This is a genomic window from Lachnospira hominis (ex Liu et al. 2021) (assembly GCF_014287955.1).
Taxonomy (GTDB): Bacteria; Bacillota; Clostridia; order Lachnospirales; family Lachnospiraceae; genus Lachnospira; species Lachnospira hominis.
Genome location: NZ_JACOPD010000011.1, coordinates 1 through 46,752 on the forward strand (window position 1 = coordinate 1; position 46,752 = coordinate 46,752).

41 protein-coding genes and 2 pseudogenes are annotated in these 46,752 nt (G+C 36.7%); 6 read left to right on the top strand and 37 right to left on the bottom strand.

The annotated features are described in order from the left end of the window. Together H8S01_RS12645 and H8S01_RS12650 are read left to right on the top strand one after the other, a co-directional pair. Positions 1-303: pseudogene (locus H8S01_RS12645) on the top strand (hypothetical protein); the annotation flags it as partial. Positions 304-380: 77 nt separating this feature from the next. After that, complete coding sequence (locus tag H8S01_RS12650; protein ID WP_021865254.1) at positions 381-674, top strand: hypothetical protein; 294 nt, start codon at positions 381-383, stop codon at positions 672-674. Positions 675-733: 59 nt separating this feature from the next. Here H8S01_RS12650 and H8S01_RS12655 read toward each other — a convergent pair whose 3' ends face one another. The 25 genes from H8S01_RS12655 to H8S01_RS12775 all read right to left on the bottom strand — a co-directional run bounded on the left by H8S01_RS12655 (position 734) and on the right by H8S01_RS12775 (position 32,245). After that, positions 734-2,821, bottom strand: a complete 2,088-nt coding sequence (locus H8S01_RS12655; RefSeq protein ID WP_186837414.1) for a hypothetical protein — start codon at positions 2,819-2,821, stop codon at positions 734-736. A gap of 51 nt (positions 2,822-2,872) precedes the next feature. Next, complete coding sequence (locus H8S01_RS12660) at positions 2,873-6,325, bottom strand: hypothetical protein (protein WP_186837415.1); 3,453 nt, start codon at positions 6,323-6,325, stop codon at positions 2,873-2,875. A gap of 151 nt (positions 6,326-6,476) precedes the next feature. After that, positions 6,477-8,036, bottom strand: coding sequence for a glycoside hydrolase family 25 protein (locus H8S01_RS12665; protein ID WP_186837416.1), 1,560 nt, complete (start codon positions 8,034-8,036; stop codon positions 6,477-6,479). A 193-nt stretch (positions 8,037-8,229) separates the two neighbouring features. Beyond that, positions 8,230-9,576: a sensor histidine kinase gene (locus H8S01_RS12670; protein WP_243204388.1), complete on the bottom strand. Its 1,347-nt coding sequence runs from the start codon at positions 9,574-9,576 to the stop codon at positions 8,230-8,232. A gap of 2 nt (positions 9,577-9,578) precedes the next feature. Beyond that, positions 9,579-10,265, bottom strand: coding sequence for a response regulator transcription factor (locus H8S01_RS12675; RefSeq protein WP_021865250.1), 687 nt, complete (start codon positions 10,263-10,265; stop codon positions 9,579-9,581). Between the two features lie 34 nt (positions 10,266-10,299). Further along, the gene (locus tag H8S01_RS12680; protein ID WP_186837417.1) at positions 10,300-12,120 is read right to left on the bottom strand and encodes a Na/Pi cotransporter family protein; all 1,821 of its coding nucleotides are present in this window, start codon (positions 12,118-12,120) and stop codon (positions 10,300-10,302) included. 128 nt (positions 12,121-12,248) lie between these two features. Continuing rightward, the gene (gene phoU, locus H8S01_RS12685; protein WP_186837418.1) at positions 12,249-12,905 is read right to left on the bottom strand and encodes a phosphate signaling complex protein PhoU; all 657 of its coding nucleotides are present in this window, start codon (positions 12,903-12,905) and stop codon (positions 12,249-12,251) included. A 120-nt stretch (positions 12,906-13,025) separates the two neighbouring features. Beyond that, positions 13,026-14,309: a homoserine dehydrogenase gene (locus tag H8S01_RS12690; protein WP_186837419.1), complete on the bottom strand. Its 1,284-nt coding sequence runs from the start codon at positions 14,307-14,309 to the stop codon at positions 13,026-13,028. 11 nt (positions 14,310-14,320) lie between these two features. Continuing rightward, positions 14,321-14,761 carry a hypothetical protein gene (locus H8S01_RS12695; RefSeq protein WP_186837420.1) on the bottom strand — a complete coding sequence of 147 codons (441 nt, stop codon included), beginning with the start codon at positions 14,759-14,761 and terminating at the stop codon, positions 14,321-14,323. Beyond that, positions 14,742-15,500 (bottom strand): zinc ribbon domain-containing protein, encoded by a 759-nt coding sequence (locus H8S01_RS12700; protein WP_186837421.1) that lies wholly within the window; start codon positions 15,498-15,500, stop codon positions 14,742-14,744. The genes H8S01_RS12695 and H8S01_RS12700 overlap by 20 nt, the downstream gene beginning before the upstream one ends. 5 nt (positions 15,501-15,505) lie before the next feature. Then, on the bottom strand, positions 15,506-16,297 hold the full coding sequence (locus H8S01_RS12705; protein WP_243204389.1) for a zinc ribbon domain-containing protein: 792 nt from the start codon (positions 16,295-16,297) through the stop codon (positions 15,506-15,508). A gap of 92 nt (positions 16,298-16,389) precedes the next feature. Next, positions 16,390-16,761, bottom strand: a complete 372-nt coding sequence (locus H8S01_RS12710) for a heavy-metal-associated domain-containing protein (RefSeq protein WP_186837422.1) — start codon at positions 16,759-16,761, stop codon at positions 16,390-16,392. Between the two features lie 67 nt (positions 16,762-16,828). After that, on the bottom strand, positions 16,829-17,830 hold the full coding sequence (locus H8S01_RS12715; RefSeq protein WP_186837423.1) for a hypothetical protein: 1,002 nt from the start codon (positions 17,828-17,830) through the stop codon (positions 16,829-16,831). A 45-nt stretch (positions 17,831-17,875) separates the two neighbouring features. Further along, positions 17,876-18,451: a histidine phosphatase family protein gene (locus tag H8S01_RS12720; protein ID WP_330605619.1), complete on the bottom strand. Its 576-nt coding sequence runs from the start codon at positions 18,449-18,451 to the stop codon at positions 17,876-17,878. 48 nt (positions 18,452-18,499) lie between these two features. Next, complete coding sequence (locus H8S01_RS12725; RefSeq protein ID WP_186837424.1) at positions 18,500-19,327, bottom strand: undecaprenyl-diphosphate phosphatase; 828 nt, start codon at positions 19,325-19,327, stop codon at positions 18,500-18,502. 50 nt (positions 19,328-19,377) lie between these two features. Beyond that, on the bottom strand, positions 19,378-21,501 hold the full coding sequence (gene ppk1, locus H8S01_RS12730; protein WP_186837425.1) for a polyphosphate kinase 1: 2,124 nt from the start codon (positions 21,499-21,501) through the stop codon (positions 19,378-19,380). Positions 21,502-21,529: 28 nt separating this feature from the next. Next, positions 21,530-22,603 carry a 6-phosphofructokinase gene (locus H8S01_RS12735; protein WP_186837426.1) on the bottom strand — a complete coding sequence of 358 codons (1,074 nt, stop codon included), beginning with the start codon at positions 22,601-22,603 and terminating at the stop codon, positions 21,530-21,532. Positions 22,604-22,746: 143 nt separating this feature from the next. Then, complete coding sequence (locus tag H8S01_RS12740; protein WP_186837427.1) at positions 22,747-23,601, bottom strand: DegV family protein; 855 nt, start codon at positions 23,599-23,601, stop codon at positions 22,747-22,749. Between the two features lie 2 nt (positions 23,602-23,603). After that, positions 23,604-24,872, bottom strand: coding sequence for a peptidase T (gene pepT, locus H8S01_RS12745; protein WP_021866268.1), 1,269 nt, complete (start codon positions 24,870-24,872; stop codon positions 23,604-23,606). Between the two features lie 58 nt (positions 24,873-24,930). Then, positions 24,931-26,085 carry a DUF4317 domain-containing protein gene (locus tag H8S01_RS12750; protein WP_186837428.1) on the bottom strand — a complete coding sequence of 385 codons (1,155 nt, stop codon included), beginning with the start codon at positions 26,083-26,085 and terminating at the stop codon, positions 24,931-24,933. A gap of 139 nt (positions 26,086-26,224) precedes the next feature. Beyond that, positions 26,225-27,094 (bottom strand): L-serine ammonia-lyase, iron-sulfur-dependent, subunit alpha, encoded by an 870-nt coding sequence (sdaAA, locus tag H8S01_RS12755; protein ID WP_186837429.1) that lies wholly within the window; start codon positions 27,092-27,094, stop codon positions 26,225-26,227. Position 27,095: 1 nt separating this feature from the next. Next, positions 27,096-27,758: an L-serine ammonia-lyase, iron-sulfur-dependent subunit beta gene (gene sdaAB / locus H8S01_RS12760; RefSeq protein WP_021866271.1), complete on the bottom strand. Its 663-nt coding sequence runs from the start codon at positions 27,756-27,758 to the stop codon at positions 27,096-27,098. A 151-nt stretch (positions 27,759-27,909) separates the two neighbouring features. After that, positions 27,910-29,601: an NADH-dependent [FeFe] hydrogenase, group A6 gene (locus H8S01_RS12765; protein ID WP_021866272.1), complete on the bottom strand. Its 1,692-nt coding sequence runs from the start codon at positions 29,599-29,601 to the stop codon at positions 27,910-27,912. Next, a complete protein-coding gene (locus H8S01_RS12770) occupies positions 29,595-31,430 on the bottom strand; it encodes an NAD(P)-binding protein (protein WP_279287884.1) in 1,836 nt (611 codons plus the stop codon). Before H8S01_RS12770 ends, H8S01_RS12765 begins: the two co-directional genes overlap by 7 nt. A 230-nt stretch (positions 31,431-31,660) precedes the next feature. Beyond that, entirely contained in the window at positions 31,661-32,245 is a 585-nt protein-coding gene (locus H8S01_RS12775; protein WP_021866274.1) for an ECF transporter S component, read from the bottom strand. A gap of 240 nt (positions 32,246-32,485) precedes the next feature. On the opposite strand from H8S01_RS12775, the gene H8S01_RS12780 reads away from it, so the two are divergent. Continuing rightward, on the top strand, positions 32,486-33,847 hold the full coding sequence (locus H8S01_RS12780; RefSeq protein WP_021866275.1) for an MATE family efflux transporter: 1,362 nt from the start codon (positions 32,486-32,488) through the stop codon (positions 33,845-33,847). Positions 33,848-33,947: 100 nt separating this feature from the next. Here H8S01_RS12780 and H8S01_RS12785 read toward each other — a convergent pair whose 3' ends face one another. The 10 genes from H8S01_RS12785 to H8S01_RS12830 form a co-directional block, all read right to left on the bottom strand. Next, positions 33,948-34,142: a hypothetical protein gene (locus H8S01_RS12785; RefSeq protein ID WP_021866276.1), complete on the bottom strand. Its 195-nt coding sequence runs from the start codon at positions 34,140-34,142 to the stop codon at positions 33,948-33,950. A 22-nt stretch (positions 34,143-34,164) separates the two neighbouring features. Then, positions 34,165-35,919 (bottom strand): ABC transporter ATP-binding protein, encoded by a 1,755-nt coding sequence (locus tag H8S01_RS12790; RefSeq protein ID WP_186837430.1) that lies wholly within the window; start codon positions 35,917-35,919, stop codon positions 34,165-34,167. Between the two features lie 2 nt (positions 35,920-35,921). Beyond that, positions 35,922-37,655, bottom strand: coding sequence for an ABC transporter ATP-binding protein (locus H8S01_RS12795; protein ID WP_021866278.1), 1,734 nt, complete (start codon positions 37,653-37,655; stop codon positions 35,922-35,924). A gap of 28 nt (positions 37,656-37,683) precedes the next feature. After that, positions 37,684-38,697, bottom strand: a complete 1,014-nt coding sequence (locus H8S01_RS12800) for an L-lactate dehydrogenase (RefSeq protein WP_021866279.1) — start codon at positions 38,695-38,697, stop codon at positions 37,684-37,686. Positions 38,698-38,752: 55 nt separating this feature from the next. Continuing rightward, complete coding sequence (locus tag H8S01_RS12805; RefSeq protein WP_186837431.1) at positions 38,753-39,475, bottom strand: acyl-[acyl-carrier-protein] thioesterase; 723 nt, start codon at positions 39,473-39,475, stop codon at positions 38,753-38,755. Positions 39,476-39,572: 97 nt separating this feature from the next. After that, positions 39,573-39,833, bottom strand: coding sequence for a transcriptional repressor (locus H8S01_RS12810; protein ID WP_021866281.1), 261 nt, complete (start codon positions 39,831-39,833; stop codon positions 39,573-39,575). A gap of 15 nt (positions 39,834-39,848) precedes the next feature. Next, entirely contained in the window at positions 39,849-39,986 is a 138-nt protein-coding gene (locus H8S01_RS12815) for a FeoB-associated Cys-rich membrane protein (protein WP_186837432.1), read from the bottom strand. A 38-nt stretch (positions 39,987-40,024) separates the two neighbouring features. Then, positions 40,025-42,520 carry a ferrous iron transporter B gene (gene feoB, locus H8S01_RS12820; RefSeq protein ID WP_186837433.1) on the bottom strand — a complete coding sequence of 832 codons (2,496 nt, stop codon included), beginning with the start codon at positions 42,518-42,520 and terminating at the stop codon, positions 40,025-40,027. A gap of 93 nt (positions 42,521-42,613) precedes the next feature. Then, positions 42,614-42,832, bottom strand: a complete 219-nt coding sequence (locus tag H8S01_RS12825) for a FeoA family protein (RefSeq protein WP_021866283.1) — start codon at positions 42,830-42,832, stop codon at positions 42,614-42,616. A 48-nt stretch (positions 42,833-42,880) separates the two neighbouring features. Further along, entirely contained in the window at positions 42,881-43,093 is a 213-nt protein-coding gene (locus H8S01_RS12830; protein ID WP_021866284.1) for a FeoA family protein, read from the bottom strand. 296 nt (positions 43,094-43,389) lie between these two features. Between H8S01_RS12830 and H8S01_RS12835 the strand changes: the two genes are divergently transcribed. From H8S01_RS12835 to H8S01_RS12845, 3 genes are all read left to right on the top strand, one after another. Continuing rightward, entirely contained in the window at positions 43,390-43,764 is a 375-nt protein-coding gene (locus tag H8S01_RS12835; protein WP_021866285.1) for a metal-dependent transcriptional regulator, read from the top strand. A gap of 134 nt (positions 43,765-43,898) precedes the next feature. Further along, positions 43,899-44,687, top strand: a complete 789-nt coding sequence (locus H8S01_RS12840; RefSeq protein WP_186837434.1) for an ATP-binding cassette domain-containing protein — start codon at positions 43,899-43,901, stop codon at positions 44,685-44,687. Continuing rightward, positions 44,665-45,369: a hypothetical protein gene (locus H8S01_RS12845; RefSeq protein WP_186837435.1), complete on the top strand. Its 705-nt coding sequence runs from the start codon at positions 44,665-44,667 to the stop codon at positions 45,367-45,369. The genes H8S01_RS12840 and H8S01_RS12845 overlap by 23 nt, the downstream gene beginning before the upstream one ends. A 111-nt stretch (positions 45,370-45,480) precedes the next feature. Here H8S01_RS12845 and H8S01_RS12850 read toward each other — a convergent pair whose 3' ends face one another. Together H8S01_RS12850 and H8S01_RS12855 are read right to left on the bottom strand one after the other, a co-directional pair. Beyond that, positions 45,481-46,464 (bottom strand): hypothetical protein, encoded by a 984-nt coding sequence (locus H8S01_RS12850; protein WP_186837436.1) that lies wholly within the window; start codon positions 46,462-46,464, stop codon positions 45,481-45,483. A 33-nt stretch (positions 46,465-46,497) separates the two neighbouring features. After that, a pseudogene (locus H8S01_RS12855) lies at positions 46,498-46,752 on the bottom strand (hypothetical protein); the annotation flags it as partial.

A 46,752-nucleotide genomic window follows, 5' to 3' on the forward strand; every position in this document is an offset into this window, starting at 1 on the left:
CAAGCCATAAGCCATAATATTCTAAAAGAAGTATTATCAGTGCATACAGCGGAGGTGCGTGACATGATTCTGACAGAATATAACGAAGAACAGCATATAAAAAATGAGAAAAATATCAGCTATGACGATGGGTTTAATGATGGGGTAGAATGTGGAATTGAACAAGGAATTATAAAAGGAACACAACAAACAAAAATTGAAGCTATCAAAAACATGATTAAACTTAATGTCCCAAAGGATAAGATACTGGAATGTTATTCGGAAGAAGAATATAATTCTGCCCTTAATGATACTGAGAATTAAATTTCTTGAATATATTCAAAATTTATGTCATAATAGCGTAGATTAAGAATACATATACAAAGAAAGGCGGATTTTTTATGTCAGAAATTCACAGTATAGATGCGGAGGACGATCAGTTCGCATATCGTTATGACACCCAGCTTTTAATTGACAAAAGAGACAAAGATTTGGATGAAGATGAAATTTCCGATTACATAACAGAACATTTTGAAGGCAACAGCCTTATCGCTGCCGGAGATGAAGATTTAGTAAAGATTCATTTTCATACAAATGAACCATGGAAAATCCTTGAATATTGCAACACTGTCGGTGAAATTTATGATATTGTCGTAGAGGATATGATTCGTCAGACTGCCGGATTACAAGGTTAATAAACAGGCTCCGCCAACACATAAGTGCCAGCGGAGCCTTGATTTACAATTACTTATTATTATTTACAGTTCTTCTTTTTTCTTCTTCCAGACATTACTGCAAATCCAGCAAACGATACCATGAAAAGCATTGACCAAAGAACCGGCTTTGCTGTATCTCCCGTCTGTGTAATATCTGTACCCTGATTATTATTTGTATCTGCAACTTCATTATTGACAATTGTAAAACTTGTAGATGCTATACCATCTTTCCATATAATTTCAAATACATGGCTTCCTACAGACAATGTCTTAATATAATCCGGCTTTAATGTGATTATTGTTGAGCCCTCTGCAACTGTATAATTCGTGGCATCAACGCTCACACCATCCACTTTAATTCTTATGAACTTAGCAAAATCACCATTTCCTTTTATCACAAGATTCATATCAGTATTCTGTGACCATGAACTGTCTGCACCGGCAATAATCTTATATTCCAACGGCACAAGTTTTTCAATATCAGCTTTTTCAAGAATTGTTCCGCAAACCTTACATTCTTTGTGTCTGCTTCCTGTCTCTTCAATTGTTGCCTCTTTATCTGTCATCCATTCACTTACGGTATGATTTGCATTTACAACAAAATTAACCTCTGTGCTGTTACCTGCTTTATCATAAGCGATTACCTTATGCATTCCATCTGATAAAATATATCTGCCATTAATTGATGTCAGCGTTTGCACATCATCACCGATTATATCAGTCACCTTGTCAAAATTGTCATCTGATACAGTAAATTCTACCTTTTCACAGTAGATTTCACCTTCTGCAACACCATCTATAACAGGTGTAGTTGAATCAATTACCACACCATCTGATGAAATATATGTTGCATTTCCTGCGTGGTCTTCAATTCTTGCAAAAACAACATACTTGTTATCGGGATTAACATTAAATGATGCTTTGTAATTCTTAAATTCTCCCGCTGTGAATCTCTTTTCAAGTTCATCTGTTGTATAAGCCTTTGCTTCGTCTCCGCTTGCAAGCAGATATGAAATCTTAACCGCATCTTCAGATAAATTAAAACCATCACTGCTATAACTGTCATCTGTTCCTGCAATTGTTACTTTCTGTGTCGCACTGAAGAAACGTCCGAAAGTTATTTTGTTAAGAAGTGTATTCCATGTATTATCACTTAACTTAATCTCACCTGTCGGCTTAATCGTATCTGCCTTAAAATCTCCGTGTTCCGCTTTACAGTCATCACATATTGCCTTTTTGAAATATGTAGCTGTTCCACCGGAACATTTTTCTGTTTCCTTATACGTGCAGCCTGAATTCGTACAAATCCTGCTGTGTGTATTGTCTCTGTTTGATGTCCATTCTGACATGTTGTGTCCTGTTGCTGGTGCTGCCTCAAAATTTCCTTTTATTTGTGTCTCAAAATCGTTATATAAAGAATTCTTAAATCTAGCAACATATTCTATAATTTCAGGATTTGTACAATCTCTGTTTTGTACTACCACAATATCAGAAGCGACTGTCTCTGAATCAGTATACTCACATATACTGCATTTTCTTACTGCAGTACATGTCTTATAATCATCCGACCATGTATAAGTATATTCACATGTATGGGATATCTCCTGGATTTTATAACCGTCACTCTTGTCACAATAAGATTTTGTACATTCTTTCCAGTGATTTATGCTATCACTGTGCCATACTGCATTATCGAATCCATGTGTATGAGTAACGATAATTTTAAATCTACATGTCTTTGTATCACCGTTTTTTGTATATGATACCGCAAGAATCTTTTCACCTACCGTAATCATATCCAATTCATCTGCATTTGTTGTATATCCTGTAATCTGCTCACTATAACCGTCTTCATAATATGCAGTTACCGTAATATCATCAACATTCAGAATTTCTCCTGCTTCATAAGCAGTTTTTTTCTTGTGGGCATCAAGCCTTGTCGGAACAAGAGATGTATTATGTTCAATTACAAGCTTTCCGTCAGACAAAGCAATGTCATAATTTGATGTCACATCCTTTGAACCGTTTGTAATTACTATACTGCTTACGCTGATTGTTCCGTTATCTGTAAGTGCCGTTGTACTTGCTTTAAGTGTAATCTCCGAAATACCATCGCCTTCTGTCAAACCGCTTACATTATATTTTGTGTTATCAATATCATTTCCCCATACTATCTTCTAGTCATCAACTTTAACTTCAAGATCTTTTTTCGCAATAACTACTTTCTTTTCACCTGTAACCGTGTCATAGTTTGACTTTTCAATCTTATAGCAGACGGTATATTCACCTGCATCGGTAAATACAGGATTATTTGTACTGTAAGTTTTTCCGTCCGTACTGTAAGTTACATTTGTCGAAGACGGACTCGTAACATCAACGCTTATACTATGCGGCTTGCCGTCATATGTGCCGCTGTAATCCGTAGCGTTATACAATATCGTGCCGTTTTCCACAGTAAGCGTAATTACAGCTTCACCAGCCGCATAATTTCCATTTGCCGCTGTTATAACTTTTACTTTAAAAATTCCTGTATTTTTAATATTTAAAATACTTCCGTCAAGTGTTCCCTCACCGGTAACCGAACCGTCAGTCTCTTTTGAAACCAAAGAATAGACCGCTGTACCTGCATTACTGTCGATTATAAAGTATTGTGACACATCAATATCCGACTCATCATACTCAAGTCCTGTATCTGTTCCCGTAATACTGACAGGTGTAGCCGCTTTATTTTTAATTACCGCTATACCTGTTGTCTCACATCCTACAGCTATTTCATAATCTTCTAATTTGCTAACATCAAAGCTCCATCTGAAAGTATTTTCTGCCGAAGGACTATCATTATAATCTCCCTCTAAAGTCCATGTAACATCAATTTCACCCGTAACAGGTTCCATGCTTCCGTCAAATGAAAGACCTGCCGTGTTTCCAAGTTCATCATTACTATCTAAAATACTGTCCTCTGTATAATATTGCGTAAATGTATTATCAGCAGGAACTACAGGTTTTTTTATGGTTGTAATCTTACGTTTATCTGATTCAAAGCCTCCTGTTACACTAATAATTCCATTTTTATCAACAACCTTTTCATCCACAAATTCTCTTCCGTTTATAAAAATCTTCGTATATGGTGCCAATACATAACCTTCGGCAGGTGAAAATGTTAAATGTGCCTTATACTTAGCCGGGTAGTAGTCCACCGTTGAACTTACAGCGTTTCCCTGTATATCCGTCCATGTGATTGCTGCATCTGCAATTCCCTCTGTGTTACATTTTATATTTGTATCAAACTTGTCTTCTCCTTTTGGAGCATTGATTGTCGCATCAATCCTGTCTATAACCTTGCCACTTAACGCATTTACCGCATATGCCATATCATCATTCTGTGTTTCCAGCCATATGTGGCATTTTGACAGGTCAATATCTTCAGATAAATTCAATGCCTCTTTAATATATGAAGATGTACATACATACTCTACTGAATCCATCTCTGGGCTGCAATAAAACCAATTACTTCCTCCGTCATTTCCCTGAACCATAAGAACCACACGACCTGAGCATTTTCCTTTTTTAGCAATAATCTTTCCTTCTCCGGCATCATAAGCTGCAAAACCAATATCTTTATTACCTCCGTCAAGTCGCAATGTCATAGCTGTTCCATCGTAAACAGTCCCCTTTGTCTCATCGGTCTGAGAGTAAAATGCTGTTGCTGATGACGCAAAAAGAACCGATGAAAGATTCAGATTGGAAGCCGCACGTACTGCACAAACATTCTCGGCACTTTCAAAGTACCTTGAGCCGACTTTATCACCGCAAACAGCTATAAATGCACGATCTGTACCTGCCGTACGCAGCCAAAATGCACTGTCTTGACTGTTATTCCAAAATGTCCTCATTGGCAATATTATTTTGTCAAAAGTTCCTATCTTTATATCTAAATCACCATAACCGCCCCCGGGTACATATAATTTATCGGAAACAGTATATGAATCGGAATTCAATGTATCCCACATATTAAGCGTTGTAGCCTGCATCAGGGATTTTTCTGTCGCGGTAAATCTGCTGCTGTCAGCTATACTCAACAAATTTTGTCTGAGTTCACTTGCACCGTAATGATCAGAACTTACTGTCGTAGGAACATAATCATAGTATGTATATGTTCCCATACCTTCCTGAAATGTTACATCATTATTATCAGGATTAAACTTGATTCCCGTTGCCAAAGGACTCACGGTAAAAATAACTGTATTATCACCATCTATATTGTTATCTTTTCCCAATATGTACCAAGAATATGCACCGTCTTCATTTTTACCTAATTCCAGCTTTCCGATACAATCAGGTGTTCCATCATAATGTAAAACCGAATCCATCAATTGGTCTTTTGTTGCAAAAACCGTACTGATTTCTGCCGGTACAGCATAAGTCATTCTGTCCTCATCTGTTGTCTCAAGCCATATCTGACAATTTCTCCAATCAATATCATCAGAAATATTTAATGCTCTCTGAATATCTGAAACTTTAACCGTATCCGTTTTGTCTATTTTTTTACTGTAATACCAGTCATTCGTTCCATCGTTTCCTTGTATCACAAGTGACACCGTATCAGAAATGCTTCCCTTTGTTGCCCTAATATATCCGTTCTCAAAGTTATAGTACACAGAACCTATATCCTTATTCTTTCCATTAATCCGCAGTCTCATCGCCGTACCCTCTGCGATTGTGCCATACACCGCAGAATCAGAAGTAGCTGCCGTGGCTGAAGACGCAAAAAGAACTGTTGCCAGATTCAGATTCGCAAGCGGACGTACTGCTAATTTTTCGTTCACATCATGACCTTCTATTCGATACGAATTCTGTATTTCATAGGGATTCGCAGTAAGTTCGCTAATTGAACCACCATATCGGGGTGTACGTGTCCAAAAAGGTTCTCCGACAGCCCAATAAATGCTGCTTGCTATTTTTTTTGTATTAGTATTTACTGCTATCAGCAGTTCTTTATGACTAAGATAATTATAAGAATCACAACCCGGAGCATATAACTTATCCGATATAGTATACCTTTTATAGTCTGAATCCTCTGTTGTTACTTTCACCTCATTCATTATAGCCTTCTCTGCATCGGAAAAGTATGTATCATTGTCATCTCTTACCATATCCTGAAGAACTTTCCTTAACTCACTTGCACCATAGTGACTTGCATATACTTCTTGCGGAGCATTATTTCCATAATTTCCGTACTCCTCCTTATATGTTTTTGTTGTCGAACCTGAAGATATGTCCTCAAATATCTGTTCTTTTTTTATGGAATCGGCTGCAAAAATAATTGTATTATCCTTTACATTATTTACACCCCCATCCTTTCCAAGAATATACCATTCCTGTATATTTCCGTCTTCATCATTACCAAATGCCAGTTTACCGACAATATCCGATATTCCTTTATAATTCGGTGTAAATGTCTTATCCATCAACTGTTCCTTTGTCGCATACGCCGTTACGCTCGGCTCCTTGCTTCCTGCTGCCGCCTGCACCTTGCTCACACTATGTGGCATAAACGGAACAAGTCCCGCCATTAATGCAGCTGACAGTATAACTGCCGTTCCTTTTTTGATTTTTTTAATTAATCTCATATAAGTCCCTCCTTTTTATATAAATATTATTAATATCAAACGCACAATAAAAGTATCACAAGAAGATAATATATCTTAACAGTATTATACATTAAACAGCATAAAAAAAATGCCATTTGCACGAAATGACATTTTTTCAACACGAATGATATTAATTTTTGTTTTCAGCTCCTGCCGTCGTCCCGGATGATGATTCCTCCGATGCTTTTGTTGTGGGATTCTCACCTGTTCCGGTCTCGCCCTCTGTCGGTTTTTCTGTCGGCTTTTCAGTCTCTTCCTCTTTCTTTAATACAGTAAGAGTAACCTTCCTGCTTGTATAACCTTCTTTCGGATCAATGAAACTATACTCTATTGTATACACGCCAGGTGTCACATTAGCGTCTTCAATAGAAACTTCATCACCATTGGCATTTTTTATTACATAATCCAAATCTTCATCGTAACCTATAGAGTTCGTTGCTTTAACACCGTTCCATATGTCAAAAGCACCTTCCGATTCTGTAACAGTCACATTATCTGACGGAACTTCTATCTTAGGTTTCTGAAGCCCGTTTACCTGATAATTTGCATATCCGAAAAATGCGATATTCATATCTACATAACCATCAATGCCGTCTACAGTATTAGTTACGCCGTACTGCCACATATCAAAGTGATAGTCAAAGTTCGGAAGCACATCACCATACTGCCAGCGTCTTGATGTATAATAATAATCGCCAAGGTATGCAGCCATCCATACTTTATACTTATTAGAAATCTGTGCACCGTTAAATCCATCATACCAGCGGTATTTATTAGAATATACCATTGGTTTATAACCTGAAGCTGCTATTACATCACAGAATGTCTCACATACTTTTGTAATAGTATCATAGCTGCCATCGCCATATGCTAATTCCCAGTCAAATGCAACTGGATATGTAATCTGATATCCTCTTATAAGATTTACACAGAAACTTGCCTCCCTGTATGCAGTCTCAACGTCTCTTGCTCCTGAATAAAAATATATGCCGACCTGAATTCCATTAGCCAGAGCACCCTGGATATTCTGCTGGAATTTTCTATCTTCATAAAGTCCGTCGTCACCGCCGCCGCACTTTATCATGGCAAATGTAATTCCTGAATTGGCAACCCTTGTCCAGTCAATATCACCCTGCCATCTTGATACATCTATACCATGAACAAGCTGTCCGACTTCATATATCTGATCAGACTTTGGTGCTTCTGGAGCAGGCGGATCTTCTATAACTTCGTCTTCATTACGCTCTGGTTCAGTCGAATTATCATCAACTATTTCCAATTCTTCAATTGGAATAATCTCAATATCGCCTGATTCAATCATATCTGTAATCTGTTCTTCGTTCATATCCTGAGGTGCAACTTCCTCTTCTGTATGCTCTTCTGTTTGCTCTTCTGTTTGCTCTTCTGTTACTTCCTCAGTGTGCTCAGTTGTTGTTTCTGTAACAACCGCCTTTAATGTAGCAGGTTCAGTCTCTGTAGGAACTGTCTCTGCAACAACAATCTGTCTGTTATTATTTGCGTGATTAACGTAAACCGCCGTTGCAACTGTTCCTGTAGTTCCAACAGTAACGACGCAGCCCGCTATTATACATGCCTTCGCATGTGTGACCGCCATAATTTTACAAAATCCCGTAAATTTCTTTCCTGTAAGTGCCAGCTTACTTACTGCCTGTGCCAGCCAATTTTTCAAAATAAAACCTCTTTTCCCCTCAGCAGAAACCTGCATATATAGCAATAATCTGCATTAGCATATAATTATTTTACAGTTAGTATATTTTATATACTCGCTATATCTGACATACTACACCATAAATCCGCTTAATTCAAGGGGTTTTTCGCATTTAATACAATTTTGGATAATATTATACATATTTATACAATTATTAATTAAATACAACTCTTATAGTTGTACCCTTACCGACTTCACTCTCAAGTTTCAGTTCAGCATTAGGATGTTTCACAACAATATGCTTTACAATAGCAAGGCCAAGACCTGTTCCGCCTGTTGATTTTGAACGGCTCTTATCAACTCTGTAGAAACGTTCAAATATGCGTTCCTGATGTTCTTTTGGAATTCCTATTCCGTTATCCTTAACTTCAACAAATGTTTTACCATTATCTTCATCAACCGTAACTTCAACTTTTCCGCCTGGATTATTATATCTTATAGCATTATCGCAAAGATTATATATAAGTTCGTCCATCATCTGTCTGTTTGCCTTAACTGTCCGGTTGCTTCCTTTAATTGAAAGAGTCACATTATGTTTATCCGCACTCATCTGAAGCATATCTACACAGCTTTCTGCAATTTCATACAGATTAACATTCTCAAATATATCCTCTCTTACCGTAACATCAAGTTCTGATAATCTTATTATATCATTGATAAGTGTAAGAAGCCTGTTAGAGCTTTTATGTATTTCTGCTGCAAAACGGACAACATCACCATCGCTTGCCATACCACTCTCTATAAGCTCAGAATATCCCGAAATTGAAGTCAGCGGAGTCTTTAACTCATGTGATACATTTGCAGTAAATTCCTGTCTCATATTGGCATTCCGCATAATATCTTCATGTTGTTTTCTGATTGTAGTCACAAAAGGAACAAGCTCCTTATAAACTTTTATAGAATCCGAGGCATCAAGATTTCCCGCAAGTCTCTCTATCGGTCCTACTATGCTCTTAGTAAGGAAATTTGATAAAATCACACACAAAATAAACAAATTCACACAGAGAACAAGCATAACAGGAACCGCCTTTGCTATAACACTCGTAAGACTGCTCACTTCCTTTGAAACACGCAAAACACAGCCATTATCAAGCCTTACCGCATAATAAAAAGCACTTTTCCCCATTGTCTCTGATTTTCTTATTGCCTCACCACTGCCATCTTCAAATGCTTTCGCAATCTCTGGACGCTCCCTGTGATTTTCCATATAACCGACATCTGCATTTGTATCATATAAAGCTTTTCCTGATGCATCCACAAACGTTATACGAAGATGTGAATTATTATTTTGTAATGCCGATTCCATACTGTTGTCATCGGGGTCAGTCACTATCTTCCATGCATCAGAATCAACCATCAAATCAGTATATGTCTTTAAATCTCCGACGACTTCCTTTTTTATAAGTTCATAAAACACAACACTTGATATTGCTACAGTTGCAATTATTGCGAGCAGTGTAAGAAGCATATATTGAATATTAATTCTTTTTTTCAAACCCATAATCAGCCTCTGTCATCTACATCAAGGTAATATCCTACATTTCTTACTGTTTTAATATAACACCCTACAACGCCCAGCTTTTGTCTGAGTGTCTTAATATGGACATCCAAAGTACGCGACTCACCCTCATAATCTAAACTCCAAACTTTTTCCATAAGATTATCTCTTGAAAGAACAATTCCCTGATTTATTGCAAGATACCTAAGAAGTTCATACTCCTTAAAGGTAAGCTCTACCGGCTTATCATCCACATATGCAACATGCTTTTCATCATCTATAAAAAGCAGGCCTATTCTTATAAACTTTTCTTCTTCCATTCCACCCACACGGCGGAGAAGTGCCTTGACTCTTGATATAAGCTCCATTACACCAAATGGTTTTGTAAGATAATCATCAGCTCCCATATCAAGCCCTTTTACTTTATCTATCTCTGTAGTTTTGGCTGTGACAAGTATTACTGGAACTCTTCTTGTCTCCGGTGTGGCACGCATTTTTGTAAGAATCTGAAGCCCATCCTCATCAGGGAGCATAATATCAAGAAGAATAAGGTCAGGTATACGCTCAATCACCTGCTTATGAAATTCCTTTCCACTTGCACACTCTACAATCTGGTGTCCTGCATTCTTCAATGCAAAGCTTTCTATTTCGCTAATATTCTTATCATCTTCAACTACATATATGAGTGCCATAACTCCTCCATTCCGCATACCTGCCAATTAATCATCAAGCTTTGACTGCTACAGGCTGCATATCATTTTCAGTAAATTTCCTTGTCTCAGGTAACTTATATTTTTCCTTATATAAAGCATACTGTTTTCTAAATTGCTCATTATCTTCACGTTTCATGATTCCAAGATACTCATGTGTCTCAAAACCTTCCTGCCTTATCTCAATTATGCAGACGCCGATATTAGAGCAATGGTCTGCTATTCTTTCATAATTAGTAATTATGTCCGAATGTACAAAACCAAGTTCAATTGTACATTTGCCTTCTCTGAGCCTTCGTATGTGACGTGCTTTTAATTCCATGTTCAAATCATCTATAACTTCTTCAAGTGGCTCAACTTTTGTCGCTTCATTGATATCTTCTGCCTTAAAAGCATCAAAAGCCATATTTACAATATCTCTTACTGCCTCTGTAAAAATTCTTAGTTCAAGTGCCGCTTTTTCTGAAAAATGCATGTTTTTATCAAACATTTCCCTTGCTGCATTTACAAGATTGCATGCATGATCTGATATTCTCTCAAAATTTCCTATGCAATGCAGAAGCATGTTAAGCGTCTCTGAATCCTGCTCTGTCAAATCACGGCTGCTTAATTTCATAAGATATGTCCCAAGTACATCTTCATATTTATCAACACGTTCTTCTATATCACAGACATCACCGGCTTTTTCTTCACTAAAATCTGAAAACAAATCTAGTGATTTAAACAACGCTTCTCTTGACAAATCCGCCATATTATTAGTTACCATTCTGCAATGTTCCATCGCAAGGCTTGTCTTATCAAGAAAACGCTCATCAAGAAGGTCAAAATCCCTGTTGGCATCAATTGTTTCTTCTCTTTCCTTATCATCCCTGACCGAAAGACATGCAAGTTTCTCAAGTCCCTTGCCAAACGGTAAAAGAATTATTGTTGCAAATATATTAAATACACTGTGAATCGTTGCAATTCCTACAGGTGTAGCTCCCTGTGACAAAAATTCAAAATGTATAAATGCATTAATAAGATAAAACAGACACATAAAAACAAGTGTACCAATTATATTGAAATAAAGATGAACAAGTGCTGCCCTCTTTGCATTTTTCTTAGCTCCGATAGCTGAAATCATCGCTGTAACACATGTACCGATATTCTGACCCATGATAATAGGAAGTGCTGTTGCAAATGTAACGCTTCCTGTTGCACACAATGCCTGAAGAATACCGACAGAAGCCGATGAGCTCTGGATTATTGCTGTAAGTACAAGTCCCGCAAGCATACCAAGCACTGGATTTGAAAACATGGTAAGTATATGTGTAAATTCCGGCACATCTGCGAGCGGTTTTACAGCCGAACTCATTGCTTCCATTCCATACATAAGAATTGCAAAACCTACAAGTATTTTTCCGATATCATGCTTTTTTTCTTTTTTACAGAACATAATCATAATAACACCGATAATTGCAAGAATCGGAGAAAATGACATTGGTTTCAACATGTTTATAAAAAAACTGTCCCCTTGTATTCCTGTAAGACTTAACAGCCATGATGTAGCTGTTGTACCAATATTGGCACCCATAATAATTCCGACTGCCTGATGCAGCTTCATTATTCCGGAATTAACAAAACCAACAACCATAACTGTTGTTGCAGATGATGACTGGATAACGGCAGTAACTCCGGCTCCGAGAAGTACACCCTTAATCGGATTTGAAGTAAGCTTTTCAAGAATTGATTCGAGCTTTCCTCCCGATGTTTTAGAAAGTCCATCACCAAGCAGATTCATTCCATACAGGAAAAGTGCCAAACCGCCAATCAATGCTATTGCATTAAAAATACTCATATGTTTCCTCCATACAGGTGAAAATCACCTTAAATGCTTTACTTATTTTTTACATTTTGGAGTATAATTCAGCCATCTGAAATCCATATCAAATTTATGTAAAATCTATGTAAAATTTCATATGGATTTTACTTTCCTTTTTCTCCGGGATGAGTTCCGGTTATTGAAAATATTACCCATTCAGAAATATTGGTCGCATGGTCTCCTATCCTTTCAAGATATTTTGCAACCATCAGCAAATCTGTTGCCTGCTCCCCAACATCGACATTTTCATGAATCATCTGTACAAGCTCTGTTTTTACTTTTGAAAACAGGTCATCCACAACATCATCTCTTTTAATTACAGAGTCTGCCTCTTCAATATCTTTATTTACAAATGCTTCAATGCTCTTTACAAGCATAATCATTGTCTCTTTTGCCATCTGCTGTATGTGTTCAAGCTTTTTAATATATGATTTATCTGCAAGTGCAATTGTTATCTCAGAAATATCTGTCGCATGGTCACCTATTCTCTCCATATCAGTAACCATCTTTAATGCAGACGATATAAGCCGTAAATCTTTTGCAACCGGCTGCTGCTGTAAAAGGAGTTTCAGACACAAATCCTCAATCTGTCTTTCCTGCTGGTCAATTTCATCATCAGACTCAATAACCCGGTTTGCAAGTTCAACATCCTGATTTACCATTGCTTTGACTGCTGTCTCAATTGACTTTTCAATCATGCTGCCCATCTCAATAAGCTCATTATTAAGTCTTACAAGTTCCCTGTCAAATCTGTTTCTCATAATAAATCTCCATTCCATTATATATGACTGTGCATATACTAACAACGGAATGTAAAATCTGCTATCATGTTTTTGTAAAATACACGTAAATTATGAAAAAACGACAGGAATCTATATAAATTAATGAACCCTGATTACACCTGCAATTTCTGATATGACAGACATTCCTTCAAATATTGCCATTGCATCATTAAAATTCTTTTCTTCAACTTCATCGGTTATAATTACAAGTTCTGCAACACCGCTGTTTCTTCTCTTCTGCACAACCTGTGCTATACTTACATCATTGTTGCCAAGTACGCTCGCAATGTTGGCAAGAACACCCGTTTTGTCCTTAGCTTTAATTCTTAAAAAGAACTTGCTCTTTGTCTCCTCAATTTTCTTAACGTATAACTTTTTATAACAGCTGCATCCGATTCTTCCGCAGCAATCACATACAATATCTCTCATAACATCGATTATGTCACCCATAACGGCACTTGCTGTTGGCATCTCACCGGCTCCGCGTCCCATAAACATAGCATCGTCCATCGCATCACCATGTACAAATACGGCATTAAATGCATCTTTAACTGTTGCAAGAGGATGATTTTCATCTATAAGCATAGGATGAACTTTCACCTCTATCTGACCGTCTACATTTCTTGCAACACCCAGAAGTTTGATTACATATCCGAATTCTTTTGCATATCTTATATCATCAGCGGAAATTTTTGTGATTCCCTCTGTATACACCTGTGAAAATGTCACTCTTGAATTAAATGCTATTGATGCCATAATTGCAATCTTTCTTCCGGCATCATAACCTTCTACATCAGCCGTTGGGTCTGCCTCTGCATAGCCAAGTTCTGTGGCTTCTGCAAGTGCATCTGCATAATCCATTCCTTTTTCTGTCATCTTCGTAAGAATATAATTAGTCGTTCCGTTGACAATTCCCATAACTTCAGTTATATGATTGCCCGCCATGCTCTGTTTTAATGGGCGAATAATCGGAATTGCACCTGCTACAGCCGCTTCAAACTGAAGGTCATTACCTGATTTTTCAGCCGCAGACATAACCTCTTCCCCATATTCAGCAAGTAAATCCTTATTAGCTGTAACTACCTGCTTTCCGGCATTTAATGCTTCGATAACATATTTTTTTGCCGGTGTAATTCCACCCATAAGTTCAACTATAATATCTATTTCAGGATCATTTATTATTGAATTCCAGTCATCCGTAAGAATCTCTGACGGTATTCCCTTACGCTCTTTATTTACATTTCTTACAAGCATCTTTTTAATGACAAGTCTGGCACCTGTCTTGTGAAAAATGTCTTCCTCCATTGCCTGTGCGAGTTTGTATACACCGCCTCCGACTGTTCCTGCTCCCAAAATTGCCGCATTAATAACTCTGTTTTCCATTATCTTCTCCTTTAATTAATTCCATACACTTCTTTTATTGAAACAAGTGCATCAATAAAAATTCTTCCTGTTATTTTTTCCTCATTTTTCCTGAATTTATCAAGCATTTCTTCTGCCTTTGTCATTTCATTATTTTTTATATACATTTTATAGTCAACTGCTGCATTATAACAATCCGAAAATGCATAATAATTTTCTTCTTCTTTAGTTATCTTTCTTCCCACACCCTTGTTGTACTCTATCTTGTCAGTCAACATTCCGTATTCATTATCTATAAAGCACTGGAAAAGTGTTTCTTCGCTATAACCTTTCTGCCGTCCGGTAATTCTGAACACATCCTCCATGATATTTGATGTGAGTGGAATAATGACAAGAACTGCTATAACCGTAACGGCAATCATTAATTTTACCTGAAGCGGTCTTTTGCTTTTTTTAATTTTTTTGTTCATCATCAAACATCCTCCTTGAAAGAAGCGTTATAATATCTGTCTGTGATTTTTCTGGCAAACCTGCTATATCATCATCCGTAAAATTACAGTATGCTTTTAAAAACATATATATCTTATCTGTTATGTCATCAATATATGGAACTGACTCTTCAGCCCTGTTTCTGTATCTGCTGGTGTTATTTATTATGTCTTCTGCATTTCTTATTGCCCTTGACGCATTTGACAGTGCAGTCTCTGTATAATACGAATTTTCCTGTCCCGGGTCATACAACGAACAGATGCTTACTCTCAAATCCCTGTAATAATATGCCATATTATAAAAATCTGACCAGCCATACCTCTCACTGCTGTCAAGAGTACGCTCGGCATCTCTGTCTAAAAGATAAAGTCCCGTATAATTTTCATCATCGAGCATCTTATTAAGCTGTAACTGTATTATTTTGTTATTTTTTTTATTTTCTTTTCTGTTAATGGCATGAGCCAGGTCATATCCGCCAAGTGCCTGATTCCAGACTATAGCGGCTGCTATCGCTATTATAGCTATAACCATGGCAGTAATCGGTGCCATATATTTTACAAACCACTTGCTATTGCTTACTACCTGTTTTCTTGTTTTATTAAACTTACTGTCATAATTTTCCATGTCTGAGACATGTTTGGCATTTTCCTCATTAAGCGAACCACAATTTGGACAATATTTCTGGTTTAATTGTATCGGTGCCCCACATTTACTACATTTCATATACCTTAACGCTCCTGATAATTTTTATAATATTTATCTTCGTAATCTTTTCCTGCTTTGTAATCATAATAACCATCAGGGTAAAGTGATATCATAAAGGAGTCTATTTCTTCCTGTTTAATTCCTGCTTTATTTTCCAGAAAATCATATGCCGATTCGACCCATCCGTCTACAATCTTTTTTTCATCGTCACTGCATGCAAGATAATATCTGCCCATATAGTCTGATTTAATATTTTTTGAAAAATAAACCAAATCCAGCGACCTTCTGAAACCAGAATCAAATTCATATTCGCTCAGCATATCATTTTTATTATATATATCATTCACACGCCTGTAGTAACTGCCATACAATGTTATAAACGAATAATGATTCCATTTCCGGATAACACTGCTGTTCCCCTTATAACCATCTACCAATTCACTTACAGTATTGTAATCAGCTTTTGCATAAGCTTCATCCAGCTTAGAAACATTATTGTTATACCACTCAATTGACTGGTGAATCTTTTTTCGCTCTGCCGAAGAATTATTATCAGCCCGGTACCTCATAAATCCCCAAAAAATCCCAATTAAAACAGCTGCCGCAATACATATAATTATGATTGCGGCACTCTTTAATACACTTGAAAAAACATATTTATTAGCCTCATCATCCAGATTATCCATCTGCGAATTCATCTTATAAAGATTATTCATATATTCAGCTTCTGAAGCAGCATACTGCATAGCATTACAATATGGACATGATGTGGCTTTATCATCAATTTCAGCCCCACAATTTCTACATACCATCATATACGGTCTCCTCATATTTCATATTAAAACCTAAAAATAATTGTATCATATATAACCGATATAAAAAAGGGGAACATTTTCATTTGTTAGTATTAATCATTTACTGTTTCTATCTTTGTAACTTTAAAATCAATAAATTCTATTGCATTTCTGATTTTGTCATCTGAAATTTCAGTGCTGTACTCAACAACTGCCATTTTCTTTTTAAGGAAGACATGACATGCAACACCATCATATTTATTTATCGCGTTCTCTATACTGTTCTTACAATTGTTGCAATGCATTCCCTCAATATAAACATGCTTTTCGCCTATCTTTGGCTCAGTAAGCTTCTTATCCTGTGATGGTACACTGTCCGAACCGCCGCCACAGCATCCACCTTCACCCTTGAAATGTTTCTTTGACGAAATCACTGCTGCAGCAACAATAACAATTAAAACTGCTATTATAATAATAGTACCCATATTTTCCTCATTTCTACGGACATGGTATCATATATCCGGTTAGTATATTCTAACCCGAATAATATCACTAAAACTCCTCAAATACAAGCGGCTTTTTCACATATTTTTCTATATCAATCCCATCTGGATTTTTAAGCATGCCTTTTAAGCCGTCAAGCTGACTGCTGTCTGATTCTTTTATAAGCTTTACAAGCCCCTGTGTTATAAGCATTGCTCCATATTTATTAAAATGAGTATTTTCTGATACTGTTTCTTTCTTCTGCATTTCACTGTTAAAATCGTCAGGCCATATACCTTTATTACAACCCTTTTTTATAGAAGTTATCCAATGAATTTTTTCTTTTCCGATTTGTTTATAAAGTCCGCATGAATATGCAAATAAATCAATCACCGGAACTTTTGCCTCTTCTCCTAACTGCTTCATTGCTCTTATATACGCGAAATTATTGCCGCCATGAAGCCCTGCTCCGTCTTTTATATTGCCATTTGCATCATATACTGTTCTTGCAGGAGCTGTCACAAATACAGGAACTGCACCTTTTTCTCTTGCCATATCGACAAATTGTTTTAAAAACCAAAGATACGTTCCCTTTGAACCGTCTGCTGAATATGGATAATATGTATCATGCGGATAGCTTTCAAGAATTTTGTATACACTATCTAAAACAGCCTGCTTATCCTTAACATTTTCATCTTTTCTTAATGCATCAATATATTCAGGCGGTATATAATCCTTGGGCATGGCCTCACCCGGTATAATAGGAAATCGTCCGTCACTGTCAGGCTCTCCGAGTGGTGTCAGCCTGTTAAACATTGTCTTATATTCTTTACTTGCATCATCATTGTGACAGAACTCTATTAACAAATAATCACCTGCACTGATATTTTTTTCAATATTGTCAAATCTGCCCTCGTTAATAAAAAGCCTTGAACTTCTGCCACCTTTTGCATCGTTTACAACTTCAACACCATCTTTTATAAAAAAAGGCAGAAACTGTCCCCAGCCTGCAATAAATTCTTCTTTTTCGTAATTCTGGACTATCGAGTCGCCCGCAAGATATATCTTCATGTTATTTTTACTCCTATAATTAATATACCGGTCGCCTTATATATTTTATATAAGCTTCATCAACTTACAATTCTTAATTCCGACTTTCCAGAAATTTTCAAGCGGTTCATTCTTAATCTGGCATACTATGCTTGAATTCATGGCACCATGGCCTACTATAAGCACATCTTTGCCATCTTCAAGCTGCGGTCTTACAGCCTGCTCCAGAAATTCGCCTGTTCTTGCAAACAATTGCTCAAAACTTTCTCCATTTTCAACCGGAATATAATTTACCGGGTCTTTAAATAATACATTTATAGGACAATCCGGTATTTCAAATGAATTTTCTATTCCTTCATATGTTCCAAAACACATTTCCATAATTCTGTCATCATATATAATCGGAATATTTCTGGCGGAAAGAAATATCTGTGCCGTCTCTTTTGCACGTATCAGAGGAGAGCAGAAACATATATCAAAATGTATATCTTTATATTCTTCTGCCGCCGCAGCTGCCATTTTACGTCCTTCATCATTCAATGGTATATCTGTCCGCCCCTGTATTTTATGTTTTTCATTCCAATCTGTCTTTCCGTGCCTCATAATATAAAGACTTCCGTGTTTTTCATTTGCCAGTGTCATACAAAGCCATTCCTTTATAAAATATGTTAAAACTATTAAGTTCCAAATTTATCTGAGTATTAAAAGTACAAGTATGCCAAGTACAATTCTGTACCAGCCAAATACTTTGAAATCATGCTTCTTGATATATGACATAAGAAACTTAATTACAAATACCGAAACAATAAATGCAACCAGTGTACCGATAACCAGAATAACAAACTCGCTTCCAGTCATTGCAACGCCTGCTGCAATATATTTAATTACTTTAAGAAGACTGGCACCGAACATTACAGGTACAGCAAGGAAAAAAGTAAATTCTGCTGCTGTTGCCCTGGAAACACCGATAAGTAATGCACCAATGATTGTTGCACCTGAACGAGATGTTCCCGGAAATACTGCTGCAAGAACCTGAAATAAACCAATTATCACAGCGGCTTTGTAAGTAATCTGTCCGATATTTCTTATTGAAGGCTTTTTGCCTTTCATTATTGTTTCAACAACTATAAATAAAACACCTACAACTATAAGTGCAATTGCAACCGGTACTGGATGATAAAAAAGTTCATCAATCTTGTCATCAAAAAGCACACCTATTATTGCCGCCGGAATTACTGCAACAATAATTTTGAGCCACATACTAAGTGCACCATCTTTCCATGCCGGTTTCTCATTTTTCACATGAAATGGCCACAGCTTATTCCAGAAAAGAACAACAACCGCCATAATAGCACCAAGCTGAATTACAACTTCAAACATTTTATAAAAATCAGCCGAAACATTAAGGTGAACAAACTGGTCTACAAGAATCATATGGCCTGTACTGCTTATAGGAAGCCACTCTGTTATACCTTCAACAATTCCGAAAAGAACTGCCTTTAAAATTTCAATTAACATAAATCCTCATTTCTTTGACATACAATGTCTCTTTTATTATTTAATTAATTTTAACGTGCCGCAAAATATTCCTGAGAATTAATGCGTAAGCCTTCTGATGCCTGTTCCCATTCTTCATCAGTAAAATCTTTAATATCCGCAATAGTTCTGTGGACATAATTGCCGTCAGAACAGAGCTGGCGTGCTTTTACCGTGTCACATTCCATAATATGGAACATATTTCTTATTCTGGTTTTTATGCTGTCATCATAGATAGGAGCCGCTATTTCAACACGTCTCTCCATATTTCTTGTCATAAAATCAGCTGACGAAATGTAAATATTATCCCTGTCAGGTGTTCCGAATATATATACTCTTGAATGTTCCAGATACCTTCCTACTATACTTATAACTGAAATATTCTCTGTATGTCCTTTAACACCCGGAATAAGACAACATATACCTCTTACTATCATTTCAACTCTTACACCTGCTCTTGAACACTCGATTAATTTATCAATAATCTCTTTATCTGTCAATGAATTAATCTTTGCTCCCACATATGCTTTACCGCCGTTTCTGGCAATTTCAATCTCTTTATCCATATAATTAAGGATTTTGCTCTTCATGCATTTTGGTGCAACTAAAAGATAATTAGTCTCATCAACAAACTCTCCCATGCAGAGCCTTGTAAATACATATGCAGCTTCCATTCCTATCTGCTTATTTGCCGTAATAATTGAAAGGTCCGTATATAATTTTGATGTCTTTTCGTTATAATTGCCTGTTCCAATCTGTGTTACATATTTTATCTGTCCTTCTTCGCGGTATGTTATAAGACAGAGTTTAGAATGTACTTTTGTATAATCCAGTCCATAGATAATTCTGCAGCCTGCATCTTCAAGTCTTCTCGACCATTCAATATTATTTTCTTCATCAAATCTTGCTCTCAATTCAACAAGAACAACAACTTCCTTACCGTTTTCTGCTGCACTTATAAGAGATTCTACAATCTGTGAATTTTTCGCAACACGATAAAGTGTCATCTTTATTGAAACAACTTTTTCGTCTTCTCCGGCTTCCTGTAACATCCTTATAAATGGCTGCATTGACTCATATGGATAACTTATAAATCTGTCTGCCTCTTCAACCTGCGAAATAACCGACTTACCTGATACATACCATGATGGATTTTTCTGAATATGTCTCTCATAAAAAAGATTCTTATTATTTCTCAATGCATCCTGAAGTCCAAACACAAATGACAATTCAAGCGGAGATTCTGAATAATATATCTGCTCATGATTAAGATTAAGCTCTTTACACAGATTATGTATGATTTTCTCATCAAGTACACGCGAATATTCCATTTTTACAGGACAAAGCTTTTTTCTCTGGCGGATAAGCTTCTCCATCATATCACGGTAATCTGTATCTTCATCATCAACAGCTTCATCAACATCAATATCTGCATTCCTTATTATTCTTATTAAAGACTTGCTCTTAATCTGATATTTTTCAAATATTATCGGCATAAAATGAAGAATGAGCTCTTCTACAAGCATATATTTATTTCTTTCAGACGGAATTGAAATAAGTCTTTTTAAAATTCCGTTACTGCATGGAACAAGCCCCACTTTTTCGTTACTTTTTGAACCAAGAAGAGCCACCGCATATATTTCCTTATTCTTAATAAACGGGAACGGCTGTTTTTTTCCGACAACCTGCGGTGATAATATAGGCATAATCTGCTCTTTGAAATAATTTTCAAGATAAACGGCGTCATCATATTCAATGTCACTAAAATTTAAAAGTTCAACGCCATATTCTTTTAATTCATCCATAAGATGACGATACGTATGATCTTTTTTTCTTGTCAGGTCTCTTGCTGCCTTAAAAATATGACTGAGCTGCTCCCCAGCTGTCATATTTGTCTTACTCTCACGTTTTGTCTCTGAAAAAAGCATCTGGTCATGTAATGAACCTACACGCACCATAAAAAATTCGTCCAGATTACTCTGGAAAATAGATGCAAATGATAATCTTTCACAGAGCGGGACATCCTTATCACTCGCTTCATCGAGAACACGCTCATTAAATTTGAGCCATGAAAGTTCACGATTTTCATAGCAAGGTGTCTTCTCCCTGTACTTTGGAATCTCCTCTTTTTTATTTTTCGCTATATTACCACCCATATCTTAATACTCCCTATCTCAATATTTATCATTCCCCAAGACATATTCCCAGCTGTCTTGCCTGTGTTATTAACTCATTGCCGGGGTCAACCATTTTGGTCTTTCCGGCGACATCGCAAAGTGATATTTTTACTATTTTATTATCCTTTACACCTACCATATAACCATATTCATGATTTAAAATAAGTTCTGCTGCCCTGACACCAAGTCTTGTTGCAAGAACACGGTCATATGCAACCGGCTGTCCGCCTCTCTGTACATGACCCGGAACCGTAACTCTTACTTCCTGACCTGTCTTTTCTTCAATAGCGGCACCTATTCTGTATGCTGTACTTGCATAATTTTCCTGTTTTCTTAACAACTTTAACTCTTTCTTGCTCATTGCAGCTTCTTCTTTAGATATTGCTCCTTCTGCGGCTGCAATAATCGTAAATCTCTTACCGCTTGCAGTACGTTTTGCAATTGCCTGTGATATTGCCTCAATTGAATAAGGTATCTCAGGAATAAGAATTATATCTGCACCACCGGCTATACCTGCATGAAGTGTAAGCCAGCCTGTTTTGTGTCCCATAAGTTCAACAATAAAAACTCTGCTGTGTGATGCTGCTGTTGTATGTATACAATCAATCGCATTTGTTGCTATATCGACAGCTGACTGGAATCCAAAGCTTATCTCAGTCTCAGCAAGATCATTATCAATTGTCTTTGGAAGAGTAAGAACATTCAGTCCTTTTTCTCTTAAAAGATTAGCAGTCTTATGTGAACCATTGCCACCAAGAACAACCAGACAGTCAAGATACAATTTTTTATATGTATCAATCATTCTCTCTATTTTATCAGAACCATCCTCAAGCGGAACACCGATATATTTAAAAGGCATTCTTGAACTTCCAAGGATTGTTCCGCCAATGTTTAAAATTCCTGAAAAATCATCATTTTTTAACAACCTGTATTCACCATAAATAAGACCTTTATAACCATCCGTAAATCCATATATCTCAACTTCACTACACTGGTTAAAAAGACTCTTTGCAACGCCTCTCATAGCCGCATTAAGTGCCTGGCAATCCCCTCCGCTGGTAAGCATTCCTACTCTCAACATAATCATTCCGCCTTTCCTGATATTTGCGGTAGTACATTCTTTTAATCGTACTGTAATTATTTTATTAAATGAATGTAAAATCCACTATCATATTTATGTAAAATTCATGTAAAATATTTTTACATTTTATGTCACAAAAAACATTAGTTTTTTCCGTCTATAAATAAAACTCCAAGCGTTCCCGGTCCACAGTGTGATGAAATAACACCACCTGCACGCGTTTCAATAATCTCATCAAACCTGTTAAGACTTTTCAGATACTCTTTCACATTGTCAACGATTTCTTTATCACACCCTGAATGTGTAATAAATACTCTGTCTTTTTTGGCTGCCATTAAATCTGCCTCCATATCTTTTACATAATCCATAACAACTTTGCTGATTTTTCCGCGGTATTTTTTTCCGGGACTCATCTTTCCTTGTGCTACTCCGATTCTCGGATGAAGCTTCAACACACCACCTGCCATTGCTGCAAGTCCGCTACACCTTCCACCCCTGTAGAGATATACAAGAGTATCAACCACAAAGCTTGCTCTTACTTTCGGTTTTATCTGTTCTATATATGATACAATCTCATCTGCATTCTTTCCATGCTGTGCCATAATTGCTGCTTCCACAACCTGATGTCCTATTCCTGTTGAAAGATTTGCTGAATCAATTACTTTTATTTTATCCTCTGCATTAAGCTCCTGTGCTGCAAGTCTCATAACATTTGCCGAAGTTGACATATCTTCTGATATTGCAAATGCAACTATATCATATCCTTTTTCAATACATGGTTTAAAAGTTTCAATAACACTTTCCATTGATGGTGCAGAAGTTTTTGGTGTTGTCTTGTTGGCATCAGACCATGCAAAAATCTCATCCGGCGTAATATTAACTCCGTCTTCATATTCATTATCACCCATTAAGACATGCAGCGGCACAATATCAATATTGTATCTGTCCACAATTTCTTTTGATAAATCACATGTGCTGTCCGATATAATCTTTACCATACCTATTCTCCTCTTTTTGCAAGCTTTATTAATAATTCCGTTATTTTTTCCATTGATTGTATACAACAATACTCATACCTTCCATGATAGTTGTGTCCACCCGTGCATATATTCGGGCAAGGCACTCCCATGTATGAAAGTCTTGCACCATCAGTACCGCCTCTTATTGGATTGATTTTTGGCACAATTCCAAGCTCTTCCATTGCATTCTTTGCATCTTCAATAAGAAACATTGCATCCTCAAGCTTTTCTTTCATATTATAATATTGGTCTTTTATCACATATGATGCTGTACCTTCACCATATTCCATATTGATTGACTCTGCTGCTTTTTTTATAATATCTTTTTTCTTTTCAAATAAATCCCTGTCATGGTCACGCAGAATATATTTTAAAACTGCATGTTCAACGCTCCCCTGCATATCAGTAAGATGATAAAATCCCTCATAGCCGCTTGTATATTCCGGTCTTTCATTTTCAGGAATCTGTGCATCAAATTCTATTGCAAGACGTGATGCGTTGACCATCTTGTCTTTTGCCTCACCCGGATGCACACTCTGTCCAGTAAGTTCAATTACAGCCGATGCAGCATTAAAATTTTCATATTCGAGTTCACCAATTCCGCCTCCGTCTACTGTATAAGCATATTTTGCACCGAAACGCTTAACGTCAAAGTGGTCCATTCCTCCGCCGACTTCCTCATCAGGTGTAAATGCTATATATATGTCAGGGTGCTTAATCTGCGGATTATCAAGAAAATATTCCGCCATTGCCATAATCTCTGCAACGCCTGCTTTATCATCTGCTCCAAGAAGTGTTTTACCATCAGTTGTAACCAAATCTTTTCCAATATAATCTTTTAATTCCGGAAAAACTGCCGGCGAAAGTACATATTTTCTGTCATTTTCTTCACCTAAGAAAATATCTTTGCCATCATAATTTTTTACAATCTTTGGATTAACGCCTTCACCGCTCACCTCAGGAGAAGTATCCATATGAGAAATAAATCCTATACCTGTAGTTTCTGGCACGCATGTACTGTCTGCATTGCCTGTATAATTTGTTTTCTCTGTATTTGCGGGTATTTTTGCATATACATAACAATATTTTTCATCAAAATAAACATCAGATACTCCCATATTTTTGAGTTCTTCTACAAGCATTCCCGCCAGATTGAACTGTTTTTTTGTACTTGGAAATGTCTCTGATAACTCATCAGACTGTGTATCAACTTTTACATATCTTAAAAACTTTTCTGTCACACTTTCCATAACTGCTCTCCTTTTCCAAACAGATTATATTGCATAATCACTTTTATTGTTCCACGGATTAGTATGTATCATTCATTATAACTTCGCCTGTATTAGGATTAACAGTAATTCCATTGACTTCAAGATGTTCATCAATCTGTATTACAAGGCATTGACGGCCTTCAATCATCATTGTTTCCACTAAATCTGTTCTCTCAGGATTAACTTTAATTACAACATCAGGTGTTTTTACTTCAAATTTACGTGTCTCGGCAACATTTGCTGCAAGAAGCTTTCCGTTTTCTCCTGCTGTCTGTTCAAAGTGTTCTTCAAAAGTTTCAAGCTTTTCATCGCTTACACCGCTCTTTTCAAGAAGCTGTCTCGCACTTGTCTTATCAAGCACAGCCGGCTCAGGATTTCCTTTATTTTCTGCTATCATTTCATTGAGATTTTCATGAATATTTTTAACAGTCTCATAATCGCAGTCTTCGCCCAGTGTCTCTGTCACAAGTGTCTGGAATGTCTCTTTCTGGTCTCCGGCAGGAAGCGGAATTTCACAACCTAAAACTGTCTCCAAAAACATCTGCGGAAAATCATTTGCATTTTTTGTATAAAATAAAAGTTTATCCCCATCCTCGCTTCTGTCATTAAACGCAGGAAAAAGAAAGCCAATATCAGGTACATCGACCATATGGAACTGCTCCTGATTATGAAATTCATGGCTTTCTTCAACATATCCAAGTCCAGGCTTTGAAAGTGTTACCGGACAGATGCTGCAAAGTATATAATTATATACTTCATCAGATGCATCTTCCATATCAATTCCGTCACTTGTTTTTCCCGGAATATCATATACCTGATGTATTAAAAGTATAAGATAGTTACCCGGATAATAATAATTCTTTATTACCTTGTCATAAAATTCATCAAGCACAGATTCATCTTTTAATTCACTGTCACGCACCTTATAAAGTGCATCCCTTATTCCCCCATCAGCGTATGAATCCATTGTAAACTGCATATCCAAGAGATTCTTACCCGGTGTTCCTGACAGTGTTTTCTTGAAAATATCAAAATACTTATGCTTTTCTTCTTCGGGAAGATTCAAAAATATTTCGTTAATTTTTGTAACTTTATTTTTTTCTCCGTCAACATAACATCCGCTCATTCTTGCAATTGCACAGTCTTCAAGTGTATACTGTGATTTTATTTCATTTATTTCTTTTCTTGTCATCTTTAATCTCCATATTATTCAGGTTCAAAATGCAGTCACTGCCAAAATGCTTTGTATCATATACATTTTTACAATCACGACATAATATTTATTAAATTATAACTTTTTTAAGGAGATTAAGCAATAATATTAAGCTGCTCTAATTTAATCTTTCTTTTATTTTAAGTGCTGAAGGTGTAACTGCAAGTCCGCCCTCGCCCGTCTCTTTAAGGCATGCCGGAAGTTCATTTCCTATCCGTCTCATACTGTCTATAACTTCGTCAGGAGTAATTGCACTTCTTATTCCTGCCATTGCCATCTGTGCCGAAGAAATGGCGTTTACAGCACCGGCGGAGTTTCTCTTAATACACGGAACTTCAACAAGACCGCAGACAGGATCACATGTCAGACCGAGCATGTTTTTTAATGCAAATGCCATCGCATTTGAAATACACTCTGCATCGCCTCCCTCAAGATATGCAAGTCCTGCCGCTGCCATTGCACTCGCAGAACCGATTTCAGCCTGACATCCACCGGATGCTCCCGCTATGCTCGCATTTTCTGCTATGACTGCTCCAACCCCTGCCGACACAAACATTGCTTTTACAATTTTATCTTCAGGCACATTAAAACATTCCTCATAGGCAAGAAAAACAGCCGGTATTACGCCGCATGAGCCTGCTGTAGGTGCTGCAACTATCCTTTTCATACACGCATTAGATTCACCCATTTTTATCGCTTTTTCCATAGCAAGTCCCATAAACGGACCGCAAAGATTTTTTCCATCTTTATTATATTTTCTCATCTTTTCACCATCGCCGCCAGAAAGACCGCTCGGTGACTTCAGTGTCTTATCATACTCGGCATCAGCTCTCTTCATTGCCCTGTACATATCACGCATTGCCGCAAATGAAGCATCCTCCGCAGCCATCCTCTCAGATGCATCTGCACGTAGTATCACCTGCCAGAATGACATATTATTTTCATTGCATAAATTCACTATATCTTCAATCGAATGATAACTAATCATATTAATCCTCCAGACTAAGGTATGTTACCTTGACTACTCCCTCTGCTTTCTCAAGCCATTTTATGCCTTCCTGTGGTACTTCCTGGTCACACTCGACAACCATAACAGCTTCTCCACCCCTGTTTGAACGGTAAAGCTGCATTGCTGCAATATTGACTGACTTATGTGCAAGCATTGATGTTACTTCGCTTACATGTCCAGGCTGATCTATGTTATGAACAACAAGTGTCGGATAATCTCCCGAAAAGTTTGTATCAATTCCATCAATTTTTGCAATATTGATTCTTGAACCTCCTATAGATTCACCTACTACTTCAAGTTTTCTTCCTGTAACTCCCGTAAGTCGAAGCTGTGCCGTGTTAGGATGTGCTTCTTTTAAATCTGATACGCCAAACGTCACTTGCATGCCACGTTCCTTTGCAATATTCAAACTGTCAGGAATTCTGTTATCATCAGGTTTCATTCCCATAAGTCCTGCCACAAGTGCCATATTTGTTCCATGTCCTTTTCCTGTTGCAAGAAATGAACCATACAGAAGAATCTCTGCCTCTGCAATCTCCTCTCCCATAAGTTTTCTAGCTATATACCCGATTTTTACAGCCCCTGCGGTATGCGAGCTTGATGGACCTACCATTACCGGCCCTATAATATCAAAAATGTTCATATCTTTGCCTCATTTCTTCATAACACTTAATAACAAAAGAAACAAAGGCACCCATACCCACAGATACAAGCACCTTTGCTTCATAAAATAAACTTCCTAGGGCTATTATAATTATTCTGCCCATTAGTGTCAATTATATTCTGTTATTTTTTTACACATGTTTAACATGCAGGATTTCATGTGATTTATGCGATAAAGGCTTTTCAAAATACTCTTCATAGCACTTTATAACTGACGGATTTTCGTGTGAAAATCTGATATTATTATGCTTATCAAGTCCATAGAGAACATTTCTTCTTTCCTCTACCATTGATGCATCATCTTTAAATGGTTGTCCTCCACCATTGATACATCCGCCCGGACATGACATAATTTCTACAAAATCATAATGGACTTCTCCTTTTTTGATTGCATTCATAAGGCGTCTTGTATTTCCAAGTCCGCTTGCCACAGCAACTTTAATATCTGTTCCATCAAGATCAAATTCAGCTTCTTTCCATCCATCAAGTCCTCTTACAGCCTTAAATGCATCCGGTTCAGGATTTTTCTTCGTCACAAGATAATATGCACTTCTTAAAGCTGCTTCCATAACACCACCTGTTGCACCGAAGATAACACCTGCACCTGTGCTTTCGCCAAGCGGATTATCGAATTCATCTTCTTCAAGTTCATCTGTCTTAATGAAAAATGCCTTGAATAATCTCTCAACTTCTCTTGTTGTAAGGACAGCATCAACATCTTTTGCACCATCCCATGTGTACTCATCTTTCTTTGCAAGACAAGGCATGATCGAAACGCAGAAAATCTTTTCAGGGTCTACTCCAAGCTTCTGTGCATAATATGACTTTGTAATTGCACCAAACATCTGCTGAGGTGATTTTGCTGAAGAAAGTCTGTCTGCCATATCAGGATACTGGCTCTTGATAAACTTTACCCAGCCCGGACAACATGATGTAAACATCGGAAGCCCTGACTCCTTTATTTCAGGAAGTCTTTCAAGAAATTCGCTTCCCTCTTCCATAATTGTCATATCTGCCGCAAATGTCGTATCAAATATGTAATCAAAACCTATTTTTCTCAAACCGCCAACAAGTCTCTTTGCTGTTGCAAATTCCTTTGACAGTCCGAAGCTTTCACCCCATGCTGTTCTTACAGCAGGTGCTACCTGAACAACTGTGATAACTTCATCATCTTCAACAGCATCAAGAACCATGCCTACGTCATCACGTTCTCTTAATGCACCTACAGGACAATTTACCACGCACTGTCCACAAAGTGTACATGCTGTCTCCCTGATATTCTGGTTGCCACGCACATTTACAGTTGTTCTTGAACCTGTATTAACTACATCCCATATATGCATTTCCTGAATATTGTCACAAATCTGCACACATCTCATACATTTTATACATTTCTGTGCATTACGGATAAGTGGAAATGTCATATCCCAGTTATCCTTTTCAAGAATAGAATCATATGGCATCTCTGAAATATTTAATTCATTTGCAAGTGACTGAAGTGTACAATTACCACTTCTTACACATGTACCACATTTATAATCATGCTGTGAAAGTATAAGTTTTACATTAGTTTTTCTTGTTGTACGAACCTTACGTGAGTTAGTATATACAACCATTCCTTCTTCTACAAAGTTATTACATGCAGTAACACAGCGTTCTGTTCCTTCAACCTCAACAACACACACTCTGCACGCACCGATTTCATTTATCTCTTTAAGGTAACATAATGTAGGTATTGTCTCACCGATACTCTTTGCCGCATCAAGAATAGTGGTTCCTTCTTTTACTGATACTTTTGTACCATTTATTGTTAAATTTACCATTGTTCTTCTCTTCCTCCTCTAAATGAGCCAAAACCAAAATGGTCGCATCTTAAACATCTTCCTGACTCCTGACATGCTTCCTCACATGAGAAACCATACTCAATAGGCTCAAAGTCTTTCTTACGGTCTGCGGCATCACGCACTGCTACCTCAACCCTGCCACAAGGAATCTTGTCCTCATAACCTGCATATGGAATTTCCACATCACATGTAATTTCGTGATGAAATCCAAGATAATCATCAATATTGGCTGCTGCTACCTTACCGGCTGCAATAGCTCTTATTACTGTCGCCGGACCTGTAACACAGTCACCTCCAGCAAATATACCCTTATGTTCTTTGATTTCGCTTGTTGCAAGTGCTTCAATAGTTCCTCGCTTAACTGTAACACCATGTTCCTCAAAATATCTTGTCTCGATACCCTGTCCGATTGCCACAACAATCAAATCGCAAGGTATAAGAACCTCATCTTTTGCGGCTGTCTTAGGTGATGGTCTTCCACCCTTGATTTTACTTATCATCTGCGGCTGTACCCAGAGACCTACAACCTTGTCATTTTTATCTTTTTCAATTCTCACAGGTGACATAAGTTCGAGAATATCGCATCCTTCTGCCTCTGCTCCTGCAACCTCTTCTTCAAGTGCAGTCATATCTTCTTTACGTCTTCTGTATACAATACTGACTTTTTCTGCACCAAGCCTTACTGATGAACGTGCAACGTCCATTGCAACATTACCTCCGCCGATTACTACAACTTTCTTTCCTGTATAATCAGGTATTTCATCATCACCAATCGCACGAAGCATCTCAACTGCCGATGTCACGCCGATTTTTGCATCTTCACCATCAATACCGATTTTCTTATCGGCATGGGCACCTATTGAAATATAAATTGCATCATATTCTTTATTAATGTCTTCAAGAGTAATATCTGTTCCTACACTTATATTTTTCTTAACCTCTATCCCTGTAGAAAGTATCGCATTAATATCCTCATCAAGTTTTGTTCTTGGAAGTCTGTAGTTCGGAATTCCGTATCTTAACATACCACCAAGCTGTTTTCTCTGTTCAAAAATAGTAACCTTATGGCCCATAAGTGACAGATAATAAGCCGCACTAAGTCCACCTGGACCTCCACCGATAATGGCAACTTTCTTTCCTGTCGGCTCACCACATTCAGGAACATCAACAACGCCTGCATTATCAACTGCCATTTTCTTTAATCCACGAATATTAACAGGTGCATCTATAAGTGTTCTCTTACATCTGTTTTCACATGGATGTTCACATATATATGCACATGTAACAGGAAGCGGATTATCTCTTCTGATAAGACGCACTGCATCTGCATATCTTTTGTCATGCACAAGTGCAATATATCCCGGTATATCAACTCCGGCAGGACATGATTTAACACATGCAACAGGCTGGCTGCTGTTACATGAACAAAATCCTCTTTCGATGTGTGAACGGAAATCGTCCTCGCATCCATCTATACATTTTAAAACAAGCTTAGCTGCTTCATATCCGATTGCACAGTCAGCAGACAGATAAATTCCTTCCGCTGTAAGTCTTATAACATCAAGTGTCTCATCTGTTGCATTTCCATCAAGAACATCATCAAAAAGTCTTGCAAGCTGTCTCAGACCTACCCTGCACGGAACACATTTACCACATGACTGTGCCAGACACATTTTTATAAATGATCTTGTAAGGTCAATAGTACACAATCCCGGAGGACTGGCAACTATCCTTCTCTCCAAATCCTGATACAAAGACTCCATTGTAACCTGAGCCTTGTCTTTTGTTATAATCGTTAATCTGCTCAATTTTTACTCCATTCCCGCGTAACCCTTACGCACATTAATTAACCTTATACACTCTATCATAATTATTTCAATCTGTCACAAAAAATTTATTAATTAAATTTTTAACAAACCTGATATAAAAATAACACTCTTTTCCGGCTACATTCCGGGCATAAAAAATGCCGGTCACTTTTAACTTAACCGGCATTCCCATATTGACTTTTACAGTCTCACATAAACTTATATATAAATTACATTTCTCTTAACATACCGCTCTTTTTAAGAACAGGTCTTAAAATAAGATAAATAACTGATGCAAATATTACAGCTATCACTGCATTAACAGAAGTTGTCAACGCACCGATTTTTGCAAGTGCCTTAGATAAATCCTGTGGAACTCCAAGAATATATGTCTTGTAAAAATATCCAACAATTGGATCTGCAAATATATTAAATACCATTCCTGCCGCACTTGATACGATTGTTGCCATAGTTACATATTTTGCTGAATGTTCTTTTGAAAGTTTAAAGCCTTTGTGTGCAACAAGACCTACAATAAGACCGATACAAAGTTTAAGAACAAATGTCTTAGGTGCACTTGTAACGTATGATGTTGTCAAATCACTGATTGTCATTCCGACTGCTCCAGCAAGCCCTCCCCATGGACCGCCAACAAGAAGAGCTGCAAGCACACAGAAAGTATTACCAAAATGGAACATTGTCTTTTCTGTTCCAACAGGAATATCAATCTTTATAAATGTTGCTCCGACATAACATAATGCTGCACATAAAGCTGCCTGTGCAAGGACCTTTACATAATCCTTTGATTTTTCCATAATGATTCTCCCTTTTCTATTTCTATTTTTTTGAGGAATTATTATCTTCTGAATTCCTTTCCACGAAGATTACTCTATATCTGATATTATTTATAGTGTCAAACTACATTTATTTTATATGGTCAGTTTGGTAATACTTGTAAATTTTATGTAAAAAGTGTATAGTAAAGTTACTTTGCTTTTTAAAATAGACTTTAGAACGTCCGCTACAATTGCATTTTCATAAAAAGGAGAAAAAATATGGATAATAATAAAGATTTCCTCGGCACACAGCCTATAGGCAGACTTTTATTAAAGCTCGCTCTTCCTACTGTTGCCGCCCAGCTTATCAACATGCTTTATAACATAGTTGACCGAATGTATATCGGACATATAAAAGATGTTGGTGCTCTTGCCCTTACCGGAGTCGGTGTGTGTATGCCGCTTATTATGATAATATCGGCATTTGCGGCACTTGTCGGAAATGGTGGTGCCCCTCGTGCATCTATTTACATGGGAAAGAAAGACACAGATACCGCTCAGAAAATTCTCGGTAACTGCTTTTCTCTTCAGATTATACTATCAATAATTCTTACAATTATTCTACTTATAGGAAATAAAACTTTCCTGCTCGCATTTGGTGCAAGTGAAAATACAATTTCCTACGCTGTCAATTATATGAACATTTATGCCCTCGGAACTATATTTGTACAGCTTACACTTGGCATGAATGCATTTATAACGGCACAGGGATTTGCAAAAACCGGCATGTTATCTGTCTTAATTGGTGCCGTTGCAAATATAGTTCTTGACCCTGTATTTATATTTGGAATGAATATGGGTGTCCGTGGTGCCGCACTCGCAACAATTATTTCACAGACTTTGTCATGTATATGGGTTTTAAGCTTTTTATTTGGCAAAAAGACTTTCCTTAAAATAAAGCCGGAAAATCTGAGACTGCATGCAAAGATTATTCTTCCTTGCGTTGCTCTTGGTTCTTCACTTTTTATCATGCAGGCAAGCGAAAGTATTATATCAGTATGTTTTAATTCATCACTCTTAAAATACGGCGGAGATATTGCCGTTGGTGCCATGACAATCCTTACAAGTGTAATGCAGTTCGCAATGCTTCCGCTTCAGGGACTTGGTCAGGGAGCTCAGCCTATTATGAGTTATAATTACGGTGCCAAAAATAATGACCGTGTACGTAAAACTTTCCGGCTGCTCTTAAAGGTAAGTTTTGGCTATTCTATAGTTTTATGGGCAATCGTTATGCTGTTACCACAGATGTTTGCGATGATGTTCACATCTGATAACGATCTTTTAAGTTTTACATCACAGGCTTTAAGAATATACATGGCTTCAATGTTTATGTTCGGAATTCAGATTGCATGCCAGATGGCATTTAATGCTCTTGGCAAAGCAAAAGATTCAATTATTGTTGCTGTTATGCGAAAATTTATACTGCTTATTCCGCTTATATATATTATGCCTGCAATTTTTAAGGCAAATCAGACCAATGCAGTATACATGGCTGAACCTGTTGCGGATTTTATAGCTGTCTGCTTCACAGCAATCCTGTTTGCATTTGAATTCAAAAAAGCTATGAAAGAAAATAAATAAGCATGTTGCATAGGCAGGCATTTTATCCTATAAGTCAACATCAATCTGGGATATATCAGAAAATCCTGCCCACCAATCATCACCGGTGAGCAGGATTTTTTTAATTTTTAAAAAGATTTTCAAGCGACTCGCCTGCTGACTTTATTCCGTCTTCAAGTGTATGAGCCATGTTTTTTGCTTTTTTATCAAGTTCTTTTTCCTTTGCAAATGCTGCCGCTTTATCTGCTGCATTATTGGCAGCATCCACAGCTTTACCAACGCCTTTAAGGACTTTTTCCTTATTAATCATTGTCATGAATGTCACACTCCTTCTTACTCTATTGTGCAAACTGGCTTTCATAAAGTTTCTTATAAAATCCATTCTTAGCAAGTAATTCTTCATGATTACCCTGTTCAATAATATGACCGTCTTTCATTACCAGAATCACGTCTGCTGACTGGATTGTAGAAAGTCTGTGTGCAACAATAAAACTTGTTCTTCCTTCCATAAGCTTATTAAATGCATTCTGTATCTTGATTTCAGTTCTCGTATCAATAGACGATGTCGCCTCATCAAGAATAAGCATAGGTGGATGACAAAGCATAACTCTTGTTATACACAAAAGCTGTTTCTGTCCCTGTGAAAGGCTGCCGCCATCTTCACCTATTACTGTATCATAACCATTTGGAAGTCGTTTTATGAATCCGTGTGAATGAGCTGCCTTTGCTGCTTCGATTATTTCTTCATCTGTTGCATCAGGCCTACCCATTATAATATTTTCACGGATTGTACCACTTTTAAGCCACGTATCCTGCAGAACCATTCCATAGCCCGCCCTGAGTGAACGTCTTGTAAGCTCCCTTATATCAACACCCGACACATCTATTGAGCCGCTGTTTACATCATAAAATCTCATAAGGAGGTTGATAATTGTTGTTTTACCACATCCTGTAGGTCCTACAATGGCAATTTTCTGACCTTTTTTTACATGAAGATTAAAATCTTCAATAAGCTTTTTATCAGGAACATATGAAAATTCTACATCATTTAAATCAACTCGTCCGTCAACATTTTCAAGATTAACCGCATTACTGATCTCTGCAGCTTCCGGCTCTTCCTCTATAAGTTCAAATACTCTCGAAGCACATGCTATAGCATTCTGAAGTTCCGTTATAACACCTGAAATTTCATTGAAAGGTTTTGTATACTGGTTCGCATAACTTAAAAAACATGAAAGCTGTCCTACAGTAAGTCTTCCATATATAGCTGATATAGCACCTGTAACTGCAACTCCGGCATATACAAGGCTGTTTACAAATCTTGTTGAAGGATTTGTTATTGATGAGAAAAATATCGCGTTAAGCGAATATTTCTGAAGTCTGTCATTGATTTCATCAAACTGTCTTACTGCCTCTTCTTCATGACAATAAGCACTTACAACTTTCTGACCTCCAATCATTTCATCAATGAGAGCTGTCTGCTCTCCACGAGTCTCTGACTGAAGCTTGAACATTTTATATGTTCTCTTTGCAATAAAACTGGCAACAAAAAATGAAACCGGTGTAATAAGAACTACAACAAGTGTAATTTTAACATTTATTGATAACATAAATCCGAGTGTTCCAAGTATTGTCATAACACCTGAGAAAAACTGTGTAAATCCCATTAATAAGCCGTCAGCGAACTGGTCTACATCGGCAATAACACGGCTGACAATCTCACCGTATGAATGTCCATCTATATATTTTAATGGCAGATGTTCTATCTTTTCTATAGCTTCATCTCTTATATCTCTTGTTACATGATATGTAATCTTATTATTACATATATTCATAATCCACTGTGAAAGTGCTGTTATTCCTATAACAACGCCAATTTCAGCAAGAATTTGTGCAATCAGCCTGAAATTAACATTAGATGGTCCAATAATATAATCAATTGCATTACCGACAAGTATAGGCACATACAGTGACGATGCTACTGTTATTGTCGCCATAATAATTGATAGTATCAAAAATACCCAGTATTTTTTTATCCTTATTATTACTTTTTTAACTGTCTGGCTGGAGGTTTTTTGTGAATCTTTTTTCATTATTACATTGCCTCCTTTTTAAACTGTGAGTAATAGATTTCCTGATAAACTTCGCATCCTGCAAGAAGTTCATCATGCGTGCCGATTCCTGCAACTTTGCCATCATCAAGAACAATAATTTTATCTGCATGCATAAGTGAAGCTGCTCTCTGAGATACTATGAAAAGTGTCGGCGATGACTTCATCCCGCGTATTGCTTTTCTTAATGCAGCATCTGTTGCAAAATCAAGTGCCGATGCACTGTCATCAAGAATTAATATATCAGGTTTTCTCACCATTGCACGGGCAATAGTAAGACGCTGTCTCTGACCACCAGAAAGGTTCTTTCCTCCCTGGTCGATAAACGCATCAAGTTTTCCGTCCTTTTTCTCAACAAATTCCCTTGACTGCGAAATATCAAGAGCTTCCATTATCTCATCATCTGTCGCATCTTTTTTGCCCCATTTCATATTGTCACGAATTGAGCCTTTAAATAAAAGTGCTTTCTGCATAACAACAGCAACATGATTTCTAAGCGACTCTATATTATACTCTTTTACATTTCTGCCATTAATCTTTACTTCGCCCTCTGTTGCATCATAAAAACGTGCAATCATATTTACAAGTGAAGACTTACCAGAACCGGTACCACCAATGACACCGACTGTCTCTCCCGGCATAACTGAAAAGTTAATATCTGTAAGAGCTTCCTCTCCACCACCGGCATATTTCAGACATACATTTTTAAATTCAACAGCCGGAACCTGTGTATTTTTCCCTGTTTCAGATATATCAAGTTTTCCATCTGCCATACTTGATTTAACTGCAAATACGCCATCAATCCTGTTTGCACATGCAAGAGCCTTTGTGATATTAATAACAAGATTAGCAAGCTTAATAAGCTCTACAAGAATCTGTGACATATAGTTGTAAAGAGCAACTACCTGTCCCTGTGTAAGTGTGCCGGAATTAACACGTACAGCACCAATCCATATAAGCAGGATTATAGAAATATTTACAACAGCATATGTCAAAGGATTCATAAGTCCTGAAATCTTGCCTACAAACTTCTGCAGATGATTGAGCTCTTCGTTAGACTTTTTGAATCTGTATACTTCTTCATTTTCCTTATTAAATGCTCTTATTACACGCACACCAGTAAGGTTTTCTCTTGTTATTCCAAGAATCTTATCAAGACCAGCCTGAACTTTCTTGTATAAAGGCCTTGTCGAAAGCATTATACCGAATACAATTACCGCAAGTATAGGAATTGCACCTACAAATACAAGTGCAGCCTTAACATCTATTGTAAAAGCCATAATCATTGCACCAAATACAATAAATGGCGAACGTAAAAACAGTCTTAAAACAAGGTTTACACCATTCTGCACCTGATTAATATCACTTGTCATTCTTGTTATAAGAGTGGATGTTCCGATTGTATCCATCTCAGTAAATGAAAGACTCTGTATATGTTTAAACAAATGATGTCTCATCTGTGTAGAACATCCTACAGCTGCTTTCGCTGCAAAATACTGTGCTGTAATGGAAGATGTAAGTCCTATTATTGCAAGTGCAACAAGCACAAAACACATCTTTACAATATATCCCTTGTCTGCACCTGCAATACCTACATCAATAATTGCTGAAACTACAAGTGGAACAAACAGTTCAAATGTCGCTTCCAGCATTTTAAAAAGAGGTGCAAGCACACACTCTTTTTTATACATTTTTAAATACATCCAAATTCTTTTCATTAGATTTTAACTCCATTCAGCTTTATATTTATTCAAAAGGTTTATTATCTTCAATAACCTTTTTCAAAGCTTTAGCAGATTCCTGTAATTTAGTAATCTCATCATAGTTGAGAGAAATTGGAACTTTTCCCTGTGCACCATTCTTACCTACAATTGCCGGCATTGAAAGTGCCACATCCTCAATTCCATATTCACCATGCATCATGCTTGAAATTGGCATTATTGACTTTTCATCACGTACAATCGCTTCACATATACGCTTTACAGACATTGCAATTCCATAATATGTTGCATGTTTTTTTGCAATAATTTCATACGCACTGTTTTTAACATCATTAGCAATCTTTTCCATAGCTTCATGATGATTATAGTGACCTCTCATCTCACAGAAATCATTCAAATCAATACCAGATACATTTGCACTGCTCCATGCGGCAATCTCGCTGTCACCATGTTCACCGATTATAAATGCATGAACACTTCGGCTGTCCACCTGAAGATGTGAACCCAGTGCCTCTTTTAATCTGGCTGTATCAAGCACTGTACCTGAACCAATTACCCTGTTTTCAGGGAATCCGCTGAGTTTTACCGCTGTATATGTGAGAATGTCAACAGGATTTGCCACTATAAGAAGAATACCTTTGCAGTCTCTTTTCTTAATTTCAGGAATAATAGTTTTGAATATTCCTATATTTTTCTTTACAAGATCAAGTCTTGTCTCGCCAGGCTTCTGGTTTGCCCCGGCTGTTATAACAATAATTGACGCATCAACAATATCGTCATAACCACCTGCATATATTTTCATAGGTCTGGCAAATGGTGTTCCATGACTGATATCAAGAGCTTCACCTTCTGCTTTATCATGGTCTGCATCAATAAGTACCATCTCAGAAAACATACCACTCTGCATAAGTGCAAATGCTGATGCAGAACCCACAAAACCACAGCCTATTACTGCAACTTTTCTGAGGTTGACACTACCATAGTCAATTTCTTCTCTGCTTGTCTGGATATTTTTCTTTTTTAACTCATTACTTTCCATTTTCTAATTTCCTTCTTTCTATAAAACTACAAAAAAAATATATGATAAACTATTATTAAGACAGTGCAATCACCGAATGAATTTTTCCTTCAACTGTCATTATTATATAATGTATATTATCTTCATATAAATATCTGCACTTAACTTCATCCTGTGGACGGATTTCCCGTTTGTACCAGATTCTTACCTGATTGAAGTTCTCATTATTATATACATCTTCAGGAAGCATCTCATATGCAGCATCAAGATAATTGATATTATGCATATGCATATTGATATCAATATCTCTTCTTTGAATGTTATAAATCATTTCTTCTGCATTTTCAAACATTTCTTTTGAATATTCCGGTTCTGAAATCTCATCTTCAAAAACAGCCCTATCTTCTGATTCATACAATGCAGCTATATCTTCTGTAAGCCTTACCGGTCTTCGTCTTTCTGTATCAGTAAGAATCCATCTTGAGCTTCCTATTGCAAGTATTTCCCCATCTTCGTCTTTTAATTCAAAATCTCTGTATGCACACAGTCTGTCAATCTTTCTCGACCATGTTGATGCATCAATTATACAGCCATATACAGGACGCTTTATAACCTTGATTTTCCAGTCAAGCAATACCCATGCCCTGTGTTTTGTCTCAACTTCAAGCACTCCGTATCCAACGTTAGCAGAATGGGCACATGCAATATCTTCCATAATAGAAAGAAGAGCCTTATTAGTTGCCTGACTGTTATGTGCAACATCTTCTATTCCTATTCTATACCTTTCTTTATAAACCATACTATTTCCTCCAATTTATCCTTGTTAATAATATCACATAACAAAAAGCAGGACAATGATGGATTTATCCAATCATTATCCTGCCTGTCTGCTTAAATCACTTTTTTATAAGCGGCTTATCGTCAACCGCAATCTCATATATGCTTCTTCTGCTTATCACGCCTATATCCTCGAGCGTGTTAATCATGCGGTAAACTGTTGCGGTGCCTATGCTGCTGTCTTTTTTGGCTGCCTTATAATAAATCTCCTTACAGCTGTTGCAATTGCCTTCAAGTATAATATCAAGCAATATCAGCCTCTGTTTTGTTATCCGGCATCCATTGTCTTTTAATTTTTGAATAACACATTCTTTGCTCATAAGTTCCCCTCTCGTTTATCTGTGACAGCGGCCGCCACAGCTGCTGCAATCACCTCCGCAAGATGACCTGCCATTTTTCTTGTCCTTATGCATTCCTTTTAATATTAATCCTACTACGCAGACAAGCACTGCTGCAACGACTACTGTTCCCATAAAGCTGCCCCTTTCAATAACAAATAACTTATTATCAATTATGCCTTAGCACTCTTTTTTACATTTACTTTTAATGTATTACTTTCCTTATATGGTCTGAATAAGAGATAAAGGAATCCGATTACAAGTGCAAATGCTACTATTGTCCAGAAATTAACTGTACCATGTGCAATAAGGTTACCGATATTGTAAATGCAAAGTGAAACTACATAAGCAAATCCACACTGATATCCAATTGCTGCCCAAGTCCATTTAGGGCTGTTCATCTCTCTCTTAATAGCACCGATTGCTGCGAAACAAGGAGCACAGAGAAGATTGAATGTAAGGAATGAAAATCCTGCAAGTTTCGTGAACTGAAGTGCAAGTTCTCCGTATACAGGAAGTTCACCACCGCCATAAAGGATACCCATTGTACCTACGATATTTTCCTTAGCCACAAGGCCTGTAATTGATGCAACGGCTGCCTGCCAGTTACCCCATCCGAGTGGATGGAAAATCCATGCAATTGCACTACCAATCTTAGCTAAAATACTCATATTAATTTCATCTTCTGCTAACATACGGAATCCATCATCTGTAAATCCAAAGTATGTTGTAAACCAAACAACGATTGTTGAAAGAAGAATGATTGTACCGGCCTTCTTGATAAATGACCATCCACGCTCCCACATGCTTCTTAATACGTTACCAACTGTTGGAAGGTGATAAGCAGGAAGTTCCATAACGAATGGAGCCGGATCTCCCTCGAATAACTTTGTCTTTTTAAGAATGATACCTGAAACAATGATTGAAGCCATACCGATAAAGTACGCTGATGTTGCTACCCATGGTGAACCACCGAAAATAGCACCTGCAATCATTGCAATAAATGGAACTTTTGCTCCACAAGGTATAAATGTTGTTGTCATAATTGTCATACGACGGTCTCTTTCATTCTCGATTGTACGAGAAGCCATGATACCCGGAACACCACAACCTGTACCTACAAGAATCGGAATAAATGATTTTCCTGAAAGACCAAATCTTCTGAAAATTCTATCCATGATGAATGCAATACGTGCCATGTATCCACATGCTTCCAAAATAGCAAGTAATAAGAATAATACTAACATCTGAGGTACGAAACCAAGTACAGCACCTACACCGGCTACAATACCATCAAGGATAAGTCCCTCCAGCCAGTCTGCACAACCGATTGCATCAAGTCCATCACCAATAAGTACAGGAATACCAGGAACCCATACCCCGTAATTTGCAGGGTCAGGTGCTGCACCTTCATACTTGATTGCCAAATCAATTGCTTCTTTAATGTCATCAGCATCTGCTGTTTCATCTTCTGTTGCAAGTGTTTCTTCATCTTCTACAGTATAATCGACAGAATCTGTTGACTTAACCATAGCCTTTAAGCTTTTAAGTGCTGCAACTGCCGCTTCTGAATCATAATCATCTGACTCTGTGTCGATTGCTTCTGCAATATCATCAGCCTTTGTTCCGAGACTTTCTACATATGCAGCAATGATTTCGTCTGAATCACCGTATTCATCTGATGCTTCTTCATATGCTGATGTACCGATTCCAAAAAGATGGAAGCCATCACCAAATAAACCATCATTGGCCCAGTCTGTAGCTGCCGAACCAACTGTTACCATTGAAATATAGTAAACAAGAAACATAATTGCAGCAAATATTGGAAGTGCAAGAATTCTGTTTGTTACAACTTTATCAATTTTATCTGATGTTGTAAGCTTATCTTTCTTCTGTGCTTTCTTTACACAATCACCAATAATTGAAGAAATATATGTATATCTCTCGTTTGTAATAATACTTTCTGTATCATCATCAAATTCATCTTCGAGTGCCTTGATTTCATCTGAAACATCAGGAATTGTTGTAAGCTGCTGTCCAATTTTATCATCTTTTTCAATGAGCTTTATTGCAAAAAATCGCTTCTGTTCTTCTTTGACATCTGTGCCAAGCTTATTTTCAACAGAAGTAATTGCTGACTCAACACTTGCTGCAAATTCATGAACAGGTGCTTCTGCTTTCTTACTTGCAATCTCAATAGCCTTGTTTGCTGCTTCCATGATGCCGGTGCCTTTAAGAGCTGAAATCTCAACCACCTCACAGCCGAGTTTCTTGCTGAGCTTATCAGTGTTAATAACATCTCCGCTCTTCTTAACCAGATCCATCATATTGACAGCCATAACAACAGGAATACCAAGTTCCATAATCTGAGTTGAAAGGTAAAGGTTTCTTTCAATGTTAGTACCATCAATAATGTTGATAATGGCATCCGGTCTCTCACCTATAAGATAATTTCTTGCAACCACCTCTTCAAGAGTATAAGGTGATAAAGAATAAATACCTGGTAAATCCATGATTGTAACATCTTTATTACCTTTGAATTTACCTTCCTTTTTTTCTACTGTAACGCCCGGCCAGTTTCCGACAAACTGATTAGAACCTGTCAAAGCATTAAACAATGTTGTTTTACCGCAGTTTGGATTACCTGCTAATGCAATTTTCAAAGACATTTCTATCCTCCTAATTAATGTTAGTCTTTCTATCTTTTGTTAGCCTCACTATCTTTTGTTCGTTCTCGCTAACCATTATGTAAAAAAAACACCCTATGCCACTTCAATCATCTGTGCATCAGCTTTTCTTATAGAAAGTTCATAACCTCTTACTGTAACTTCAATAGGGTCGCCGAGAGGTGCAACCTTTCTTACATAAATTTCAACGCCCTTAGTGATACCCATATCCATGATGCGTCGTTTAACCGGTCCTTCTCCGGTAAGTTTTGTAACCTTTACCGTCTGACCACAGGCAACGTCTTTAAGTGTCATCTCTTTTTCTCCTTCTTTCATATTATATTCACGCCAGCCGGATTTGCACTAAACCATAATCTTGTTAGCCATCTCTTTACCAATAGCCACGCGGGAATCTTTGACATTAACAATCAGATTGCCATTTGTCTCAGAAATAACCGTAACGGTACCGCCAACTACAAATCCCAGCTTCTCCAAAAAGCTTCTAACGTCGTCTTTTCCTCCGACTTTTTTAATAATATTAGGTTCGCCCTGATTTGCCATACTTAACGGCATCATTTTATTCCTTCTTTCTTTTGATTATTGATAATTAATTTCATTTCCAGCAAGGTTAGTATATGCTAACATGTCTTAGATGTCAAGAACAAATATTGAATTTTTCTAATTTTTTTTAGTTGTATCTACTCATGGTTATAAACCATAAACATTTAATATTTGAAATCAAAATTCATTTATTCATATATTTGAAACAAAAAATCATTTATTCATTTGTCTTTGTCGCCATTTCGTGTTAAACTATTGTTAAATTTATGAATCTTAAATTTGTAGTATTATAGAATTGGAGTGAAGTTGTCATGAATACAAACGAATCAGCAGAAAATTATCTGGAAACAATACTCATGCTCAGTAAACGACTTCCGGTTGTTCGTTCAGTAGATATAAGTAATGAATTAGGATTTAAAAAATCAAGTGTCAGCGTAGCAATGAAAAATCTTCGTGAGAAGAATCACATAACAGTATCTGATGCCGGTTTTATCAACCTTACACAGTCGGGTCGTGAAATAGCCGAAATGATTTATGAACGCCACGAATTCCTTTCAAAATGGCTCATAAGCCTCGGTGTTCCTGCGGAAACTGCAACTGAAGATGCATGTAAAATTGAACATGTTTTAAGTAAGGAAAGTTTTCAGGCAATTAAAGATTTTGTCAAAAAATCGCAATTAGATTAAAACAACAGAATTTAATGCTGTTGGATTCAAAAATTTGGAACTGAGAGATGTCGCTTTAACAATTGAAAATCGTTGAGGCGACATCCCCTTTTTATTAATGTATATCATTCAATATTTTTATTTTGTGGTGTGAAATGGAAAAAATAATATTTGATAAAATAACCAAAAGTTATGAAGACATAATTATCGAAAACATAAATCACGAATTCACTCTTGACAAATCTGTTGCATTTGTTGGACGAAACGGCTGTGGAAAAAGCACCCTATTAAAGATGATTGCAGGATTAATGAAACCAACTTCCGGAAAAATAATTTACAGTAATAAATTCAATATAAGATATGTTCCCGATAAATTCCAACCTGTTAATATGATAGCCAAAGAATATATTAAAACCATGTGCAAGATAGACGGAATTAAAACAAGCAATACGGACACAATTATAAACAAATGGTGTGAACGTTTTGAAATTTCCGATATGATAAACAAAAACATGAAATATTTATCTAAGGGAACTCTTCAAAAAATTGGTATCATTCAAGCTATTATTGTATCTCCCGATATTCTTATACTTGATGAACCTTTGTCAGGTCTGGATATGAAATCAAATAAAATGTTTGTAAATGCTGTAAATGAGCTACGTAAACAGGGAACATGTATTTTTTTATCAAGCCACGAACTTGATTTGGTTAATAACATAACCGATTCTATATATACAATCAGAAACAAAAAATTACTCAAGTATAACAAATCAAAATCAGTCCAATATACTATAATATTTGATGAATACACCGATACGGATTGGTTCCGCAATAAAAAAATCAAAGTCAATGAAAATGAGCTGCAAAAAAAGCTAATGGAAATGCTGCAAAACGGAGCAGAAATAAAAGAGGTTCATAAAAATGATTCATATGATTACATATAACTTAAAATTATTTTTGAGAAGTATTAAAGGAATATTACCATTTGTAGTAATGCTGATATTTATCGGTTTAACATACTATCCCGGTACAAATACGACAATACAAACAGCGGTAACAACATCGTGTTTCTTTATGTTTTTCTTAATGATATATATAGGTTATATTTTATGTAACAACGACTTGGATATTTCCGAACAATGTATATATGTTAGATGCCGCAATAAAATAAACTACTATTTATATAAAGTTATATGTGTATTAATATTCAGTATAGTTTTAAATTTAATTTTGTTTACATCTGCATGTCTTTTCAGCATCGGCAGTAAAAACGCCCTCACAATCATTCTTTGGTACATTTCTGCCGTAAGTGTCGGATTCTGTGGTGGTGCAATGGGGCAGATGTTTCACCCTGCTATTATAAATAACAGAAAGTTTTCTACTGTTTTTATAATATTAATAAGCACATTATGTGCATGTAAAACAAATATTATAAATTCACACCCCGTACTTCATTACTTATTTTTTGTATTTCCGCCAATTGAAAATTTTACATCAATTTGCCAAATATCAAATTGGGGAGAATTTATAATAATTGCAAAAGAAACACTCATATTTTTAATTTATGGCATAATCTATGAAACACTAAAATCATTTATATGGGAAAAAAGGAAATTTCTGATGTAATCTATACAAAATAAATCAACTGCCGTGAATTTTGTAAGTTCATGGCAGTCAATATATTTTCATGTAAACATGTACAGTTGTTATATTCTCCTACTGTACAAATCAATAGCTTTAATCATTAATATTATCAACTGCTAAATTATATTCCGCTTCTGAATAACACTCTAGAATCTTATCCTTTGGGACATTAAGTTTAATCATGTTTTTAATTGCTTCAGTATTTGCCATTTGTGTTCCTTGTTCAACGCCTTGTATAATACCTCGCTCAATTCCACATTCGACTCCATCATTAAAACCATCATCATAGCTGATATTTTTCTCATTTTTTATATGCTGTTCTTCGTTATATTCTGTCAGAATCATGTCACGCACCTCCGCTGTATGCACTGATAATACTTCTTTTAGAATATTATGGCTTATGGCTTGGTTAATTGCAAGTGTAACGGCTGTGTTAATATCATTTTCCTGTGATATATAGTCACGGATTAGACCGATAAATGATGCATAATCGTGAAGCAGCCTGCATTTTTTCATCAATTCCGCGTTATTACCAATATTTATGTTAATCATATGAGCGGTGATTTCCATTGCCGGTTGAAATTTTGACGAATTACAGTTGCTGGATGTATCGCTGGCAGTGACTTGATTTGAATTATAATTATCCGATTTTTTCACAAACGCATCCGACAGCCTCAGCGTACACCTTTCCGGCATCTCCTGACGACCATTGTAAAATATTATGTAGCGTGGTATTGGAATCTGTGCTCGTTTTGATGAGTAGATGTCGATATTATTTTCAGCCACATATTTTTTATAAAGACTTGAGAAATAAAACAATCCTCGGAGCGGCATATTTGGATTAAATGTGCTCTGATGCTCAAAAAGTGACATCTCACTTCCAAGAATAAAAGATATGTCATTCTTATAAGACATATAGACAATATCTTCAAGAGTAGTAACGGTTAAATCAGATACATCCGTATAGTCAGTACTGTTCAACGCATTATACAAAGATAGTAAATCCTTAGGATTTTTAAAGATAAACCGAAACAGGGCATCCTTATGGTTCCGGTTCAAAAATGGTTCATTGGTCAATAGGCAGTCCTCCTTGTAATGATCATTGTATTTCTAATTTCTATCATCTTTTATTGCAGCATTATACTCCGCTTCTGAATAACACTCTAGAATCTTATCTTTTGGGACATTAAGCTTAATCATGTTTTTTATTGCTTCTATTTTTCCATCATTAAAACCATCATCATAACTGATATTTTTCTCATTTTTAATATGCTGTTCCTCGTTATATTCTGTCAGAATCATGTCACGCACCTCCGCTGTATGCACTGATAATACTTCTTTTAGAATATTATGGCTTATGGCTTG

Excerpts from the sequence above, each read along its gene's own strand:
- H8S01_RS12790 (WP_186837430.1), bottom strand. The coding sequence starts at position 35,919 with ATGAAAAAAGATTCACAAAAAACCTCCAGCCAGACAGTTAAAAAAGTA.
- feoB (WP_186837433.1), bottom strand. The coding sequence starts at position 42,520 with ATGTCTTTGAAAATTGCATTAGCAGGTAATCCAAACTGCGGTAAAACA.
- H8S01_RS12700 (WP_186837421.1), bottom strand. The coding sequence starts at position 15,500 with ATGAAATGTAGTAAATGTGGGGCACCGATACAATTAAACCAGAAATAT.
- H8S01_RS12825 (WP_021866283.1), bottom strand. The coding sequence starts at position 42,832 with ATGACACTTAAAGACGTTGCCTGTGGTCAGACGGTAAAGGTTACAAAA.
- H8S01_RS12680 (WP_186837417.1), bottom strand. The coding sequence starts at position 12,120 with ATGAGTATTTTTAATGCAATAGCATTGATTGGCGGTTTGGCACTTTTC.
- sdaAA (WP_186837429.1), bottom strand. The coding sequence starts at position 27,094 with ATGATTAGTTATCATTCGATTGAAGATATAGTGAATTTATGCAATGAA.
- H8S01_RS12830 (WP_021866284.1), bottom strand. The coding sequence starts at position 43,093 with ATGATGCCGTTAAGTATGGCAAATCAGGGCGAACCTAATATTATTAAA.
- H8S01_RS12800 (WP_021866279.1), bottom strand. The coding sequence starts at position 38,697 with ATGGAAAGTAATGAGTTAAAAAAGAAAAATATCCAGACAAGCAGAGAA.
- H8S01_RS12710 (WP_186837422.1), bottom strand. The coding sequence starts at position 16,761 with ATGGGTACTATTATTATAATAGCAGTTTTAATTGTTATTGTTGCTGCA.
- H8S01_RS12815 (WP_186837432.1), bottom strand. The coding sequence starts at position 39,986 with ATGGGAACAGTAGTCGTTGCAGCAGTGCTTGTCTGCGTAGTAGGATTA.
- ppk1 (WP_186837425.1), bottom strand. The coding sequence starts at position 21,501 with ATGGGTGGTAATATAGCGAAAAATAAAAAAGAGGAGATTCCAAAGTAC.
- H8S01_RS12840 (WP_186837434.1), top strand. The coding sequence starts at position 43,899 with ATGGAAAAAATAATATTTGATAAAATAACCAAAAGTTATGAAGACATA.
- H8S01_RS12740 (WP_186837427.1), bottom strand. The coding sequence starts at position 23,601 with ATGGTAAAGATTATATCGGACAGCACATGTGATTTATCAAAAGAAATT.
- H8S01_RS12690 (WP_186837419.1), bottom strand. The coding sequence starts at position 14,309 with ATGGAAAACAGAGTTATTAATGCGGCAATTTTGGGAGCAGGAACAGTC.
- H8S01_RS12845 (WP_186837435.1), top strand. The coding sequence starts at position 44,665 with ATGATTCATATGATTACATATAACTTAAAATTATTTTTGAGAAGTATT.
- H8S01_RS12670 (WP_243204388.1), bottom strand. The coding sequence starts at position 9,576 with ATGGGTTTGAAAAAAAGAATTAATATTCAATATATGCTTCTTACACTG.
- H8S01_RS12695 (WP_186837420.1), bottom strand. The coding sequence starts at position 14,761 with ATGATGAACAAAAAAATTAAAAAAAGCAAAAGACCGCTTCAGGTAAAA.
- pepT (WP_021866268.1), bottom strand. The coding sequence starts at position 24,872 with ATGGAAAGTGTGACAGAAAAGTTTTTAAGATATGTAAAAGTTGATACA.
- phoU (WP_186837418.1), bottom strand. The coding sequence starts at position 12,905 with ATGAGAAACAGATTTGACAGGGAACTTGTAAGACTTAATAATGAGCTT.
- H8S01_RS12765 (WP_021866272.1), bottom strand. The coding sequence starts at position 29,601 with ATGGTAAATTTAACAATAAATGGTACAAAAGTATCAGTAAAAGAAGGA.
- H8S01_RS12810 (WP_021866281.1), bottom strand. The coding sequence starts at position 39,833 with ATGAGCAAAGAATGTGTTATTCAAAAATTAAAAGACAATGGATGCCGG.
- H8S01_RS12705 (WP_243204389.1), bottom strand. The coding sequence starts at position 16,297 with ATGATGGTATGTAGAAATTGTGGGGCTGAAATTGATGATAAAGCCACA.
- H8S01_RS12750 (WP_186837428.1), bottom strand. The coding sequence starts at position 26,085 with ATGACAAGAAAAGAAATAAATGAAATAAAATCACAGTATACACTTGAA.
- H8S01_RS12650 (WP_021865254.1), top strand. The coding sequence starts at position 381 with ATGTCAGAAATTCACAGTATAGATGCGGAGGACGATCAGTTCGCATAT.
- H8S01_RS12795 (WP_021866278.1), bottom strand. The coding sequence starts at position 37,655 with ATGAAAAGAATTTGGATGTATTTAAAAATGTATAAAAAAGAGTGTGTG.
- sdaAB (WP_021866271.1), bottom strand. The coding sequence starts at position 27,758 with ATGAACATTTTTGATATTATAGGGCCGGTAATGGTAGGTCCATCAAGC.
- H8S01_RS12725 (WP_186837424.1), bottom strand. The coding sequence starts at position 19,327 with ATGTTAATTGAAATTTTAAAGGCAGTTCTTTTCGGAATTGTTGAAGGT.
- H8S01_RS12720 (WP_330605619.1), bottom strand. The coding sequence starts at position 18,451 with ATGACACTGGCAAATGAAAAACACGGAAGTCTTTATATTATGAGGCAC.
- H8S01_RS12735 (WP_186837426.1), bottom strand. The coding sequence starts at position 22,603 with ATGTTGAGAGTAGGAATGCTTACCAGCGGAGGGGATTGCCAGGCACTT.
- H8S01_RS12780 (WP_021866275.1), top strand. The coding sequence starts at position 32,486 with ATGGATAATAATAAAGATTTCCTCGGCACACAGCCTATAGGCAGACTT.
- H8S01_RS12775 (WP_021866274.1), bottom strand. The coding sequence starts at position 32,245 with ATGGAAAAATCAAAGGATTATGTAAAGGTCCTTGCACAGGCAGCTTTA.
- H8S01_RS12835 (WP_021866285.1), top strand. The coding sequence starts at position 43,390 with ATGAATACAAACGAATCAGCAGAAAATTATCTGGAAACAATACTCATG.
- H8S01_RS12805 (WP_186837431.1), bottom strand. The coding sequence starts at position 39,475 with ATGGTTTATAAAGAAAGGTATAGAATAGGAATAGAAGATGTTGCACAT.
- H8S01_RS12785 (WP_021866276.1), bottom strand. The coding sequence starts at position 34,142 with ATGACAATGATTAATAAGGAAAAAGTCCTTAAAGGCGTTGGTAAAGCT.
- H8S01_RS12660 (WP_186837415.1), bottom strand. The coding sequence starts at position 6,325 with ATGAGATTAATTAAAAAAATCAAAAAAGGAACGGCAGTTATACTGTCA.
- H8S01_RS12715 (WP_186837423.1), bottom strand. The coding sequence starts at position 17,830 with ATGAAGATATATCTTGCGGGCGACTCGATAGTCCAGAATTACGAAAAA.
- H8S01_RS12675 (WP_021865250.1), bottom strand. The coding sequence starts at position 10,265 with ATGGCACTCATATATGTAGTTGAAGATGATAAGAATATTAGCGAAATA.